This window comes from Paenibacillus luteus (assembly GCF_006542765.1).
GTDB lineage: Bacteria > Bacillota > Bacilli > Paenibacillales > Paenibacillaceae > Pristimantibacillus > Pristimantibacillus luteus.
This window is the reverse complement of sequence record NZ_SKCD01000005.1, coordinates 1-57,671: the sequence shown is the minus strand read 5'-3', so window position 1 is coordinate 57,671 and position 57,671 is coordinate 1. Positions and strand designations below refer to the sequence as shown.

Sequence of the window (57,671 nt, the reverse complement as noted above, 5' to 3'; positions counted from 1 at the left end):
GTTCATCGAATGATTGAAAATTCCGTTGAAAGCAGCGATTCGCTGCTGGAGATTGCCTTCATTAATCCGGAAACGTTCCCTGATGGTGAGACGACGATCAACCCGGAGGGGCTTGAGCAAGGGCATAAGGTGCAGGAGCCTATTTTTTATGGTTCCTATACGATCAAGTCGGAGCGTGATACGGAACTGGTGCGCCAGGCCTATTTCTCCAAAGAAATGGTTACGCTGCGCGAAAATATTGATGGCAAAGAAATGTTTAAAATGTATATTCCCACTTTTGTAAATGAAAAAGGGATCAACATTACGGATCGGGACGGACAGCCGATGAACAGTTACGTGCTGATGTTAACCTCTGATTATCATATCATTCAGGAAAAACTGGATTCACAATTTTTAAACTTGGGCGTTATCATTATTATAGTCACAGCCTTCAGCCTGTTGATTGCTATTGTAGCCATGCGCTATTACAGGCAGTCGCGCGACAAGGTCGTTAAAGTGACTCAGGAAACGTATGTGGAAGAAATCAACCAGATGTTCCAATCCATCCGGGCGCAAAGACATGACTTTCTGAATCATGTGCAAACAATTCACTCCTTGGCAGAGCTTGGGAAATCGCAGGAGCTCATCGGCTATACCAAAGAGCTGACTGGCGATATCCGAATGATGAACGATATTATTAATATCGGCAATCCTGCGATAGCTGCACTTGTCCGCTCCAAAATTTCACAAGCGGAGAGTTATAAAATCGGCTTTAGCTGTTCCTTTACGGGACTTAATATGCAGGAGATGGGAGTAAAGACGCTTGATGTGAACCGGATGCTAGGCAATCTGATTGATAATGCCTTTGATGAGGTGCTTAAATACCCGGAAGACCGCAGGCAGGTGACGCTCGTCGGCAATCAAACGGTTGATGCGCTGGAGTTCACGGTTACCAATACTTGTGATGATGCCGAGGGCGCGGTGGCCCGGCCGATTTTTGAAGCGGGATATTCCACCAAGCAGCAGGATCATCAAGGTTTGGGGTTATCCATTGTCAAATCCATCGCCAAGCAGTATAAAGGGGATGTCTATGTAACGGCAGAGCCTGCCGGGAAATTAACGTTTATCGTGAAAATGCCCTTATAATGAACCATTGTGCCATGCCGACTAAAGGACTATGTCGGTGTGGCTTTTTTATGTCTCACTTTTATTTCAGTCCAATCGTAGCATTTGACGCCAAATGATGGCACCAGCCGTGTCGGCTTGATATAATAGAAGGAATGCAATTGAACGGAAAGGAAGCGGGTGAATGTCTGTAATGCACCTCAATGAAAAGCTGCAAGCGCTGATTGAACAACAATTAAACTCACATGTCGAGACGACGATCATGAAGCGAGGCTGGCAATATTACATGGAAGGCAAGGTGGACAGCGCTAATGAAGGCAGCCATGATCATCTTTATGGCGTCGTCAAAGGCTCTGACCTTTATGCGGTCATACTAGATGCCGGCAATTTGCGGTACAGCTCCTGTACCTGTCCTTATATGGGTTTTTGCAAGCATATGGCAGCCGTTTATTTTCAATACTGCAGTCAGCAGGAAGGTGGACATTCGTTAGCGGAACGATCTTATTTCAAATTGCTAGGACTCTCCTCAGCCAGTACGCTGCTTAAAAACAAACCAGCTGAGCCGGAAGTGCTGCCGCCAGTGCCAATGATTGCTGAAGATCCAGGCGAATCGGGTACAGCAAAAGAGTGGCTGGATTGGATGCAGGCCACGCATGGCGAGGTTTGGCGCAAATGCCGTCACTCGCTTCATGCGCTGCAGCCGCTATTGTCTTCCTTGAAAGGGCTGTCCAAGGATTGGAAGAAGCCATTGCAGCGATTGCATTGGTCAACGGCTATTTTGTTTGTGTTGGAACAAGCGGAAAGAGCGATAAATACTGTTGATTCCTTCAGCAGATATTATCATGAGATGTCATTTATCCGCATGGCTGAGCCATGGGTGGAGCATTTATATACATTGATCTCCGAGCTGACACCAGGGCAAATGGAGTCGGCTGAAGAAGCATGGGCAGATGAATTGATTGCACATGTAAAGGTTTGGGCATCGGGTACAGAACGGCAGCTCTTTGATTGGGAATACATGTATATGGCTTTCTGCGAGAAGCTTTCGGAAAACAGAAGCTGGTATGAGAAAGAGCTTATTGCGATGCTTGAGCTAGTAAAGCAGGAGGCGGCCGGAGAGGTTAACCATGCGTTCCTGCACACGGCAATCGGCATGATGTACTTTTTTGATATGCGTGATGAGCAGGCCATTGAGCATTTTGAACTTACAAGTTTCGAGCGCTCTCAGAAAGTCATGTATCCATGTGCAGCACAGCGGATGCAGGAGGAAAAATGGCCGCTTGTGGAGAAATGGATGAGCTTCTTGTTCGAGCGGGTCAATCATGTGAAAAACGGCCGATCTGTCGGCCCATTTGTGACCTTATGCCGCAGGGCTGATTTGGACCGTCCTGAGCTTCGCGTCTGGACCGATTATATGACGCAATTGCTGCCTCATTCCTATTCTGAATTATCTGACCATTGGCTCGATCAGAAACGGTATGAGGAATGGGCGGACTTGCAAATGCTTGTCGGAGCCCGTCCCGAGGATGTGGGTACGCATGCGCTGCGCGAGATTGCCAAGCTGGCACCGCGTGCCTTAATGCCTCTGTACCATCAGTCGGTAGAAGCATCCATTCAGACACGCAACCGTCAAGGGTACCGCATCGCTGTCAAGCAATTGAAGAAGCTGGAGAAGCTTTACAAGACAGACAAGGATGCCTCTCGGTGGGAGCAATATCTTGAAGGCCTCGTACGCAAGCATCAGCGGCTTAGAGCGTTTCAGGAAGAGCTATGGAAAGGGAAATTGGTTACATGAGAACATACATTGGCGCGCGAAAGTTAATGATAGACGGATTTTGGAACGTGGATGAGAGCGGTGCCTCAGTTCTGGTTAGCGCAGTCGATCGAAAGGATGCAGCTGACGGCAAGCTGCGATACCTATTGTTTGCATGGCATAAAGCTTCATGGTATGGAGCGGATATTGAAGAGATCAGTTTAGGTGAGAGGAAGCTGCTTAGCATTCCGCCTTTGCTTGCAGTAGATTATTTATCCTCGCCTCAGCATGTCCGGCTGCTTCAGCTGGAGTGGACAGAACGCATGGCTGTTTTAATGAGAATGGCAGAACAGATTCGAACGGCACTGCTAAAGGGTTGGTTTATGCCGGACTGGGAGCATTGGGCTGACGAGCGGCGAAGTTGGCGAATCGCTATTCCTGAGCAGGAGACGGATTTCGCGCAGCAGTGGCATGAAAATGCTCTTGCAGCCTCAGCACACGGAGATAAAGGAATCGAACGATGGCTAAGTGGTGCGATCGAACAAATGCTGGAGGAAAACGAACAGGCAGCTCAGGCGTGGAAAGCGATTTCGGCAGTGTCAGGCGAAGCTGTGCTGAGAAGAAAGGCCGCTGATGAGGAGGATTGGCTCATAGCGATCGGACTCCGTAAGGATGCGCTGCCGTTCCGGATAGCTCTGCAGCTGGTAGAGCCGCATGTTTCACCGGAGTGGCGTCTTCGTCCTGCATTGCAGGATCGAGAGGGTGGACCTTGGCTTCCGATCAGGCCCCATGCTTGGGAAGATGGCTGGGAGTCTGATACGGATGATGAACGGAGCATTCCAGCAGATTGGCTGATGTATCTCGAAACTAAGCTTGCCAAGGAGCAGCTGAAATGGATCATGGCATTGCCGGAGCTTGCAGATCAAGAAGAACCCAATCAGCTTCAAATGACCCTAACCGATAATGAAGCGTGGAAATTCCTCGAAGAGGGCAGTGTAAAGTTGCTGGAAGCGGGTTGCCCTGTGCTGCTTCCTAGCTGGTGGGAAGCTGTGCGCTCAAGGAAGCTTCGTTTGAAGGCGAAAATGAAGTCATCCGTAGGCTCGGCTGCACAGCCGATGTTCGGATTGGACCAAATCGTGCAATTTGATTGGAAGCTTGCTCTCGGCGATGTTAATTTAACAGAAGCGGAATTTCTTCATCTTGCGGAGCAAAACAGGCGGCTGTTTAATATCGGAGGCGAATGGGTCCATCTGGACCCGCAGGATGTGACGCAGATCAAGCAATGGCTGAAACGGATGGGCAAGCGCAAAGGCTTGTCTTTCCGGGATGTGCTCGAGATGCATCTGAAGGGCGGCATTCCACTGGATGACAGCGAGGAGCTGGATTCGGATCTGGAGGCAGAGGTTGAACTAAATGAGCATTTGACGGCTTGGCTGGCACAGCTGCAGCACACCTCCCAAATCCCGCTTGCTGAGATTCCGGCCACTTTTTTGGGAGAGCTTCGGCCTTATCAGCTGGAAGGCGTATCTTGGCTGCTGTTTCTAAGAAAATTTGGGCTTGGCGGCGTGCTTGCGGATGATATGGGTCTTGGCAAGACGATTCAGTTTATGGCCTACCTGGTCTATATCAAGGAACGAAAGCTGCAAACGGGCGGCCCATCGCTGCTAATCTGTCCGACGTCGGTTATCGGCAACTGGGAGAAGGAGTTGGAGCGGTTTGCTCCTTCCCTTCGCGTCATGCTCCATTATGGTAACAAGCGGGATAAGGGAGAGGTTTTACGTGATTCCGTAGCAGAGGCGGATTTGGTGATAACGTCCTATTCCTTAGCGCAGCTGGATGAAGAAGATTTGAGCTTGGTCGATTGGGATGCCTTATGTCTCGATGAAGCCCAAAACATTAAAAATATATATACGAAGCAATCGACCGCCATTAGGCGCCTGCCTGCCTCGCACCGGATTGCGCTGACAGGAACGCCGATGGAGAATAGGTTGACTGAGCTTTGGTCCATCTATGATTTCATTAACCCGGGTTATTTGGGCAACATCAACGAGTTCCGCAAGGAGGTCGTTACACCGATAGAGAAGACGCGTGATGAGAAGCTTATTGCCGGACTACAGCGCTGGGTAAAGCCGTTTATGCTGCGCCGGATCAAGAAGGACCCATCGATTCAGCTATCGCTTCCGGATAAGAATGAGTCGAAAACCTACATGACGCTGACCGCAGAGCAAGGTGCCATGTATGAGAACTTAGTCGCCGACCTTCTTGAAAATCTAGATAAGCTGGGTCCAATGCAGCGCCGGGGCTTGATTCTTGCCGCTTTAACGAAGCTTAAGCAATTGTGCGATCACCCTTCACTGCTCGCGAGCGAAGAGAAGCTGCAGCTGTGGGATATCGAGCGGTCGAATAAAGTAGCAAGACTGCTGGAAATGTGCGAGGAAATTGCGGCAGAAGGCGAGCGCTGCTTGATTTTTACCCAATATATCGAGATGGGCCAGCAGCTGCAGCAGCTGCTTGAAGAAAAGCTTGGCTTGCCTGTGCCTTACTTGCATGGCAGCGTACCGAAGGTGAAACGGGATCAGATGATTGAACGGTTCCAAAATCCCGAAGAGCCTTGCTGCGCGTTTGTGCTTTCCTTGAAGGCCGGCGGTACAGGGCTTAATTTGACCGCTGCAAATCATGTCTTCCACTTTGACCGCTGGTGGAATCCTGCCGTGGAAAATCAGGCGACGGACCGTGCCTTCCGGATCGGGCAGACGAAAGAGGTACATGTGCACAAATTTATTACGCTCGGGACGCTGGAGGAGAAAATCGACGAGATGATCGAGCGCAAGCAGTCGCTTAACGATCAAGTCGTCGGACAATCGGAGCAATGGATTACGGAAATGTCCACGGACGATTTAAGAGAGCTCTTTGCTTTGCGAAAAAGCTGGTTAAAGGGATGAGGGATATAAATGGATGATGCGAGGTTGCGAGCAAAGCAGGAAAAGCTTCAGCTCGAGAACGATAAGGTGAAGCTTGCGAGCCAAAGTCCGCAGGCAGAACACGCAGAAGCCGTTGAACATGCTGAGTTATCGTCGGCAAATGTGGAATGGCAGAAGTTTTATTCCGTCATTAAAGAGATAACTAGCAATATGCGATACTAATAAGAAAGAATAACTTACATAGCCTGTCGGGGAAAATAACCCGGCAGGCTATATATTTTTATCCCTCCTCCGTAAAATAAGAGAATAGTATCCCTAACTCGTCGTTATTTGGACCTCCTAAGTTGTAGTGAGGGCCGACTATAATAAAGGTGCGAGGCAAACAAGCAACAACCATAAACGAGGAGGTCTTTCTAGATGAAAAAGAGATCCACGATCATTGCCACACTATTGGTATCGATTATGATGGTCGCATCCGCTTGCGGCTCGAACGGCAACACAGAGGCAACGAACACCCCAGCAACGAACAACAGTACGAACAAGCCTGCTGAGGCGACGGACCCGCCAGTCGAAGCCAAGGATGTTACCCTGTCTCTCCGCCATACCCAAATTAAAGAAACAAGCAAAACCCGCCTGAAAATTCTTGAAGATGTCGTTGCGAAAACGCAGGAAGAGAACAAAGGGCTTACCTTCAAGCTTGAAGGCATTGACGAGATCGTCAACCGCGACCAAAAGCTGAAAGCAGAGATGGCAGCTGGCAATCCTCCTGATATTTTCGAAGTGTTCGGCGGTGCTGACCTTAACCTTTATGTCAAAGCAAACCGCATGCTAGACCTCACTCCAATTATTGATGAGCTTGGCTTGAAAGACAAATTCGCCAGTTTGGATGAGTTTACGGTTGATGGCAAGGTTTACGGCCTTCCATTTGGCGGCTATAGCGAAGCGATCTTCTATAATAAGAAAATCTTCTCTGAGCTTGGCCTGGAAATTCCTACAACATGGGCACAATTGCTCGATGTTTCGGAAAAAATCAAAACGGCAGGCCACACGCCATTTGGCCTAGCAGCCAAAGACGGCTGGGTCAACGGCATGCTCTGGAATACAGTAATGGAGCGTAACGTCGGCATTGACGCATTTAGCAAAGTCGTATCCGGCGAAGCAAAATGGACTGACGAAAACTTCGTTAAAGGTTTTGCTTCCTACGCAGAGCTTGTGAACAAGGATTATTTCACAAAAGGCGCTCTTGGCCTTGCTTATGCGGATCAAGGTGCTCAATTGCTTTCGGGCAAAGCGGCCATGGTATTTACAGGTACATGGGATGCCAACCGTTTCTCCGGTGACGAGGCCGGCGACCTGAAAGGTCAAATTGGTTACTTCGCATTCCCGTCCATTGAAGGCGGAGCAGGCGACCAAACGTCGATCAATGCTTCATACTCGAACGGTTTTGGTTTCTCTGCAAACCTTAATGAAGATCAAGTAGCTGCAGCTAAGAAATTTATCGCTAATTTCTACACGGAAGAAGTTCAAAAACGTACGCTGGTTGAAGATAAATTGCTGCCTTCCATGAAGCTTAGCGATCTGTCCGGCGTAGACCCGCTGACAACTGAAATTTTAACGGTTATGGCTAATGCTTCAAGCTCGTGGAAAGCCTACGATGCGATCGTTCAACCGGCTGTTGGCGCTGACATTAACGTTGGTATCCAAGAGCTGATCGGTAAAGTAAGCAAACCAGAGAAAGTAGCAGAAAAAGTGCAAGCGTCGCAAGACAAAGCAAACGCGGCTAAGTAATTGCCAGACATTACAATCGATCCTGATGGGCGAGAGGGTGTCCTTCCTTCCAGGAGGACACCCTCTTTCTACGCCAGGGTAAAAGGAGGACATTATGAACAGAGCACTCAAAAATCCGATTACTTACGTGGCGTTCATTATTCCGACGCTTGCTTTATATGCTTTGTTTTTCGTTTATCCCGTCATTGTCTCCTTTTTTTACGGCTTCTTTCAATGGGACGGAATTACCGAGAAGGTGTTTATCGGCTTCGATAACTTTGTTAGATTGTGGCAGGATGAGGTTTTCAGAAAAGCACTCTTGAACAATTTTTACTTTATGGCGTTCTCCTTAATCGTGAACATTCCGCTCGTCTTCCTGATCTCCATTATTATCAGCAAAGTAAGACGGATGCGTGACTTTTACAAATCGGCTGTGTTCGTGCCGGTTGTTATCTCTACAGCAACAGTAGCGATCTTGTTCGGCGTGCTTTACAACTATGATTCCGGTATGATCAATCAGTTTATTAGGCTCGTTGCACCGGAGGATTGGGCTAGGGAATGGTTGTCTGATCCGAAGCTGGCGATGCTCTCCATTCTGATTGCCAACGCATGGCAAAATATCGGCTTCTTCATTGTATTGTGTTTGGCGGCGATTCTAAATATTCCGAAAGAAATCGTTGAGGCTTCCAAGCTTGACGGCGTGAACGGCTGGCAGGAAACCTGGTCCATCACCTTGCCGCTGGTTAGACCGATTATGTTCGTTATGCTGCTGCTCACGGTTTCGGGAACGATGAAGGTGCTTGATATCGTACAAATTATGACGAACGGCGGTCCGTTTCAATCGACGGAGGTTATGTCGACGTACATGCTGAAGGTTGGTTTCCGTTCCTTGGAGCTAGGCTACGGCAGCGCGATCGGCGTAGCGATGTTCATTATTATTTTAGTGCTGACGGGCATTTTGCAGCGCATCACTAAAAGCGAAGAGGTGCAGTACTAATGGAACGTTCCCGAAGCCCGCAATGGTGGATGCATCTGTTTCTTATGGGTTATGTCGTCGTATTGCTCTTCCCGCTGCTATGGCTGTTTATGTCCTCGTTCAAGACGAACCGTGAGATTACGGTCAATACCTGGGCTTTGCCAACAAGCTTCAACTTTGATAACTATATTGCAGCTTGGGAAACCGCGAATATTGGAAAATATGCGTGGAACAGCACCTTCGTAACGGTCGTTGCCTGTGTGCTGACGCTGCTGTTCGCAGCGATGACTTCTTTTGCCATCGCACGCATGAAATACAAAAAAACGAACAAAGCGATTTATCAATTTATTTTGCTTGGTTTGATCGTGCCTCCAGGTGCGTTATTTATTCCGTTATACCGTTTGGTTCAAGGAATCAAACTGTTTGGACAACCGTTATATGATACGCATTGGTCGCTTATTTTGGTATACTGCACTTATGCCTTGCCAATAACCGTGTTTATTATTTATGCTTTTATGCTATCGATTCCAAACGAGCTGGAGGAAGCGGGCATTGTGGACGGGCTTGGGGCAACCGGCCTATTTTTCAAAGTCATTATTCCGATTTCGCTGCCAGCGCTCGTAACCGTATTTATTTTAAATTTTATATCCAATTGGAACGAATATATTTTATCCCAGCTTTTTATAACGTCAGAATCGCTCAAAACATTGCCAACAGGGATGGCTACCTTTAATGATGGCTATCGTACTAACTTTGCTTCTTTATCAGCGGCTGTCATCATCAGCATTATTCCGGTGCTCGCGGTGTATGTATTCCTGCAAAGGCAAATTATTGAAGGCATGACGGCGGGAAGCGTAAAGGGATAAACCTAAAAAGGAGCCTGCTAGATGAACCTGAGACCGAAATTGATGCTTGCTTTTATATGTCTGATCATCATTCCGATGATCGGCCTCGGCATCTTCTCTTTCCTAAATTCGGAGAGATTGCTGGAGAAAAAATATAGCGAGCAAACCGAGATTTCGCTCAGGGCGGTGGGGGGCAATATCCGTTATTTCTTCCGTGAGCTGGACCAGCTCTCCGATGGGAATCTGACGAGCTCCGAAGTGCAGGATACCTTGAAATACAGCACTCGTACGACTAATGATGCCAGCACCTTGATTGCGATCAACCAAGCAGAGAAGGAAATGAAGCGGATCTTGTTCCAGCATCCGGCGGTAAGCTTTGTCGTCCTGTATGCGAAGGACGGGACGATGTTCCGTTCCTTCCGCAATGATCCGATTACGTTCAAGCCGATTTCCTTCGACATGCTCAAGCAGCATTCCCTCTACAAAGAAGTGACAAGACTAGGCGGACGTCCGCTTTGGATTGGCCCATATGAACAACGTGAGCTGACCAACGTAGATCCGCCTTTGTTTACGCAATTGCGCGTAGTCAGGGATATGGAGACGCTAAATGATCTCGGTGTGATGGTAACTCAGTATAAGACTGAAGAGATTTCCAGTATGCTCAAAGCGTTTCAAAATCCGCAGGCTGATGCTGTGGAGACAAGATATCTAATCGTTAATAAATCCGGCTTGATTATGCTGGACAGCAAAAGCAAGTTCGACGGGCATAACATTAACGAGCAGACCGATTCTCTGCCGCAGCTGACAAACAGCTATAACAGTTCAAGGGTAGAATTCGAGGGTGTTGACAGCCTTGTTTCCTCCTACCAACTGGATCGCAACGAGTGGACGCTCGTATCGGTTAAGCCATGGAACTCGCTTACTAATGAAAATGTTCGATTCGTGCAATGGATTGGCATGATTACGGTTCTTGGTTTGTTGTCTGCCGTGCTGTTCAATGTTTTTTTTGTGAACCGAGTTGCTAAGTCGATTATTAAAGTAGTAAGGAAAATGAGGCTGGTTGAACAGGGACTGCTCGACATTCGTGTAACCGCGCAGGGGAAGGATGAAACCGTGCTGCTGGCGCGGAGCTTCAACAGCATGGTCGAGCGAATCGGGAACCTGCTCAGTGAGGTTCGCAGAGAACAGGCCCGTAAGCAGCATGCAGAGATGATGCTGATGCAAGCCCAGATCAAGCCGCATTTTCTGTTCAACACGCTAGAGTCGATTAATGCGTTGGCTGCGCAAAATGAAGGCGCGAAAATTATGTTGATGGTTCGCCGCTTAAGCGTAATGCTCCGCACAAGCATGCATCATTCCGAGGAAATCAGAATCAACCAGGAAATTGAGCATGTAAGAAGTTATTTGGAAATTCAGAAGTACCGCTTCGAGGAGCTGTTTACTTATCAATTGAACGTTGCACCCGAGACACTGGATTTCACAATTCTGAAGCTGACGCTTCAACCGCTTGTTGAGAATAGCATTCAGCATGGCTTTGAAGGCTATGAGGACGGTCAGGGCATTATCACGCTTGACGTTGCCGCGGAGCCTCACCAAATCGTTATTATGGTGCGCGATAATGGACGCGGGATGAGTTCTGGTGTATTAACAAGGCTGGCTGCAGGAGCCAATCCGTCCAGCAAGCAATCCAATGCTGCGGAGATTGGCGAAAGCAGAGGCTTAGGCTTGCGAAACGTAGCAGATCGCTTGCGTATTCATTATGGGCCGGCATTTGGCATGTGGATATGCAGTCAAGAAGGCAGCGGTACCGTAATTCGCTGTGTAATTCCGAAGAGCAGAGGTGATCAGCTATGACTGGAAGAGTGCTCCTTGTTGATGATGAGGCACATATAACGAGAAATCTGGAGAAAGTTATTCCCTGGGAAATGCTCGGGCTAACAGTCGGCGGCACGGCCAAAAATGGCGTCGAGGCTTTGGAACTGATGGAAAATCAGCCTTTTGATTTACTGCTTTGCGATATTCGGATGCCGGTTATGGACGGCTTGGAGCTGGTGCGGCATATTCGTGATAAGTCGATGGCCTGCGATATCATTATGCTCTCAGGCTATCAGGATTTTGCTTATACTCGAACGGCCATTCAATTTGGAGTAAATGATTATGTCCTAAAGCCAATCCCTTATGATGAGCTTACAGGCGTTATTGCAAGAATCATGTCCAGTCAGCGCAGCAAGCAGAAGCTGATGGAGGAAGAGAAACAAAAGTTGGGCCGAATGATTGACCTCGCCAGTGAGAAAATTTTATACGATATTATTATGGATTACACGGATGTGACAGCTGATAACTGGCTGCTTACGGGTGATGAACAGCAGCTTAAGGAACAGCAATTTGTACTGATTGTACTGGATCTTGATGTCAGCTCGGAGAAAACGAAGGATTGGCGTGACTGGTCCGATAAGGAACGAAAGCTATGGAATTTTGCCGTGTGCAACGTACTACGGGAGAAGCTGCAGCAGAAAGGACTGCATCATGCTGTCATTCAAATTCGTGACGGCGAATGGTGTGTGTTGATCGAAACGGATAAAGCTTCGGAATTTGATTTAGGCATCATTAAAGAGTGGGCGGAAATGCTGCTGGAGGCCATCAAGAGCCATGTGAAGCTTTCTTTGTTTGCAGGAATTTACCGCGAGTTTGCGGCAGTTGCTAACTTGTCCAATGCCTATAAGCTGGTACAGCAGGGCATGCAGCTGAGCGCAGTGCACGACATGATCTCCATTTACCCTTCGGACCAGCAAAAGTCTTCCCAAGCAGATCAAGCTTTCTGGGACACAGCTGAAAAAATTATAGGAGCGGTCAAACGCGGAGACACGACAGGTGTAGATAACGAGCTGCAGGGAATTACAGACCAGCTCCAGCGCTTGAATGAGCCTAGGGTCAATCGCGTAAAGCCTTTGCTTCATTTTTTTGTTCTACATCTTATGCGCGAGATGAAGGAAATGGGTGTTTTCTCACGCGAGCAAGAGGATATGCTGTGGCGCAGATTAGACCGTCGGTTTGGCATTAAAGACCTGCTGTCCGTCATAAGGCAAGTCACCCATGCCGTTTCCGAGAAATCGATGGATAAGAAGAAACAGTCCGAGCGGTCGATGACGGAGGCGAAGTCGTTTCTGGACCGGAATCTTTACCGGGATTTGAGTGTGGAGGAGACGGCGACGCATGTCGGACTGAGTACCTCTTATTTTAGTTTATTGTTTAAGCAAACGTTTGGGGAAACGTTTATCGAATATGTTACGCGGCAGCGCATGGAACGGGCAAAAGCTATGCTGGCTGACACGCCAAAGAGCGTGGCGCAGATTGCGAAGGAAGTCGGGTATGCGGAGCGTCGTTATTTTACGAAGGTGTTTATGAAGTATACAGGCGAGAATCCGACCGAGTTCCGCAGCAAGCGGCAGGAAGGCGCGCTGGCATGCGATGATTTGACTTAACGGATGCATTGATGTACGAGTATGGAAAGGGGCGGAGAAACCAGTGAAGATGGAGCGCGAGTGGAAGAATTGGGATTTAAAGAAGAAGGTAGGCCAGCTCTTCGTATTTGGCTTCCATGGTTATGAGCCGACGAAACAGATCAAGCGGCTAATCGAAGATAGCGGCATTGGCGGCACGATCTATTTCTCGCGAAACGTGAAGGATGCGGAGCAGGTGCACAAACTTAGCGGCGAGCTGCAGGATATCGTGAGGAAAGCGGGCCAACCTCCTTTGTTCATTGCTATTGACCAAGAGGGCGGGATGGTAGCAAGGCTCGTGGACGGCGTAACGCTAATGCCAGGCAACATGGCCCTTGGCGCTGTGGGGCTTGCAGAAGGAGCGAGGGAAACCGCACGCGTATGCGGCGAGGAGCTTCGGCTGCTAGGAGTAACGATGAATTATGCGCCGTGCATTGACGTGAACAACAATCCGGAAAATCCGGTTATTAATGTGCGCTCCTATAGCGACCGCTCGGATGTAGTGGCCGAGCTTGGCGCCGCAGCCGTGGAAGGATATCAAGCCGCACGGGTTGCGGCTACCGTCAAGCATTTTCCAGGTCATGGCGACACGGCAGTGGATTCCCATCATGCGCTGCCTATTCTGCTTCATGGCCGCGAGCGGCTGGAAGCGATCGAGCTAAAGCCATTCCGTGCGGCAATCGAAGCAGGAACAGACTGCATCATGACCGCGCATGTGTGCTTGCCTGCACTAGATCCATCTGGCGTGCCATCCACCTTGTCGGAGCCGGTTATTACAGGCTTGCTGCGCAAAGACCTTGGGTACAATGGCATCGTAGTCACGGATTGTCTCGAGATGGACGCGATTGATAAGCATTATGGTCCAGCGCAGGGGGCAATCCAAGCGCTTCAAGCGGGAGCGGATTTGGTACTCATTAGCCATACGTTCGAAAAGCAGCTTGCAGCACTTGAAGCAGTCGTTGCTGCGGTGAAGAGCGGTGAGCTTGCTGAAACCCGTATAGATGAAGCTTTAGACCGGATTATGGGACTTAAGGTGAAGCTGGAACTGGATGAGGACTTACTGCCTTGGGAGCAGGTGGTTACGCGAATTGGTACGGAAAACGGCAAAGCGGTAGCGAAGACGTGGAGCGAGGCTTCGGTCACACTGGTCAAAAATGGCGGCCAGATACTGCCTTTACGCAGGGAGGAAAGCACGCTGGTGCTCTGGCCGGCAATCGTGCCCGTATCGGTAGCCGATGAGATGCTGGCTGGGGACGGCACATTAGGCTACTTTCTTGAAGGGCTTGGAGCCAATGTGACAGAACGTCAAATGAACTCTGACAGCCCACTTTCGGACCTGGACAGCTTCACCCAAGTCATCGTTGTCACCTATGATGCCTCTAAGCATCCGATCGAACGGGAAGTCGCTCGCGAGGCGGTGAGGCTTGCTCCTGAACGCACTGTCGTTGTTTCGGTGCGTAATCCGCTTGATTTACTGCTTTTTCCTGAGGTAAAAGCATATATCGCTGTTTACGAGTGCAGACCGCTGGCTCTCGCCTCGGCAGCGAAAGTACTGCTCGGTGATTTGGTCCCAACGGGAAAGCTGCCTCTAGAAATATCGGCTGCCTATCCATTTGGCTGGAGTGCCGACATCGGCAGCTAATTTAATTGGGGGAGTCTGCCTCTTATGTGATTTTAACTGTGGAGACGCCTCTTCAAGCAATAAAGCTAACCCGGAAATACGGGTTAGCTTTATTGCTTTGCTCTTATTTATACAAGTTGAACTAAAGTTACTCGTTATGGTCGCTGCGCGAGTAGATCATTCTTTAGGGTCGCAGTTGTAACCAGATTCTTTGATTTCCTTAGATATCTAAAGGTAAGAATCCGGCTACAAAGGCGAACACTTCGTTTCTCCAGAACGATCTTCTCGCTTCGCATAGACCTGATTTCTTTTGTTCAACATATATAGCTTTTTCACATGCAATTTATCTTCAAAGTAACTGCTACCTTCAAAGTAACAGATTGCCTAATAAGTAACTGCTACCTTCAAAGCATCTCCTGCCTCCGAAACATCGTTGTCACAAGCGAAACCTATATGTTCAAAAGGATTTGAACCCCAGCTTATTATTTTTTGAAAAATTTCTCGATCTGTGTTTGGTTTTCCGATTCGGACCCTTAATTAACGAATCTTGCTGCTTAATACTCACTTTCAAGCTGTATAAGACTGTTCGACAAGCCCCCTATTATTGCCCAATCAAGTTCGAGTAGGTCAGATCATGCAAAATGTAAGCCAAGAAAAAGATAACACAAGGGTTCTCATATTTGTGCTGAACCTTGACGAGCTGATTGTAGTACGTATCCGCATAATGCGGATTATTTCGCATTTCGAGGCTGGCTTTGATCAAGGCGTCAAGTTTGTCAGCAATGTCAACCATCTCCCCAACATAGTCGTCAGATTTGCTGTGAGCAATGAATTCAATCATATCCTCATGGAAGAGCTCAGGCAGCTTGTTGATCATATAAAGTGCAGTTTCTTTCTCATATTGTTCGAATGCAAATTTGATATCCGGATTGTTATGTTTGAAATTGGAAACAACGTCGCCGGATAACGCTTCGGGCAAGTCATGCAGCGTAGCTTTGGCTAACAGCTTGTATAAATCAATATTCTTATTGCCGAAGCGCTCCATTTCGAGCAATCCATTGAAAAGCGCCAGCGATGCCACGCGGAAGGAATGTGTGGCGTCATTGTCGGGCACGAGGTTATAGCTGCCGTTCCATCTTTTTACGGTATCTAGGTTGACGATGTATTGGATAAATTCATAGAACCCATCTTCTTTGTCGTATTCCTCCAGCAGCCAGAGGATCGACTTAAGCTCAGTGTCAACAAGTGTCTGCTTGAGCTCCTTATGCTTCGCATGAAAGAATGGATTCGTATCATGTCTGGATTCTCGGTGACAATAAAGATAAGCATCCAGCGTGTCGATTGCATCAACCAAACGGCCGATATGCGTATCATCCTGAGCATTAACAATATAATCAAAAGCGTGTGCCTGCAGTGACTTGGAGAGATAGGATACAATATCTTTGCTGAGCTCCATCTCGAAGTCGCGGATATGATTCATGACGAGGGATTCTTTTTTGGTTACATGCTTGATTGAGCCGGTTCCGGTATTCTTGAGATCCCCCCACAAGCTTCTGCCGAGCAGCTTGAGCTTGTCCAGCGGACAACCTAGCACTTTTTCTTCAATAATGCCTACTAAAATAGATAATGCGGCGCATCTGAAGCTGTGCGTAGACGCATTGTCCTCAAAGCGAGGAGCATACTCGCTCCACCGGGGCACATACTGCATACGGATAATTGTGTTCGTAAATTTACCATTCTTCATGAGCTTGGCTCCTTTGCTGTCCTCGCTTGGCGAGTTTTCGTTCATGTGCAGGAGTGACTATGCTATTATAAAGCTTATGTACAAAAACGAATAGATGTAGCAAATGAGGGAAACGCATGCGTGAATTTGGATTGGCTTTTAATCGGCATTTTGAACGATGGATGTTTATCATTATTCCAGGCTCTCTGATACTTGGCTTTATATTCGCGAGTTCGCTTCAACGCTTTATTGATTGGGTGCCTTATTTATTTGCATATGTGACGCTGACCATGGCGATTGGCTGTGGCTTGGGGCAACTGCGAGAAGTGATGAAGAAACCGGGCGTTATGGTGCTTACCTTTGTAATTGCGCACGTCCTATCTCCGTTAGCCGCATACGGCCTTGGCACGCTTATCTTCGGTGCTGATTCGCCATATGTGGTTGGGCTGGTGTTATTCACGATTATTCCCATTGGCGTATCGACGGTACTGTGGGTAGGGATGTCGGGCGGCAGCGTGCCCCTTATGCTCGCGATGGTTGTGCTGGATTCAGCACTTAGCCCGTTTGTTGTGCCTGCAGGCATTCATTTGTTTTTTGACTCGGCGGTCGAAGTGAAAGCGGGTCCGATCATTATCGATCTGCTTGTCATTATAGTGCTTCCAACCGTGATTGGCGTCGCGCTAAATCAAGTGAGCAGAGGGCGTGTGCAAGGCATTGTAGCACCTTATTCAGCACCAATCTCGAAGTTTTGCTTCGTTGCCGTTGTTGCTCTGAATGCATCGGCAATTGCACCGCATCTCGGGCAATTGAAGCAGGATATGATGAAGCTGGTTCCGATAGTTATTGTTTTGGTTGGTCTTTGTTATGCGCTTGGCTATATCGGAACGTCGAGACTTCCCTATGACGAACAGGTGACAGTATCCTATGCAACGGGAATGAGGAATATTTCGCTTGGCATCGTGCTTGCACTTGGCTACTTCAGTCCGCTTGCGGCTGTTCCCGTTGTGCTCTCGATTCTCATTCAGCAGCCGCTGGCGACGGTTCATCATTATGTTTTACAAAAACTTAACAAACACAAGACTGGCGAAAGTCCGGTGCCGCATGTACGATAAACGTTGGATGTCAGCATTGCAGCATAGGAAAGTCAGGGCTGGATGATACGTAATTACACAGGGGAGAGTGAGCCGGATGAATAGCTTCCGCACCAGGCTGACGCTCATAATGATCGCGATGATCGCCTTATCAGTGAGTGCAGCAGGGTTATTTATGGTCAAAACGTTTAAAGAAAACCATATCAACGCCCTTGAGGATAATATGGTACGCGAGATGCAGATCATTTCGGCAAAAATGGAATGGAAGTCAGGCGAGTTATCTTCGCTCTATGGGTATTATAGCAATGAGGCAAAGGAGCTTAAGCGTTATACGGGCGCTCGCGTCACATTTATCCGCAATGACGGAGCTGTGCTCGGCGATTCGGATGGCAACCCGCAGGACATGGATAACCATCTAGACCGGATTGAAATAAAGGAAGCTTTGAATACGGGAACAGGCAGAGCGATTCGGGCTAGCGATACGATTAAGCAAAATATGATGTATGTTGCGATACCGGTTACCGTTGTGCCTGGACAAGCTCCAGACGTCATTCGGCTTGCTATGAGCCTGCAGGAGGTTGACGAGAGCATTCGCAAATTAACGGCTGTGCTGGCTTTGGGCTTGCTGGTTTTGTTCCTCATTGCGGCGTTAATCAGCTACCGCCTTGCACTTGGCTTAACACGGCCGCTAGAGCAAATTACAAAGGTTGCCAAACGGATTAAAAATATGGATTACCGTGCAAGAGTGAAAGTGGGCAAGCAGGATGAAATCGGCGAGCTTGGTAACGCTATAAATGCAATGGCAGACAGCCTTCAGGTTCAAATGACACGGATTCAGCAAAATGAGAACCAGCTTGAGAGCGTCCTTGATAATATGATCAACGGCATCGTGATGATCGATCGCGGCGGCAAGATCGTGCTGATGAACAGGCGTGCTGAGGAAGTGCTTGGCTTCTCTGCCCGCGAGCTGGTCGGCCGTCATTTTGCTGAAGCGAAGCAGCAGTACGAGCTGTCCCAAATGATCCAAGAGGGGCTCAAGAGCAAGGAGCATTTGCGCGAGGAGATTACGTTTTATTTTCCGGAGGAGAGGCTGCTTGAGCTCAATTTGGTACCGATTCAGCCCGAGGGCAATGAATTCTCTGGCGTGCTGCTTGTGCTGCAGGACGTATCGGCCATTCGCAGACTGGAGCGGATGCGCAGTGAGTTTGTAGCCAACGTCTCGCATGAGCTTAAGACGCCGATAACAGCTGTTAAAGGGTTTGCGGAGACATTGCTTGGCGGCGCGGTAAACGATGAAGAGACCGCACGCTCGTTTTTGCAAATTATATTTGATGAGAGTGACAGGCTTAACCGGCTGATCGGGGATATACTCGAGCTGTCCAAAATCGAATCGCGCCGCGTACCGCTTGTGTTCTCGCCTGTTGAAGTAGACACATTCATCGACAAGTCAATCAAGCTGGTGCAATCTGAGGCTGACCGCAAACATATTGAGCTTAGCATGAGCATTGAGCCGGGCTTGTATGTGGAGGCCGATGAAGATCGCTTAAGGCAAATCGTCATGAATTTGCTCTCCAACGGGATTAATTATACGCCAGAGGGCGGTAAAGTTTCTTTGAATGTAGAGGGCATTGGAGACGATTATATTCGAATTCAAATTAGCGATTCCGGGATTGGCATTCCGAAAAAGGATTTGCCGCGGATTTTCGAGCGGTTTTACAGAGTCGACAAGGCGCGTTCACGGAGCTCAGGCGGCACGGGGCTTGGCCTCTCGATCGTCAAGCATCTCGTTGAGCTTCATAAAGGAACGATTTCGGTAAATAGTGCGGTAGGCGTTGGTTCAACGTTCATCATTGAGCTGCCTGTCCTCCAATAGAAAAAAAGATTTACCTATTCTTCACGAAACCATGATAAACTAGCTTTAAAAGTTCTAAATAAGCGGATGCGGTGTCTTAAGATACCGCTGTTCGCTAGGTTGGAGGTAATATGTCGCATAAAGTGCTCGTCATTGAAGATGAACCGACTCTAGCTAGGCTGCTGTCGTACAATTTGACCCAAGAGGGCTATGAAACGACCGTTATCGATCATGGCGGGGAAGGCTTGCAAACCGCTTTGCAGCGCAATTTCGATTTGGTCATTCTCGATATCATGCTTCCGGGCATGAATGGGTTCGAAATTTTGAATCGCCTGCGGCAAAATGGCGTAAGAACGCCGGTCATTATTTTGACCGCCCGCAATGCAGAGGAAGAGGTCGTACAGGGGCTGAAGCATGGCGCCGACGATTATATTACAAAGCCGTTTGGCGTTGCCGAGCTGCTCGCTCGTGTATCAGCAGTGCTGCGTCGTACGCAGTTGGATGACAGCAAGCCGATTGAATCGACGGAGAAGGTCATTACTGCTGGGGACTTGTCGATTTATCCGGAGAAGTATGAGGTCATTCTAAACGGCGATACGATACCGCTTCGTCCGAAGGAATTTGAAGTATTGCTTTATCTGGTGCAGCGCCCGGGCATGGTAATCACACGCGATGATCTCATGAACGTGGTGTGGGGCTTTGATTATATCGGAGGCCAGCGAACGGTCGATGTGCATGTAAGCTCACTCAGGAAAAAGCTGGAGCTTGGCCAGCAATCGGTACAGATTGAATCCATTCGCGGCGTAGGCTACAAACTTGTTATGCCAAAAAAGCTCGTTACCCCGAAAGTATAGGGTAGACGAGCTTTTTCTGATTGAGCAGCGCTATTGCCGGTTCCACGTCAGCATTTTTCGTTGAAATTGCTTTGGGGAACAGTCATTGTATTTTTTGAACATTTTATAAAAATGGGCCATATTCGGCATGCCGATTCGCTCGCCCACCTCCGATATGCTTAAATCCTTCGTCAGCAAGATCCTCTCCGCCCACTTCACTTTGCGGTAGTTCACGTATTCCGTAAACGATAGGCCGATCGTTTTTTTGAAATATTTTACGAAATAGTAATAGCTCATGTTGGCAATTTTGCATACTTCTTCAACCTGAATCCGATCGGTTAGATGGTTTTCGATGTAATCAAGCACAGGCTTCAGCCGGATGCGGTCGAAATTATCCTGCTCGATCAGCACTTTGCGGGTGTCATGGCGAAGCAGGAGCAGCAGAATTTGCTTGATCAGGACGCTCACAGCGAGTTCATAACCCGTCTCTTTGTTCGTCGCTTCGTTAAGAATTTGTTGGATATAGGAAGCGGTTTGCTGCTTGCTCGTATCGTTTTCCTTGAAAATATAATTAGCTTTGCTTAGCGGCATTTGTGTTTCAGAGAAATAGCGCATATACGGAATGGTGCTTTGATCGAAAAAAGGCTCCAGATCGAATTGAAGCACAATATAATCAAGGGAGTCGTGGCTGCGGTCGCGGTGAAGCTCTGATGCACCAATCAGCATGACATCTCCCGAGGTGAGATGAAAGCACTCCTCATCGATGTAGACGTCCAGATTTCCTTCGAGAATAAGAAGCAGCTCGAGCTGCTTGTGATAATGCCAATTCGTGAATCCGTCCAAATTACGCATCGTTTGAAAAATTCGCAGCGACAGCAACGGGTTCTCATATGCGACTTGTTCATTTATGACTTCCAAATAAAGCTCCCCCTTGGCGCTGCATGACAATATCCTTATTGTAGTGAAAGCGTTCGCTATTAGCAATAAGGGGGAGATAGATAACGGATTGAAATTTAGCGTTATGCAGTAATAGTTGAATTGTATTTTGCCAAATGTGAGGGAAGATGATGCACAGTTGCTTACGAACCGTTAAAATAAAACACAGAACAATATGCGGCAGGTCAGCAGGAGAGGGCTGGAGGGAAAATGATGGACAATCAAGCATTGAAGGATCTTGGACTGGCTGATATCCTGCTTCTCGATCGGACGCATGAGCTGGCGGAGCCGGACATGCTGTATGCTTTTGCGCTGGATGAGCTGCTTTGCAGAAGCACGGGAAAAGGTGGGCCGTCGATTTGCCATATTTGGCGACATCCTCGCGGTTTTGTTATGGGTTTAAAGGATAGCCGCCTACCGGGAGCGGCCGAGGCGGAACGCTGCCTTCAATCACAGGGCTGGTCGACAGCGGTGCGCAATTCAGGGGGGGCTGCGGTGCCGCTGGATCTTGGCGTAATCAATATCTCGTTAATTATGCGGAAGCCTTCGGTGGACTCGTTTCATTTTCACAACGACTTTGAACGGATGTACGGGCTGATCAGCGAGGCTTTGAAGGAAACGGGCTGCCAGGTTGGTAAAGGGGAAATTCGGGGAGCGTACTGCCCGGGTGAATATGATTTGAGCATAAACGGCTATAAGTTTTGCGGCATCGCGCAGCGGCGCCAGACCCATGCTTTTATTGTGCAAGCCTTTATTGTGGCTGAGGGCACAGGCCAAGAGCGGACAAAACAGGTGCGGGAGTTTTATGAGAAAGCGGGTCATGGGGCAGACACCTTGGATTATCCGGCCGTGACCAATGAGAGCACGGCCAGCCTGCAGGAGCTGACCAATCTTGGGGAAGCCGCGGGACAGGCTTTCGTCCGGGCCGTCAAACAGGTCATCACATCGCAGCAAACGGAGGATGGACTGGCAGCGGCGCAAGAGAAGCTTGTGCTGCCGACCCACGAACAGATCTTGGCAATGGCCAAAGTGCTGCGGGAGAGATATGCCATTCAGGAATAAATTTGCATGAAGCTCACCACGCATTGCTTGAGGTTGGCTTCGGCTTCATGAAGCTGCTTCTTCAAATGGTCTAACGGCCAGATGCCTTTATCCATTCGAATGTCATTAGCAATGAGCTTCAGCATCCAAAGTGAGAAAAGGGATGAATATAAATAATAGCCGCGCTTGAAAGAAGCAGCAGCCGCAGGAGTATGGTTAGGCTGAGTGAGCAGCAAATAGCGGTCAAGCAGCCGTTCACGCACGGCGATGGTCATTTCTTTCGGAAATGTCGGGTGGGAAAGATCGATAATATGATACAAATCCCAGTATCGGCTGTTGAAATGGGCATGCTCCCAGTCCAGCACCTTCACTTGTCCGCCAACAAGCGCGTAATTGCCTAGATGAAGGTCGCCATGCGAGAGTACGGGCTCATTCAGCGAAAAGCTTGCATCCCGTAGCTGCCTTAGCATGTCATGGAGGATAGCGGTAGGGATACTGGGCCATTGCTCCGCAAGCTTATCCATTGGCGTACCAGAGGGAAACAGCTCGACTTGAAGCGTATCGGCATAAGGCTTTGGTCCGCGAAGCGGGGCGTGATGCAAATGACAGGTGGGCAGTGCATGCCATTGCGCGACATGACCCAGCAAGGCGGATGCGGTCTTTTCATCAAAAACATGGTTCAGCGATCCGAAGTCTTCTAACAGCAACCATGGGGTTGATGAGCAGGCTGGCTGAGAATGGGCAAGCAGTTGTGGAAATACGGGTGGGAGAGCAGGCAGGATATTTTCGTAGACCCAGACCTCTTTTCCGAGCTGCTCGTTATTCGTCAGCGGTTTGAATATAGCGGTAGCCGATGGGGTCATATAAATACGTTGGACCACGCTGCCGTTCATTCCTCTATACAAGGGTTCTCTGCGCCATATTTTCGCTTTGTCTATTTCTCCGTTTGGCATGAATATGTCATGCATGAAGGATCCTCCTCGCTTCATTTCATTGGTCCCAATACCGTTGATTCCAGCAGCTATCGTTCTGATTTTCGAATGATTTGATTGATTACCTCAGAGAAAACAAGGCCGATGGCGATTGCTCCCGAGATCATAAACGCTTTGACGGCTAGCTGCACCGCAATATCATAATGATCAAGCACAACATTTCTCATCGCGTCATAGGCAAGTCCGCCCGGAACGAGCGGGATGATGCCTGATACACTAAAGACGATAATGGGTGTTTTGTAGAGCTTTGAGAAGAGCTGGCTAATGACGGTCACGACAAAAGCGGCGATCAGTGTAGCGGGTATGGCATCGAGCTCCAATTGGGTACAGGAAATATAGATCAGCCAACCGATCATGCCTACAGCCCCGCAGTGGGCGAGTGTCCGCTTCGGCACATTAAAGATGAGGCCGAAGGCTGCCGACGCTATAAAGCTTGTGAATAGCTGTTCCAGCATCATCAAGGCGATGCACCTCCGATCTGTTTAATAGAAGGAAAGCACGGCAGCGATGCCGGCACCAATCGCGAAGGCAGTGAGGAAGGCTTCGGCTCCCTTGGACAGTCCCGATACGAGATGTCCAGCCATTAAGTCTCTCACTGCAGCCGTAATATGGAGACCGGGGACGAGCGGCATGACCGAACCGATTATAATTTTGTCGAGATCGACACCTAAGCCTTTATGTACAAATAGGACGGATAACGTACCGATAAGCAAGGCGGTTATGAATTCAGCGAAAAATTTAATCGGCACAATTCGGTGCAACTGCATTAAAAATAGGAAGCCCGTCCCACCTATGAACAGTACCGGCAGGAAGTCGCGCCAGCTTCCTTGAAACATGATGAGAAAGCAGCCACTGGCGATAGCGGCCGCGATGACTTTTAGCAAAACAGGATAAACGAATGCATTCGTATCAATTTCCTGCAGCAGTCGGTGGGCTTCGCCTGCCGCAAGTTTGCCTGTGCTTATTTTGCGGGAGATATCGTTCACTAAGGAGACTTTGAGCAAATTAGTCGAGCGTTCGGAAATTCGGATAAGCCTAGTCATTTGCGACGAGCCGTCAATGGCGAATATAATCCCTGTTGGCGTAACGAAGCTGTGCGAATTTTCGATGCCGTACGCTGCAGCTATGCGTACCATCGTATCCTCGACTCGGTAGGTTTCACCGCCGTTTTGCAAAATGATTTTCCCCGCGAGCAAACAGATTTGCGTAATTTCATGGCTGTTGATGATACTTTTTTCCATGGTGGCTGCCCCCTTGTTTGAGCGTGTGAACGGTCGCTAGCTAGACTTGATTTGCTGTTCAAACTCCGTTCGGATACGGGCCAGCAGATTTGGATCGGCAAAGACGTCATAAGCCGTTGCGGCGAGCATCTTGGCGCCGAAGAGCATGCCGTCCAGCGCGTAATCAGTCATTGCCGCATCGCGGAACGCTTCGGTATGGAGCAGCAATCGATCTTGTACCACCTTGACGAAGGGATGGATGGCCGGGCAACGGACGGATACATTGCCAAGATCTAGCGAGCCATGGTCTTTGCCTACTTCAATTTGCTCCGGTTTGATGCCAGCTTCGATAAGATTCGCATTGAATTGCTCGGATAAAGCCTCATTAGTTAACAACTCATCATATGAAAATTCGAAATGGTTGGACGTCAGTGTACATCCGGTTTGCAAAGCAGCTCCTTCAGCGCAGCGCAGTACCTTAGCGGTAAGCTCGTTCGTGTAGGTACGGGAAGCGGAACGGACATAAAACTTTGCCGATGCATAGTCGGGAATAATGTTTGGCGCTTTGCCCCCATTGTCGATAATGCCGTGAATGCGGGCGTCGCTGCGCGTCTGCTGACGAAGTGCGTTCACGCTGTTGAACAACTGGAGCACCGCGTCGAGCGCATTTATGCCTTCATAGGGGCTAGCGGCCGCATGCGTGGCCAGTCCCGTATACTCGAACTGCAGCGCATCGAGTGCAAGCGATTCTCCAGAACGCTCATAGGTATGATAAGGATGCGCCATGAGCGCAAAATCGCAATCGTCAAATAACCCTGCCGCAGCCATTGGAACTTTGGCGCCGCGTGTTTCTTCCGCAGGCGTGCCATAGATGCGGATTTTCCCGCCAAGACCGCTGCCTTGCAGCGCAGCCTTCAGTCCGACAGCCGCGGCTGCACTCATCGAGCAGATCAAATGATGCCCACAGGCATGTCCGATTTCCGGGAGCGCGTCATATTCACATAAGAGTCCAACGGTGGGACCGGCCTTGCCTGTGTCATAAACGGCGATGAAGGAGGTCTCGATGTCCAAAATGCCGCGTGTTACCTCGAAGCCGTATTTGACCAGCTCCGTACATAACAGCTGTGAAGCGAAAAACTCTTCATGCCCTAGCTCCGGTCGGCTGCCCACCTCACGTGAGATCATGCGGAAAGCTTCGGCGTATTGATCGATTTCACTAAAAATGAGATTTTTAGGTGTCATCGTATGAATAACCTCCTGTTATGTAGCTATTATTTAGGTTCAGTTGCGTGTGTGAATGCGAAGAGAGCTGCAATTAGTGGATCAGAGTTCGTATGTGCTAAGTCGTCGGTTTCGCAAGTGTGGCTATTGGGCTGCAGCCGCAATCGTAAGAATGATCTATTCGCACAGCGACCAAACGTAATTTTTCATTCATCTATATAGTTAGCAGTCTGTAATCGCACGTCACACAACTGTTAGCGCATGCCGTGTATCTTCTTGAACTGTTCAGGGCTGAGCCCTTCAAGCTGCCGGAAGACGGAGCTGAAATAGCTGGGCGAGTCGAAGCCGACGCGATGGGCGATTTCATGCATGCGGATGTCGCTCTCGCGGAACATGAGTTCCTTGCTGCGATTGACCCGCTCACGGTTCACATACGCCATTGGCCTCATCTTCAAAGCCTTCTTGAACAGCAAACATAAATATTGCGGTGTCACATCGATGCATGCGGCGAGGTCCTTAATTGTAATAAGCCCATGATAATGGGCTTCTATATAATGAAGGACAGGCTGCAGCTTCAAATAATTTTGCTCCACGGAATGTGAGCTGACAAGAATAACCTTCATCAAATCGAGCAAAAACATGTAAACCAGCTTCGAGCATTCGAGTCCGAGAAAGGATCGGCCGGATTGCGTCATCGCATAGATATTTTTCATATGGGTAACAATCATATCATGATCAGCCGTGGAATAAACACCCGATTGCGTAATGCCAGCTTGCTGGAACAGCGTTTCGGTCAGATCCCCTCTAAAGCTCATCCAAATAATCTCCCAAGGCTCCTGGGTGGAATAATATTCATGCTGCTCGTTTGGAAAAAGGCAGAAGCCTTGTCCAGCCCGGACGGTCATTTTCTGGTCCCCTATACGAAGCTCGCCAGCACCAGCCAGCACCTGAAGCCATTGAAAATGAGGATACCCGCCTGGCCGGTCAATCGACTCTTGGTTGCTCCAATGTCCGATGCTTGTCAAATAAACCGGCAAAGCCGTGTCCGTCTCACTTAGCGTGGGAAATACCATGGTGTCGATAGCGATAACCTCCTGTTTCATATTTTTAAAGATATGCGAAAATACTATTATATTGTTGATCACATGAACGAGTTATAATATGAATATCATTATAGTATAACCAATGAAGGCTGCATACAAGATGAAACTGGAGGTTGTTGAAATGAGCTTGAAATTCCCCCCGATTAGTGGAAAAATACCGCAAATGCTGCACGGTGCAGATTATAATCCAGACCAATGGCAGAAGTATCCGGAGGTGCTGGAGGAAGATATCCGCCTAATGAAGCTAGCGCATTGCAACGTGATGGCCGTTGGTATTTTCGCATGGATGGCGCTTGAGCCAGAGGAAGGCTTATTTACATTTGACTGGCTTGACACGCTGCTTGATAAATTTGCCGCTAACGGCATCTACGCGCTGCTCGCTACGCCAAGCGGAGCACGCCCAGTGTGGATGTCACAGAAATATCCGGAAGTGCTGCGCGTAGCGCCTAACGGCATTCGTCATCTGCATGGTTCCCGTCATAATCACTGTTTCAGTTCTCCGGTCTACCGTGAGAAAGTAAAGATTATGAATACGAAGCTGGCGGAACGTTATTCGCAGCATCCTGCTGTGATTGGCTGGCATATTTCAAATGAGCTTAACGGCGAATGCCATTGTTCTTATTGTGAAGAAGCTTTCCGCGACTGGCTGAAAAATAAATACCAAACGATCGATGCGCTGAACGATGCATGGTGGACGACTTTCTGGAGCCACACGTATACGGATTGGAGCCAGATTGAATCACCGACGGCTCGCGGCGAGAATGCAGTTCATTGCCAGAATGTAGATTGGAAAAGATTCGTTACGGATCAAACGGTTGATTTCTGCACCAAGGAAATTGAGCCGCTTCGCGCAGCGAACAGTGAGCTTCCGATTACGACAAACTTTATGCTTGATTATGAGCCAATCAACTATTGGAAGTTCACCGAGCTGCTTGATGTCATTTCATGGGATGCCTATCCAACCTGGCATGATAACGGCTTAGACGACAGCGAGCTTGCTGCCTGGATCGGATTCAACCATGATGTGTTCCGTTCGCTTGGCGGCGGCAAGCCGTTCATGCTAATGGAGAGCACGCCTAGCATGACGAACTGGCAGCAGGTCAGCAAGCTGAAGCGCCCAGGCATGCACATGCTTTCTTCAATGCAAGCGGTAGCACATGGTTCCGACACGGTGCAATACTTCCAGTGGCGCAAGAGCAGAGGCTCCAGCGAAAAGCTGCACGGCGCGGTCGTAGACCATGTCGGCCATGAGAATACACGCGTATTCCGCGACGTAGCGGAGCTGGGTTCCGCGCTTGAGAAGCTAACCGAAGTCGTTGGCACAACCGTGAAGCCGGAGGTTGCTATCATTCACGACTGGGAGAACCGTTGGGCAGTGAAGGACTCGCAAGGCCCTCGCAACGGCGGCCTTCATTATGAAGAAACGGTCAAACGCCACTACCGTCCGTTCTGGGATCTTGGCGTTCCGGTTGATATTATTGATTCGGAATGTGAGTTTGATCAATACAAGCTGCTCGTGGCTCCGATGCTTTATATGGTTCGTCCGGGCGTAGGCGAGCGTATCGAGCGTTTTGTCGAAAATGGCGGGACATTTGTAGCGACCTACTGGACAGGCATTGTGGATGACAAAGACCTCTGCTTCCTGAATGGTTTCCCAGGGCCGCTTCGCAAGACGCTTGGCATCTGGTCGGAGGAAATGGATTCGCTGCATGACCACGATACGAATCGCGTCGTTATGCACGACGGCAATTCATTGGGGCTTGGCGGCGAATATACGGCGCGCGAGCTATGCGATCTTATCCATCTTGAAGGCGCGGAGGCACTTGCGGTTTATGGCGAGGATTTCTATGCAGGCCGCCCTGCATTGACGGTTAACAAGTTGGGCGAAGGCAAAGCGTATTATGTAGCTTCCCGCAACGATGCCGTGTTCACGAATGATTTCCTATCCGCCTTGGTGAAGCAAGAGGGCATTAAGCGTGTAGTGGAAACCGATTTGCCGGATGGCGTAACCGCTCAACTGCGTACGGATGGCACTAGTGATTTTGTGTTTGTATCCAACTTTACAGGAAATGAGATTGCCCTCAAACTTGACGGACGCAGCTATACGGATTTATTGACGAGCGTTGCGGTAGCAGAAAGCATTGACCTTGCTGCGTACAGCGTCCGTATTCTGAAACGCGCATCCCAGTCATAATCTCAAAGGAACAAAAAGATTAATTGAATGAAGGATTATCATTATGTTGGTGGAATGAAATAACTTCCCGTTCATTTTCTGATTCTAAACTGAAAAGCCGATTGAAGCGTATGTTCCGATACGCCTCAATCGGTTTTTTTGCGCCTATAGGACTGATTGCCCTACTATGATTTGCTGTTTTCGGTTTCATTTACTGAATTCCTATAAAATATTGTCGAATTTAACATTGCGATAACAATTCTGCACATTGCTGTTGATGCTTCGGACCTATAGTGATTGCAAGAGGAAAAAGAAGGAAGGGTGAGGCTGAGTGACAGCGACTGTTCTGGAAAAGGAAAAAAACACGGACATGGCAAAGCAAGAGAATGCTGAAGCAAACACACCGTCTAGCGGAGCTAAATTACAGCAGGTCAATCAGGAGCTTAGAAGTGCGTCTGGAACATCAGCTATGAATGGACAAGCCCTTATGGAGAAGCCAGGGGAGGCAGCTCAAATGGAGGATAGGCCTAAAGCTGGCAAGGGGGCAAAGCTGCAGCATTTCTTGCGGCAGGTTCCGACGATTACAGCAGAGCAAACCTGCCGGGAAACGATCGGCGTCTTTAAGAAGCATCCGGATTGTGAATGCTTGATTGTTACGGGAGAGAAAAGGGAGCCCATTGGCCTCATGATGCGTAACCGCTTCTTCTTGAAGCTCGGCCATCGCTTCAGCGCAGACCTCTATGACGATAAGCCGATTACGAAGCTGATGGACGCAAGCCCGTTGATGGTGGATTATGAATTTTCTCCGCAGCAGCTGATCGATAGTGCGTTAAGCCGCCATGAGAGCGTCCTTTACGACTGCGTAATCGTTACTTTACATCAACGGCTAGCAGGTGTACTGACTGTCTCCGATATGCTAAAGCTTTCTCGCTTATTGCAGCAGGAGGCTGTCGATGCACAAATGAGCGTTATTCGTTCAGCGGAGGAGCGCGTGAATGAGATTGAACAAGCCGTGAGCAGCGTTCGGGAATCAACCTCGCAGGGCGAGACGCTATCTGTTGAGATGGTGGATCTGACGCTTTCGGGTAAGAATGAGCTGGATAAGGTGACAAAGGCCTTTGGCGCAATTGCGGCACATTCAGAACAGCAAGAAAATCGGATGACCGAGCTGCAAGCGGAAGCGGGCTCTATCAGCAAAGTATCTCAATCGATTAAAGAGCTTGCGGAGCAAAGCAACCTGCTTGCGCTGAATGCATCTATTGAAGCAGCCCGCGCAGGGGAGCACGGGCGCGGATTTGCGGTAGTCGCAGGCGAAGTGATGAAGATGGCTAGCCAAACGAAGCTGTTTGCCAACGAGATTACGATTTTGACCAAAACGATTCTAGAAGCGATCGCGCAAACGACTTCGCTTGCGCATGCTGGACGCTCCGAGACGGCAGCTAGCGAAGCGCATGTCAACGAGGCCGTTGAGACATTTAACCGATTGTTCCGTGCAGCGGCGGACAACCGGAACAGCGCGAAGGAGATTGGCACGTTATCTGAGCAAGCGCATCAGCAATCGGTTCATGTCGCGGGAGAAATGAAAAAATTGCAGCAATCTTATTTTTAACATGGAGTTTACAAAAACAGAATACAAGGTTTACAAACGGCTAGTAGTATAAGAGGCACAGGGGCTGACCCTAAGAGAAAAATAAGAGGAGTGGTAGAGTTGTTTAAGAAGAAAGGCTTTAAGGGGATCTTGATGTTGTCGATGGTGGTGCTGCTCGCATTTGCGGCTGCATGCGGTAATAATACAAATGGCGGAAATACAGGCTCAGAAAATACAGGCTCTACGAATAACGCAGCTACAAACGCACCAACGAATGATGCGGTTAAATTGTCGGGCGAAATTAAAATTGACGGTTCCAGCACCGTGTTCCCTCTAACGGAAGCAGCTGCGGAAGAATTCAACAAAGAACACAAAGACGTTCGCGTTCCTGTTGGCGTATCGGGTACAGGCGGCGGCTTCAAACAATTTTGCGCAGGCGAGATCGCAATTGCAGATGCATCCAGAACAATTAAGGATGAAGAAGCAGCAGCTTGCCAAACCGCGGGCATCGAGTACACTGAGCTTTCGGTAGCATTCGACGGTCTGTCGGTAGTCGTTAGCAAAGACAATGACTTCATCGACCACTTGACAGTGGAAGAGCTGAACAAAATTTTCGTAACAGGCAGCACGGTTGCAACTTGGAAAGACGTTCGTGATTCCTTCCCGGCTGAGCCAATCGTTATGTTCTCGCCAGGCGCTGACTCCGGAACTTACGACTATTTTAACGAAGCTATTCTTGAAAAAGCAGGTATCCGTAACGATAAAGCGATCAGCTTCTCCGAAGATGACAACGCGCTTGTACAAGGCGTAGCAGGCAGCAAATACGGCATTGGCTACTTCGGTTTTGCTTACTTCGAAGAAAACCAAGATAAATTGAAAGTCGTTCCAGTAGAAGCAGGCAAAGGCGCGATTACACCAACTTACGACACTATCAAAGATGGCAGCTACGCTCCATTGTCCCGTCCGCTCTTCATCTACGTTAACAAAAAAGAGCTTGAGCGTCCTGAAGTGAAAGAATTCGTAAAATACTACATCAACAACATTGGAACATTTGCAGGCGAAGTTGGTTATGTTTCCCTTCCAGATGAGCAATACGCTACGGAAGCGGCAAAAATCCAATAAGCAGCAAAACGCAGGACGAAAAAAATGTGGTGTCTCGAGGGACATCACATTTTTCTCGGCACATATGTAAACGAATTGTAAAGGCAAGAAGGGGGACGCCGCAATGCCAGGCCAAGGGTTACAAACGGTTAGCAAGGCTCAAACAGCTAGCAAGGAAATTTATGATTTCAAAAATAAACGCGTAAGCATCATGAATAAAGTGATGCCTATCCTGTTGTTTCTATGCGCTTCGGTTTCCGTGCTTACAACGATAGGAATTGTCGTCACACTCATCTCGGAAACGTATCAATTCTTTCAGAAAATACCGATTTTTGATTTCTTGTTTGGGACCAAATGGTCACCGTTAATCCCGCCAAAAAGCTTCGGCGTTCTTCCGCTTCTTTCCGGCACGCTTATGATTACGTTTATCGCTTGCCTAGTCGCTATTCCACTCGGTCTAGCGAGCGCCATTTACTTATCGGAATATGCGCCAAAGCGGGTACGCAAGATCGTTAAGCCGATTCTTGAGGTGCTTGCCGGCGTTCCGACCATCGTATACGGCTACTTTGCGCTTAGCCTAGTAACACCGCTTATTCAAAGTATTTTTCACAGTGCGGGAGTATTTAATGCACTTAGTGCCGGTATCGTTGTCGGCATCATGATTATTCCAATGGTTTCCTCGCTTAGTGAGGATGCGATGTCTTCTGTACCGCGCAGCTTGAGGGACGGCGCTTATGCGCTAGGCGCGACAAGGTTTGAGGTTGCTTTGAAAATCGTTGTGCCCGCTGCGTTCTCCGGTATCGTAGCATCGGCGGTGCTAGCGTTCTCCCGTGCGATCGGGGAGACGATGATCGTAACGGTAGCCGCAGGCTCGACGCCGAACATGACCGTTAATCCGCTGGAGAGCATTCAGACGATGACGGCTTATATCGTACAGGTGAGCCTCGGGGATACACCGCACGGAACGATTGAGTACGGATCGATCTTTGCGGTCGGCATGACGCTGTTCGTCATTACATTCCTGCTCAATATTCTTGCCCAGTACATTGCAAGAAAATTCAGGGAGGAGTACTAGGATGAACATATTTCAAGATGCGAACCGCAAGCAAATCGCAAATAGACGCAAAACCGATTGGTATCTCCATATTTTGTTCGTCATTGCTACTTCGATTGGCGTTCTCGCGCTTTGCGCGTTAATCGTAGATATATTGGTTGATGGCATTGCCCGCCTGCAGCCGGACCTATTCACGAACTTTCCATCCCGCAAGGCGGATGGCTCGGGGATGAAGTCTGCGCTTGTCGGTACGATCTACATGTTGCTGATCATGGCGCCAATCTCTTTCATCTTCGGCGTCGGAGCAGCGATTTATCTCGAGGAATATGCAAAGAAGGGCCGCATTACCCGCATCATCCAGCTCAATATCAGTACGCTGGCTGGCGTTCCTTCAATCGTGTACGGCATCTTGGGCTTAACGCTATTCGTGCGTCTTCTCTCGCTTGATCGCAGCCTAATTGCCGGCGCGCTTACGATGACGCTGCTTGTGCTTCCGATTATTATCGTATCGGCGCAGGAAGCGATTCGCGCGGTACCGAAATCACGCCGCGATGCTTCGTTTGCGCTCGGCGCAACCAAGTGGCAAACGGTCTACCGTTCCGTTATGCCATCCGCCCTGCCCGGCGTATTGACGGGTGTCATTCTGGCGATGTCGCGCGCAATCGGCGAGACGGCACCGCTCGTTATGATTGGAGCTTTGACCTACGTTGCCTTTCTGCCGGATGGCCTCAAGGATTCGTTTACCGTAATTCCGATTCAAGTGTACAACTGGCTCTCCAAGCCTCAGCTGGAGTTTAAGGAGCTGGCAGCCAGCGGTATTATCGTGTTGCTCGCGCTTCTGCTGCTGATGAACTTCTCGGCGATTTTGCTTCGCAACAAGTATCAGAAGAACGTTTAACGAAAATAGCAAGCGGAAGCACACACATTTTAGGAGGAATACGAAATGGAAGCACTTATTAATATTAACAAATTGAATTTGTTCTACGGCGCTTTCCACGCTTTGAAGGATGTATCGCTAACGATTCCGGAGAAGGCCATCACGGCATTTATCGGACCTTCCGGCTGTGGCAAATCAACGCTGCTTCGGACGCTGAACCGTATGAATGACATGATTCCCGGCACACGTATTGAAGGCGGAATAGCAATCGGCGGTACGGAGATCTATTCGAATGAGGTTGACGTAGAGACGCTTCGCAAAAAGGTAGGCATGGTATTCCAGCAGCCGAACCCGTTCCCGAAATCAATCTACGACAACGTAGCTTACGGCCCCCGCCTGCATGGCATTACAAGTAAGCGCGAGCTCGATGAGATCGTTGAAACCAGCTTGAAGTCCGCTGTACTGTGGGAAGAGGTTAAGGATCACTTGAAGCGTTCCGCGTTCGGACTGTCCGGTGGACAGCAGCAGCGTCTGTGTATTGCACGCGCGCTTGCAGTAAACCCGAATATTTTGCTGATGGACGAGGCTACTTCTGCGCTTGACCCGATTTCCACGCTGAAAATCGAGGAGCTTGCCCAAGAGCTGAAGGATAAGTACACCATTGTTATGGTTACCCACAATATGCACCAGGCTGCGCGCGTATCGAACCAAACCGTATTTTTCCTCAATGGCGAGGTGATTGAATATTCGGATACGGAGAAGCTGTTCTCCAACCCGACCGATCAGCGCACCGAGGATTATATTAGCGGACGCTTCGGCTGAGCAGCCGCACTTCAGGCATCATAGGACGGCATTCAAACCATGTATGTACGCATGAGCAATGATAGGCTTGCAAGCAGAATGCAAGCGCGCTTGACCAACCTTTAGGAGGAATGCCGCTGTGATGACCACGCGTAAGGAATTTGATCTTGGACTTGAACATCTTCATAATTTGCTTATTGATATGGGAACTTTTGTGGAGAAGGCGCTCGTTGAATCGATGGAAGCATTAAAATCCGTTGATGTGGCCCGTGCGAAGCAAGTAATTGTGAATGATCCGTCGCTAAATCAAATGGAAGAAAAAATTACGGAGATCGGCTCGAAACTGATCGCAACCCAGCAGCCGGTGGCGAAGGATTTGCGCCGGATATTGTCCGCATTTAAGATCGCCAGTGATTTGGAGCGAATGGGCGATCTGTCCGTGGATATCGCCAAAGTCGTGCTGCGCCTCGAAGGGCAGGAGCTCATTAAGCCGCTTATCGATTTGCCGCGCATGGCGGAGATCGTACAGCTGATGACGTATGAATCCATTCAATCATTCATTCAAGAAAATGTGGATTTGGCCTATAAGATGGCGAAGGATGACGATCAGGTCGATGCGCTGTATGGACAAATCACACGTGAGCTGTATTCGCTTATGATGGAAAATCCCCGTAATATCACACAATCTTCGCTGCTCAGCTTCGTTGGCCGTTACCTGGAGAGGTTTGGCGATCATGCGACGAACATCGGCGAGAGCGTCGTGTACCTCGTTACCGGCAATAGGCCGGATTTGAATGTATAACCATTAAACGCCCAAATGGAGGACCATCTAAGAGAAATGACTTAGATGGTCTTTTTTATATATGACGAAAGAACTAAGAAAATGTCGAATTTTACCGAAAGTTAATGCTTTTATGCATCTTACTTCACAAATGGCTGGTAAAGTTATACACAAAGCAACGGAAATAGACGATTGTCAATCGAGGGGATTCGGATGGATGAGGTTGGGGTTGGTTTATTCAATCGGGACATGGTCCGCAGCATTAAGCAGCACTGGCATGACGGCGGCATTGGCGTCATTTATGTTCGATTCCGTATAGGAAACGCGGCTTCCGAGTCTGTGCTGCAGCTCTGGGAAAGCGAAGAACCTAGAATGGCATGGCGCCAGCGGTTGGAATGGGAAAATTTTTATTTATTCGCCAGGCAGCCGAAGGATGAGCCCATCGACAAGCTGATCGAGAAAGCGCAGGAGCGCTTGAACAGCAAGCTCCGGGCGGCCTGGGCTAAAGCGGCAAGCAAGCCAGGTGAAGATAAGGATGTGGAGGTCAGTCTTGGATCGGCGGTGGCATTTCCACCCGCAACGGGACGCTCTTCAGAAACGGTTATTTTCCGGATGTTAATGGATGCCATGGAGCAGAGCGCCTATAACCTTCCGATTGGGACGGAGCATCATGAGATCGGGAGACAAAATGGCGATATGCGCAAGGCGATTGAACCGCAGACGATCGAACCTCAGTTGCAGGGGAAGAGTGTAAGGATTGGTACGCTGGCCGTTCCATTTCCCATTTTTCCAGCACGGGCTAGAGTATCGGAGGTCGCTTACCTGTTCGATACGAACGCGAAGGCACAGGGTGCGGTCATCGTTGACCAAGGTCGGCCAATCGGGATATTGATGAAAGAAAAGCTCCATCAAATGCTGGCGGGACAATTCGGGTTGCCGCTTTACTGGAATAGGCCGGTAGATCGGATTATGAATAATCAACCACTGATTGTTGACGAGCAGCTTCCTGTTGAATATGTATCCCAACTGGCGATGGCAAGGGATTTCTCTCAGCTCTATGACGTCGTTCTTATTACAAAAGAAGGCCAGATGGCCGGCGCGGCTTCCATCCGCTCCATACTGGAGTGCATTACTACGCTGCGGACAGAGGCGGCTCGAACCGCCAATCCTCTAACGGGATTGCCTGGCAATGAGGAGATTCAGCATGAGCTGCAGCAGCGTATTACGCTAAAGAAGCCGTTTGCTGTCATCTATGCGGATTTGGATTATTTTAAATGGTACAACGATTTCTTTGGTTTTGGACTGGGGGACGACCTTATCCGGTACGTAGCTGACTTATTGCGCAGAGAGCGTGAGCGGTTTGACGGGAACGGCGATTTTATCGGGCATATCGGTGGAGATGACTTCATTGCGGTTACGGGCACGGAATACGCAGAGTTGTTATGCCAGACTCTGATCGAGAGATTCGATGAAGGCATCAAGGCTTTCTATGGCGGCGTGGAGGTCACGACGGTTGAGGATCGGCATGGCAATCTCGTGGAACAGGAGGGCGTGACACTCTCCTTGTCGCTTATGCTGTGGGATGGGGAAGTCCCGCTTGCTGCGGAGGATATTCCTCGCCTTGCAGCCAAGCTGAAGAAACAAGCAAAGGCCCGAAAAGGAAGCGTCTATGTCATGGACCAAATAATAGGAATGCATCATGGAGAGGAACGAAAGTGAACGTGAGACAACTTCGGGAGTTAGGACAGACAACTGATGCGGAAAACGAATGTTCGGGCCATTTGGGCATGATCTATTTGTCTTGGCACCACACGGCTGCTAGTCAGAGGAGCAGCACAGCATCTTTTCAAGAGCGATGGCATCAATTTGCAGAACGTGAAGCAGAAGCTGTATTTCACAGCTCCATGCTTTATGAGGGGCTGCAATGGATGCAGGATGATCTGTTCATTCATATGCGTCTGCCAGCGGGCAGCCAAGTTCAACTGGAGGAATGGCTGCTGGACTTTGCGCATAAGCATACGGAGGCTTGGGAGCAGCAGTTTGCGCAAGAATGGGGCAGCGAGAAAGAATCTTTATCCATAGGAAAGCTGCATGTAGGCGTTGCGGTCGTTGAAGTTGGGGCGGGACTATCGGATGGCTTAATCTGGTATGAGGTAATGAAAAAAGCGATTTTGCATGGTCAGTCCGCCGGAGCGATGAAGCGCAGCCTAATGCGCCGGGCATTGGACCGCTTGATCGGAGAGAGGCTCATCGAGCCCGTCTATCAGCCGATTGTATCACTGCATAGCCAAGGAGAAATTTTCGGATATGAGGCGTTAGCTCGGACTGCGGATCGGACATGGTTTCCGGGACCAATGGAGCTGTTTCAATTTGCAGAGCAAGAAGGCTTGACCTATTCGCTCGACAGGCTGGCAAGGGAGAAGGCGATAGACGGGTGCATCCCGCTGAGACAGGGACAGAAGCTGTTTATCAATGTTATGGCGCAAATCATGGAAGACCCGGATTTCTCGCCTGGGCAGACGCTCAGCTTGCTTGAGCAGCACCGGCTGTCGCCGCATAATGTTGTGTTTGAAATTACGGAACGAAGCTCGATTGCTGATTTTGGGTCCGTGAAGAAGGTGCTGGAGCATTATCGCAGCCAAGGCTACCAAATCGCGATCGATGACGTGGGGGCAGGCTACTCGTCACTGCAGTCGATCATCGAGCTGCGTCCGGATTATTTGAAGGTGGATCGGTCCATCATTCAAAACATCGATCTGGATGAGATGAAGGAGCATATCCTGTACACCTTAATTCAGCTGGCGGCCAAAATGGGCATCGCCATCATTGCGGAAGGGATTGAGCGGGAAGAGGAGCTGGCCAAGGTGCGGGAGCTTGGCGTTGCTTATGCACAGGGTTATTTGCTCGGCAGGCCTGCGGCTTTCCTGTAAAAGGACCTATGACGAAGAGAGAGGGCTTTCCTAAGGCGGCGATGCTTGGGAATAGCCCTTTTTGTGGTATACTTAGAGGTATGTATGCTACATAAAGAAGGTGTTGATTCCCATGGAAAAATGGATGCTTATTGATGGAAACAGTATTGCTTACCGCGCATTCTTCGCAATGCCTCCGCTAACCAATTCGGCGGGGCAGCACACGAATGCGATCTTTGGTTTTACGACCATGCTGCTTAAGCTGCTTGAGCAAGAGAAGCCGACTCATGTGCTTGTCGCATTTGATGCTGGCAAAATTACGTTCCGCCACGAAGGCTATACCGAATATAAAGGCGGCAGGCAAAAGACGCCGCCAGAGTTGTCTGAGCAATTTCCGGTTCTTAAGGATTTGCTGAATGCGTTCAGCATTTCGCAATATGAGCTTTCCGGCTATGAAGCCGATGATATTATTGGCACGATGACCAAAGCTGCGGACGAGAAGGGCGTACCAACATTTGTCGTCACTGGCGATAAGGATATGCTGCAGCTGGCGTCGGATAAGGTGACCATTGCGGTTACCCGTAAGGGTGTCAGCGAGGTAGATCTCTATACGCCAGAGGCGATTCAGGAGAAATACGGCTTGGTGCCGATGCAAATTATTGATCTTAAAGGGCTCATGGGCGATACGTCCGACAACATTCCCGGCGTTCCGGGCGTAGGCGAGAAAACAGCTCTGAAGCTGCTGCATGAGCATGGCTCGGTAGAGAGTGTCCTGGACAACCTTGACACGCTGAAAGGAAAACTCAAGGAAAATATCGAGAATCACAAGGATGACGCGACGATGAGCAAGCGTCTGGCGACGATTTTCCGCGAGGTGCCGATGGAGAAGGGCATCGAGGAAATCCGCTACGATGGCTATGACGGCAAGAAGCTGGCTGAGGCGTTCCGCAAGCTGGAATTCAAATCGCTGATCGAACGGCTGCAGCTAGGCGATGATGCTGGCGATATGGAGGAGCAGGCGCAGGCTGCGGCTGCGGAGCTGAATATCCATGTGATTGAATCGGACAAGGATGCTGCTGTTCTGGATAATCTGATTGAGCTGCTCGGGCAATCGGACAAAAACGGCTTGTACGTGGAAGCCATAGGCGAGAATCCGCATCAAGCCAAGCTGATCGGTCTTGCGATTGCTACGGAGCACGAGGTATTTGCGCTTCCTTATTCCGTTGTGAAGGAGCCTTTCGCAGCGAAGCTTCGCAACTGGCTGGAGCAGGCGGACAAGCCGAAGTATGGCTTTGACCAGCATAAGGTCGAGCTTGCGCTCAGATGGAGCGGAATTAACTTTGAAGGCGCCGCATTTGATGTGCAGCTTGCCGCTTATTTGCTCGACCCGACGGAAGCAAGCCAGACGCTAAGCGGCATTAATGACAAGCAGGGCCTCGCAGCGCTGCCTTCCGATGAATCGGTATATGGCAAAGGCGCGAAGTTTAAAGTGCCAGAGGCAGAGACGCTTTACCGCCATTTGGCACTGAAGGCCGAAGCCGTACGCCAGTTAGTTCCTCTGTTGACGGAGGAGCTTAGCAAGACGGGCATGAGCAAGCTTTATTTTGACATGGAGCATCCGTTGTCCCGTATTCTTGCCGGTATGGAGTTTCTCGGCATCAAGGTGAAAACGGAGGAGCTTGAAGCGCTGGGCCGCAATTTGGAGGGTCAACTGACGACGATCATAAGCAGCGTATACAAGCTTGCCGGGACGGAATTTAATATTGGTTCTCCAAAGCAGCTTGGCGAGATTCTGTTCGAGAAGCTAGGTCTGCCGGCCAAGAAGAAAACAAAGACCGGCTATTCGACGGATGCCGAGGTGCTTGAAGAGCTCGCTCCATACCATGAGATCATTCCGCTTATTTTGCATTTCCGCCAGCTCTCCAAGCTGCAGTCTACGTATGTAGAAGGCCTGCTGAAGGAGGTACGCAAGGAAACGGGCAAGGTGCATACCTATTACCGCCAAACGATTGCGGCTACGGGCCGTCTAAGCAGCCAGTTCCCTAACCTGCAAAACATTCCGATCCGCCTGGAGGAAGGGCGCCAAATCCGTAAAGCTTTCGTGCCGTCCGAGCCGGGCTGGTCCATTCTTGCAGCCGATTACTCTCAAATTGAGCTTCGTGTGCTCGCGCATATTGCCGATGATGAGAATATGAAAGAAGCCTTCATCAACGACATGGATATTCATACGAAGACGGCTATGGACGTGTTCGGCGTGTCTGCCGAGGAAGTGGACTCGAATATGCGCCGTTCCGCAAAGGCGGTTAACTTTGGGATCGTATACGGAATTAGCGATTTTGGCCTATCACAGAACCTAGGGATTACGCGTAAAGAGGCCGGGAAATTTATTGATGACTATAAGGAAGTATTCAAAGGCGTCCGTCAATATATGAGCGATATCGTGAAGCAAGCACGCCAAGATGGTTATGTGGCTACGCTGCTGGAGCGACGCAGATATTTGAACGACATCAACGCTTCAAACTTTAATTTGCGCTCCTTTGCGGAACGTACGGCAATGAATACGCCTATTCAAGGGACTGCGGCGGATATTATCAAGCTGGCTATGGTGCATATGGACGCTGCACTGCGAGAGCGCAAGCTGAAGAGCCGGATGCTGCTTCAGGTACACGATGAGCTCGTGTTCGAGGTGCCTGCGGACGAACTAGAGCTTATGAAGACGCTGGTGCCGGAAGTGATGGCAGGAGCGCTTAAGCTGGATGTTCCGCTCAAAGCGGATATGAGTTTCGGTGACAATTGGTATGAAGCGAAATAGCCCATTTTCGGCCGTTTTCAGGTATAATGGTTATTGAGGTGAGGAGAAATGCCTGAATTGCCAGAGGTAGAGACCGTAAGAAGAACGTTAATTGAACTTGTAGCGGGCAAACGAATCCAATCAGTTACCGTTAGACTCCCGCGTATTATACAGCGTCCCGCAGAACCTGAACAATTCGCGGATGCCCTTGTCGGACATACCATTCAAACGGTGGAGCGCCGCGGCAAGTTTTTGAGAATTATGTTGGATGGATTAGTGCTTGTCTCGCATTTGCGCATGGAGGGACGGTATGGCGTATTCCCATCGGAGGAGCCAATCGAGCTGCATACGCATGTGATTTTCCATTTTGAGGACGGTACGGATCTACGCTATAAGGATGTGCGCCAGTTTGGCACGATGCACCTGTTCCAAACTGGACATGAGCTGGAGCTTCCGCCGCTGAACAAGCTTGGGATTGAACCGCTGGAGCCTGACTTTACCGTGGATGCACTACGCAGCAAGCTGGAGAAACGTGCTTCTAAGATCAAGCCTTTGCTGCTGAATCAAGAGCATATTGTAGGACTTGGCAATATCTATGTGGATGAAGCATTGTTTCAAGCGAAGATCCATCCAGAGAGAACGCCCAATACGCTTAAACCAGCGGAATGGAAGCGATTATACGAAGCGATTCGAACTACTCTAGGAAATGCCGTAGATGCAGGCGGATCATCAATCAAATCTTATGTGAACGGGCAGGGTGAGATGGGCATGTTCCAGCATCAGCTGCTCGTATACGGTAAGAAGGACGAGCCTTGTCCGACCTGTAAGAGACCGATACACAAATTCGTGGTTGGCGGCAGAGGCACCCATATTTGCAGCAAGTGCCAGCCGCTGGCGTTGTCAACGAATGGCTAGACTGAATCAGCATTTATAGCTGTGCATGCACAGACAAATACTCCCCGCATATGATAAGTGTGTTACGAACAATAGGCGAATGACTACTCACCAATAATGGTGAGCTGGGCTGCCGCCGTGCGGGGAGGGACTTTACGATTGTTCGCGCATGTTGCTTCGCTGTTGATTCTTGCTTTTGCCGTTAGTTTAGACGGATTTGGTGTTGGCATTACGTATGGGTTACGAAGAATTCGTATTCCATTGCTGTCGGTCATCATCATCGCGGGCTGTTCAGGACTTATTATTTTCTTATCGATGCAGGTTGGCGGCTGGCTGACCGGTTTTCTCTCTGAATTTGTGGCGAGGCTAATCGGAGCCTGTGTACTTATGCTGATCGGATGCTGGGCGCTATTGCAATGGAGGCGCGGAAGGCAAAATCAAGAGAGTACGGACAGCCAAGGACCATCGGGTACAGGAATTGAAGTCGAAAGGGAATTGCCAACCGGAGATATAGCTGCCGCGGCGTTAGTTGTGATGGTTGAACTGAAGCGTCTGGGCCTCGTCATTCAAATTCTTCGAACTCCGCAAGTGGCTGACGTCGACAAATCGGGTACGATTTCCGCTTCAGAAGCGGTCATGCTCGGCGTTGCGTTATCGCTTGATGCCTTCGGAGCAGGGCTCGGCGCGGCCATGATCGGTTTGCCTTCGTTGCTGACTTCAATTGCGATAATGGCAGCCAGCGCGATTTTTCTAGTGGGTGGCATTCGGTTCGGTTTTCGTTTCTCAGCTTGGAGGGGCATGCAAGCCTTGTCTATGCTGCCAGGTCTATTATTAATCGTAATGGGAATCATGAAGCTGTTATAATTTGAGGTGAAATGGATGAAAATCGGATTAACCGGCGGTATTGCCAGCGGTAAAAGCACAATCGCAAACTTACTCTTAGAACGCGGTGCGCTGCTGGTCGATGCCGATCAAGTCGCAAGGGAAGTCGTTCAACTAGGTGAACCAGCATTAGAGGCAATTGCCTCTACGTTCGGACAAGCCGTACTCGAAACGGATGGCTCGCTTAATCGGAAGGCACTTGGCGATATCGTATTTCGCGATAAAGGTTCACTAGCGCAGCTTGAGGCCATTACCCATCCGGCGATTCGTACCAGCATGCAGGAGCGGATACATAAGTATGCCGAGCAATACCCCAATCGTCTTGTCATTGCAGATGTCCCCTTGTTGTATGAAACCAATCAGGCGCATTTATATGAAGGCATTATGGTGGTGTATGCACCTGCTGCGGTTCAAATTGCACGATTAATGGCACGCAATCTGTATACGGAAGAAGAAGCGAAGCGGCGTGTAGCGCTGCAAATGGATATTGAGCTGAAACGGCAGAAGGCAGAATGGGTCATCGACAACAGCGGAACGCTAGATGAAACAGAGCGGCAGATCAACGAATTTTGGAAGAGCCAGAGATTGCCATGAGAGTGCTGCTGAAGAAAAGAGTGCTGCTTGTGCTGCTGTTGGCGCTGATCACGATTTTGTTTCTAAAGTCTGATTGGCTTGCGGAGTGGATGTATCCCGTGCATTACAAGGAAGATATTCGCGCAAGTGCTGCAAATTACGGTGTAGAGCCGCACTTGGTTGCAGCGATCATTCGTAGTGAAACCAATTATCAAACAGGTAAGGATTCCAAGAAGGGTGCGCTGGGACTGATGCAAATTATGCCGGATACAGCCAATTGGGTTGTTCAGAAGGCTGGTTTTGCTGAAGTAACAGAGGACATGCTTCGGCATCGGGCTGATGTGAGCATTGAGGTAGGGGCTTGGTACTTAAAGTCTTTGGATCAGCAATTCGATCAAAATAAGATCGCAGCCGTAGCGGCTTACAATGCCGGTCCAGGTAATGTTCGGAAGTGGCTTGACTCGGGAGTATGGGACGGTACAATAGATACTGTACAACAGATTCCATTTGGCGAGACCAGACATTATGTACAGCGGGTGTTCTATTATTATAATAAGTACAAGGATTTATATCCCAGCTTTTAAATACGGAACTACACCAAATGCGAAAATACAATGAAGCCTTGGAAGCCCGCCGCTTCATGGGCGGGCTTCCAAGGCTTCCGTTATTCATACAACAATTAATAAAGCATTATTTGTATTGACCAGCAAGGGATTGCTCGGCAATTTGCACCAGGCGACGAGTGATGTATCCACCGATCGAGCCTGCGTCTTTTGTAGCCATGTTGCCGTAGTATCCGTCTTGCGGAATCGCGATGCCTAGCTCTTGAGCAACTTCGTATTTCAATTGATCAAGGGCAGCTGTCGCTTGTGGCACTACCAATTGGTTACTGCTGCGGGATGCGCTCATGTATGTTCACCTCCTTGCGGTTGGTAAAAGTATTATGTGCAAAAATCAAAACTTCATTACAGGAATTACATGGAAATTCAAATTTATTTGAGAAGAGCCGTTTTCAAAGGCTTTTGCAATGAAGAAAGGAGGCGCAACGCAGCATGAAATGCCCATATTGCGACTATGCCGGAACCAAAGTGTTGGATTCCAGGCCCGCCAATGAAAACAAATCAATTCGTCGCCGCCGTGAATGCGAGAAGTGCAGCCGTCGCTTCACGACCTTCGAAATGATTGAAGAAACGCCTCTAATTGTGATCAAAAAAGACGGAAGCCGCGAAGAATTCAGCCGCGATAAGATTTTGCGTGGACTGATTCGCGCCTGTGAGAAGCGCCCAGTGCCAGTAGAGCGACTGGAGGTTATTGTTTCCGAGGTAGAGAAGGAGCTGCGCACAACGGCCCATGCCGAGGTGGACAGCAGCGATATCGGCTCAATCGTCATGAATGAGCTCTATCCCGTCGATGAGGTCGCTTACGTCCGCTTCGCGTCTGTATATCGTCAGTTCAAGGACATCGATATGTTCATGAAGGAGCTTAACAGCCTGCTCTCCAAACACCCGCTTAACGGCATGATAGATAAGGATTGACAAATCTAGCCACCCTGTGCTAAACTCAATCTTGTCGTTATTTGGAGCATATAAGAGTAAATGCTTAACTGCTCAGAAGATGAATACCAGCATTAGATTGATTCTGGGGGCTTAGCTCAGCTGGGAGAGCGCTTGCATGGCATGCAAGAGGTCAGCGGTTCGATCCCGCTAGTCTCCACCAAACCATTCGTTTTAACCACTTCTTCTGAAGTGGTTTTTTTATTGTTTAGTGAAGTCCAGGAAGGGGCAGACCTTCTGCATGGAGCATTAGCATAGGAGCAACGACATCGGAAATTTATGCTGTGCATTACAGCAATGAAATAGCTTCAATGACAGTTCAAACATAATTTCGAAATGCTGAGTTCAGTCTACGCTAACATAATGTGATTTGCACTCGAAGGAATAAAAAAATTGGAGGAGCACGGTGTCTGAATTTAACGCTAAGAGTCCAAGTCCACATCGAGTAATTCCCTAGGCTCCACCAAACAAAACAAATTTTAAAAACGTCAATCAAAGTTTTTTTTTCTACGACGGCACAATCAACAAACAGTCACAGTTTGATCCCAAAGCTCTTCCAATTGTTGTAGAAAAATGAGTGGATTACGATTAAAGCGTCTACGCTGAACGCCTTCGGATAAGCGTTCACTCCATCGCGCTTTGCACTGCGTATAGGTTTCATAGCTCACGGTTCTCAGACGGGCGATGAGGTGTTTTTGACGAAGTGCATCGTCCACAAGTACAATCATTTCTCCGTTTCGAATGATGTAGCGATTCCAATTTCGAAGCCCCGTAATCCGACGGTGACAAGCTTTCGTTCGGCGAAAAAATTGTTCCAGATCATTGTTAGTTCGCGGGATGAAATAATGATTGTAACAGGTAAACAACCCTTTCCAGAATCCGCGGGAATAGTTTGTTATATTGTGGAGCATGACGGAATCATCCTCTTCCGTATACGTCTGTTTGAGCCAGTTCAGCACTTGGCTCATTTCCCATTCCACGGTTTCGCTCGTCTTATCCTCGGCCGGTTCTAGTGCTGCCGCTATATGGACAATCGGCCTCGCCCAACGGGCTACGGCTGCATATCTTGAGGCTTGTTCAGTGAGTTTACTGAAAATTCTGAATATATCTTGAAGTAGATGAGGCTCTTTTTTTAGTCAAGCATCGCGCAAGCGATGCTTGTATGGCCTGAGCTCGTTCGTAGATCAACATACCGGGTAATTCGAGTGGCGGTTCGCCGTCTTCCAGTAACAAGGCACGGACAGCGGCAACGTAACCCTTCGCCACCTGTGCTTCTGAGGGCGCGGTTTGTTCCGCCGCTGCTCCTGAACAATCAGGTGTCCCATGGTCGTTTGCCTTTGCGGCTTCCGTCTCTTTTTTCTCGGCCTGCTCGATTTTCCGTTCCACATCCCGCAATCCGCGCATGCTCTTTTTCAATTCCATTTTGAGTTTTCGATCAGCATCTACGATTGGCTTGGCGATGTCCTTCAGATAGTGATACTGGCAGTATTGATACGGCACATCCGGCAGCAGTGATTCGAAAGCTTTCCGGATGGAGACCTGCCCGTCGCTGACAATGCCTACGATGGGGTACCCCATTTCAATAATGGGATCGATGAGGGTACGCAGTTCGGCCGCAGCTCCGCTCTTCATGTTTTGAGCCGCGAGAATCGTACCGCTAAAGACTTCGCGAATGACATATAGCATCTCATTTCCCTTCTCAGGTTGGACACCGTCCATGGACAGGATAATGCCCCCATTTTCAGCTGCAGTCTCCGCTAAGCTCTGTCTGACATGATCGTCGAGGCTGGCTGCCAACAGGGTCTGGTAACGCTCATATAATGTTTGTGCATATCGTTCGTTGGTCACAACACCACGTGCATTCAGCGCATCTGCAATTTCTTTGCGCGTACGATGTTGCTTGAAACGCAAATCGCCAACGAGGCAGAGCACGTCGTATCCATAAGAAGAATGTTTCATGCAGAGCGCTTCCGCTTCTGCTGATTTGTAGGCAACGCCAGCGTGTGAACAGCTTTCATTAGGGCATGCGTAAGCCATGCTCCATGCATGAATGACTCCCGTTAGCGTTGAAATTTTCTTTTTCCATGCGTTATGGGAACGTTTAAGCTTGAATCCACAATGCGGGTAGTGTTGCATTTCGGGTCTGAATTATACTTTCGGTGCAATACCGAGTCTATTTTTGGATAGCATGAGGGACCACTCCTGATCAATTCTTTGTCCCCTATACCTTCAACAAAAGATAGGGAAATCCTGTTATATAATTGTGCCATCGTAGTTTTTTTTCGAAGAAAAACTTTCTAATGTAGAAGAACGGTGTCTGAAACTGTAAATTAGTTTTGTTAGACTTAAAATTAACGTACAGGCATTCCAAGATGGATAAGCAAGTGTTCAAGCAGTAGCTATTTATATTACACATCAAATGGATGATAATTATAGATCCAAATAATTCATAATATAGTTGTCAAAAGAGCTCTTTACAAGTAAATTCTATTTAATGATACAATATAGAAAATAAACTACATAGTACAAAAGGTGGCATGACATGAGTAGCATATTATATTCTCCTACTGAAATTCCATTACACTATTATTATTTTGGCTGGAAAAAGGCTAGAAGCTTTGTAAAACAACAGGGATTTTATGACCCTATTGAAATAAAAGAGTTTGAACTTGAACTAGAAAAAAATCTATCGGACCTTCAAGAAGAAGTTAGTTCATTATTTTACGAAATAACACCACCTGTTATCTACGGATTTCCAAAAGGGGTTAAAGATAACGAATTAAAGCTCCGACCTATGTCAAAAATAACATTTCGAGATCAAGTAGTATGGGCTACTGTTGTTTTGACTATAGGTGAATACTTTGACACAAATGATTACAGTTTAATGAAAGATGATTACGTTCCTGATGGTTTAGACTTGCAATGGATGGTCGATTGGAGCTGTAATAATCGTTTGCGACGAAAATATTACCCATCAAATGAAGAAAATTCTTACGAATTTCAAAGGTTTATGATTAACTACACACATAACGACCTTTATGAGAGTTTTCAAAGAAGTCTTCGTTTACAAAGAAAAAAACAGGAGGAGTATTTTGAACAAGTACTTAAGAAATCTCCAATTGCATTTTATGGACAAGCGGATATTACAAAATTTTATCCAAGTTTAAAAATGAATATAGTTGAGGAAGTTTTAAAAGATCGCTTAAACGAATTGAGTAACTTAGGCTTAATAGATCACGATATATGTAAAAAATGGACTAAGTTACTTGAAAGTATATGCAATATACGTTCTGATTTAAGTTATTTACTTGAGGATGAGTTTAAAAGTATTGGATTTGAAGAAATTAATAGAAATCTATCTATTGAAACATTACCGACAGGTTTGATTGCTTCTGGATTTCTGGCAAACTGTGTGTTAACAAAGTGGTTAGACCATCCGATGGATGATTACTTAAAAGAGAAAACGGATGAAGGTAGTACCACGTTTTTGACACGCTACACTGATGATATAATGATCATATCTACCAACGAAAAAGTTATCTTTGAAGGTATAAAAAAAATTAGAGATTTGATAGATTCTATTGGACTCAAATTATCAGAAGATAAAACGAAGCCCAAATTGAAAGAAGACTTAGTAAAGAGTCTGATAAAGGAAAGGGGCAGTTTAACCATTATACAAGCTAATGAATTGGTCGAACAATACTTCAAAGAAGATACAAAATGCCCGCAAATTGGGGAATATGATGCTCTCCCAAGTTCCACTGCTTTAATTGATAAACTTTCACAACTTGGTGACCAACAAGTTCGTGCAATGCGAGGTGACGAACTTGAGAAATATCTCTCAGAGTTGATGGACCTAGTCAATACCGAATTTGCAGATGCAGAAATAAGAGGTGATACTAAGTCATCTTTTGCGGCTTGGCGGATTCGTAAAGCTGCTAAGGATGCTCAGGACCGTGAAATGGGGTTGAGTCAAAACATTACAGAGACATTAAAGAGATCATATATGAAGTATCCATATAAGATGTCTCTTGTAAATTGTTATATACTTCATCTAATGGAGTTACCGTTTGATGATAGAACTGAAAATTTCATTACAGAAATGTTTAAATCAGCAAAGAAAACGGACAAAGTTACTTTACCAGGATTTTATGGAGGATACTTACGCACACATATTTTATTTGCGATTTCTGATAATTGGATGAATTTAACTGATGAAAACCGCTTAAGAATGAGAAAGATTATTTTTGAACAGGTTTCCAACTGGTATGAGGACAATGATTCTCCAACTTGGCACGAACAATACGCAATTTATTGGTTATTTACAAATAGCAAGATTCAAACTGACTTGAATTTATTTAAGATAAGTAAAATGCAAAGTGTGAATCGTGCTTATAATTTGTTTAATCTTATGAATCAACAGATTGAGTGTGGTAACGATTCTGTTCTTGTAGCTATTATGAGTCAAATATGGAAGCGTAACAGATTAAGAGGACAAAATGATGCCCTGTTATCAGATGAAGCAAGTTGGATCAAGTGGGTTTGGAGAAATTTATCCAATGTCCAAAAAACTTGGAAGTGGAAGTTGAATGGCCACGAACGCGTCTGGATTGAAATTTCGGAAGGACGAGAAAGTGAAATCACTGTATTTGGATTCCGCAGACTGCTAGAAATATCGGAATTGCAAATGACTAGTTTTTATGAAGATAATGAACTACATCAAGATGATGAGGAATCAGTAAGAATTGTACCTATCTTCAATGGTGTTACTGAAATTCTGAACCAAGCTGTCACTCTGTGGGCTAGTCAAACAGATCTGAAGTTTTCAGATCGTTTTCTAAGAGCTCTACGTTCTATCCCTGAAGAGTATCGCATTCGAAAGTATTTAACTAACCGACTAGCAAATTTAAAAGAGATTGAAAAGAAATTAATAAATAATAATAGTATTATTGGAAACAATTCAGCATTTTTAAAAAATGTACACTCTTCTTATATCCCGCTCCAAGATTGGTTGGAGATAATTAATATTGTCCCTCAACGGATAGAGACAAAAAAAATGCCAAGTGAACTATTGCCACTTACTGAAGTGGAAATAACTTCTCTGCTTATACAAATTGGAACATCATTATCACTAAACATAGAAGAAAATAAGGATGATCAAAACAATTTTGATCGTTTTAAATTTTTATTCAATATGCCAGAGTTATTGACAAAAGTAAGTTTAAACCGTATTTCGGTTAAGATTGAAGACTGGAGAAATTGGAGGCATGGACAAGGAGAGTTTGAGTTTGAATTCACTGAAAATTATGTAATTTATTCAGAGTATTATCTAAACGCATGGGCTTATACAAATACATATTTTGTAGATGATGAATACCTACTCAATTATGCTTTATCAATGCTAATGCTGAGACTAATTTCGAAAAGAAAATTCAGATCTCGGTCAACTGGGATTTCAAAACTAAGGGGTTGGAATAAAATATCTGATGTAGTTGCTCAAGCTGAGTTTCCTTCAACGGCACTCGCTGAAATAATTACTGGGTCGATGAATTATCAAAAGCCTTTTTACAATAATCTTAATTTAAAAATGGGGATCGAACTTCCACTACTTCCATTAGAAAAAGAACCAATTATGAAAGTTCAAGAGTATCTAACACGCTTAAAAGAGCATCTTGCTGTATTAAAGAAGAGATTTTTTATAGGTGATACTGGTTTACGTGAAATTCGATATATTGATATAGATAAGTTAGTGAAGGAGTAGTGGTATGAAGGAGGAACTAATTGAAAAAATAACTGTGACGATAGGGCAATCAATGCACGAACGTCATTTGCTGGAAAATCTTGATAATCTGAATGGATTTAAATTTAAAAAGCCGCAATTACAACTAGATGTTCTTGACTCTATTTTACATATTTCGGATCAAGATGGAGCCAACTTTGTGATGTTGCCTGAATTCTTTCTTCCGCGTAGATATTTATTCAGTCATATCAAGGAAAGAGCAATTCGTTATGGGAGTATTATAATGGGAGGTCTGGAATATGGTATAGATAAATATCCTTCTCCAACGGGTAATCTGCGTCTAAGAAATGAAGCCTTTATCGTTATTCCGGATAATCTTTATCATAATAATAAGAGTTTAAGTGGAAATGCGACAGTAATTACTATCCCTAAACTGAATCCTGCTCCAGAGGAAGAAAAAAATCTTGAACATCATGGGTATGATTTTGTTAGTGGGAATCGTATATATATGTTTAAAAGTAATAAATTCGGTAATTTCGCCATACTCATCTGTTTTGATTTTCTAAATCTACCTGTGCAAGCGATATTACAAAGTCAAATACAAACACTTTTTGTACTTACTTATAATAAGGACGTTAGTGGTTTCATTTCAATTGCAGACACGATGCAAAGAATGCTTTTGTGTAACGTAATAATCTGCAACACAGGGTACTATGGGGGGTCTGCAGCTTTTACACCGTTACGTGATCGCAATAAGCGACAAGTATTGCAAATAAGTGGAAATGAAATACAAGCAGCAGTTTCTGTACGACTACCGATAAATGAGGTTTGGCAAGTTCAAACAACTGGTGAAAGTAATATTGGAAGTTCAAAATATATGCAGCGCCCTCCTGATTTCGGACGACTAGTAAGAACATTTATCTGAAAATTTGGTAGTGAAACCAACCAAAGTGGGAGAGCGCTTGCATGGCATGCAAGAGGTCGGCGTTTCGATCCCGCTAGTCGTTAGTATAGCCATATTGATTTGATGCCGATTCCTCTGAGTAGGCTACGTACGGAAATTACGCGTCCTCTCGAAGAGATCATTATGAAACTATTATCGAAATGCCTTAGTAACGCTATCAGAGTGCTAAAGGTTTAACCGTCGATTTACGGCGGTGTTTCTCTTCTATAGAGGAGATGTGTGGAATTGTCCCGTTTGAGATTGCCCGTGCAGATGAGATCAACCGTTTTCAGCTATAACAAAGAGAAACTGCCCATCCCCGGCCACAGCCAGGTTTGGGCAGTTTCTCTTTGTTAGTTGAATGTCTTCAGAAGGCGTTTCGCCATCCCATTAAAAGCTAGGGGATAGTCCGTGGTTCTCAATATGTGATTACTTATTAATCAACTGTGCTTCCTGTAAGAATCTTGTTACAATGGCAGCAGTTTGTGCACGCGTTAGGTGACTTGCTGCTGTAAGCTGTTGATTGTTGCCTTGCATAATATTGTTAATGACCATAAGTGCTACGGCTTGCTTCGCCCAACCAGAAACTTGTTGTCTGTCCTCGAACGAACTTAATGCATCATTCGCTTCGGCATCCGTCACGGTCGATGCAAGCGAAGTGATCGCCATCGCTCTAGATAAGATGACAGCGGCTTCTTGCCTTGTAATCGTCTGATAAGGTCTGAACGTATGATCCTCAAAACCTTGAACAAGTTGATACGTTAAAGCCGTTTGTACAACAGATGCAAACCAATCTGTTGACTTCACATCCTGTGGCAAGTTGATTTGCTCAACTGACTTCAAGCCCAATGCTCTAACAACAATCGCGAGAAACTCTACACGAGTGATATCTTGATCAGGTTGAAAGGTTGTTGCTGTAACACCATTAACAATGAGGCGCGAAGCCATATTGTTGACATCATTTTGACTCCAATGTCCTTGCACATCAGCGAATTTCTTCGAGTTCCATATAATCGCATAGGTACTATTCGTTAAGCTATTCATTACGGCATGTAGTTTGCCGTCTTTTGTAAAGATATTTGTTGGAATGTGGGATATTGTTCCATCTTCATTTAATACAACGCCAGTTGTTATTTGAGTGGGATCGGTTAAATTCGGCAATACAATCTCAAGTGACACATAACGATCGAATTGATCAACCTTAATGGTACGATCTCCATTTGTAGCTATAATTTCAAAATTAATCGCTGAAGCAGCCAAAGTCACATTTTGGTTTGCAGCGGCAGAATCAAGCAACTTCTTACTTTCAGTAGAAGGTTTTCCCATACGAATGCTTAACTTAATATCTTCTAGCTTTACGTTATTGCCAAACTGAGACGCGATTTGATCCATCATTAGCTGTTTCGATTGGATGGTATAACTAGCATCATTGGTGTCAATTTTAATAACGGTATCTGTCTTCTCCAATGATTTAATTATTTTGCCGTTCAATTCTGTCTGGATTACATCTGATTTAGAAGTTACTGGAATAATGAGTGTTTGATTGTTTTTACCTTCCAGTACAGCAATCAATTTCTCAGTATCAAGGGATACAATCGTCGTCGATTGTCCATCTACAATAACTTCTTTTAACGTCACTATTTTATCTAGCTTTATACCATTCAATATAATGGGGTTATCTGGATTTGAGTTAACTGGTTGAGTAGGTGGTGGTCCACTTTCCGTAACTTTAGGAGCGAAGCTTTTGATAATCGTGACATTGTCGGCATAGTAGTTTGCCGTAGCTAGATCATCTTTACCATCGTTATTGAAATCGCCAGCCGCAACCGACCGAGGCATGACATCGGTGCTATAACTATTTTCCAAGCCGAAACTGCCATTGCCATCGCCGATAAATACAGATATTGACCGTAATAAAGAAGGAACTGCAATATCCAACTTCTCATCACCGTTAAAATCACCTACTGCTAGTGAAAAAACCTGGTTCGAAAATGTAGAAATCGTTTCCTCTCGAAATGTCCCCGTTTGATCACCAAAGAGAATATGAAGTGAATATTCTGACGGTCCATTAATAGCAACCGCTATATCAGCCCATCCATCATGATTAAAATCACCTGTAGCGAGCGCGCTTGGTTCGTTGATGCCCCCATATTCGTCACCAGAGGTAAACGTCCCATCCCCTTGTCCATACAAAATATATACTTTCTTTGTTCCCTTGTTAGCTATAGCCAGATCGATCTTGTCATCATCATTAAAATGACCCGAAACGATGGAATTGGGTGAGGCAATTCGATTATCAACGGGATGATCTACCATCTGATATTCCCCATTGCCGTCTCCAAGCAACACACTTAGATGGTTTGATCCTGTATGTGCTACGGCTAGATCAGGATTATGGTCTCCATTAAAATCAGCAACTGTAATTGTTCTAGCTTTAGAACCAGATGCGGTGCTAGATACAAAATTTTTGCTAATAAAAGATCCTGTTCCATCGTTTAGTAACTGTGTTATGGTATTATCTCCAGAATTAGCAATGACCAGATCTGGTTTACCATCGAGGTTAAGGTCAACTGATAAAAGTTGAACAGGCTTACTACCAACTACATAATTAATGGCGGCTGCAAACTGACCTTTTCCATTACCTCGCATGATGGACACATTATTAGAATTGTAATTTGCCGTTGCTATATCCAAATTCCCATCTCCGTCAAAGTCGAAACTTGTTACTGACGATGGTTGATTGCCACTAACATCATAATTCACGGATGCAAGTAACGTTCCGTCTCCTCTACCTAGTAGAATGGCGGAAAAATTAATATTATTACTAAACTCATCATAATTTGTAGCGATTACATCCAATGTATGATCAGAATTGAAATCAGCAATAACTACCTGAGAGTAAGAACCTTGTACAGCATATCGATCTGCGGCTTGTAAGGATAGCACGGATCCAGCACTTTTATTTAATAAAATGGATACTTGAGTTGCTTCCGAACAACCAACAGCCAAATCAAGATCACCATCACCGTCTAGATCTGCGAGAGCAAGCGAGTATGGATCATCGAGAGCAGGTACGTATGAATTTGGACAGCCAGCCTTAAATTTAACGGCAGATGTAAATGAACCTTGTCCGTCACCTTGAAGAATAGAGATTCCAGCCGATTCTCCAGTAGTAACCGCAACAATATCCGCATGACCATCCCCATTCATATCTCCAATAACAGATGATCTTGGGTTGTTCCCTATTGGATATTCTGTAGTTAACATCGACGTCAAGTTCCCATTATTAGTTAAAATAGAAACTTTCCCTTCTCTGCTATGGGTAATAATAAAATCTAAGTTGCCATCCCCGTTAATGTCACCCGCAGTAATAGAACTAGGCTCATAACCTACTCGAATCGGAATCGGCTCACTAAATGTAAGCGTCCCATCCGATTGTGGAGCTTCACCAAGTAACAAAACAATGTGATGCTCATTTGTAAGCGAGTCACGGTTAGATACAGCCAAATCCATAAACGAATCTTTGTTGAAATCCCCTATGGTTACTGAACTAGGCGTAAATGTGTTGTAGTCAACGCTATCGATATAGACACTATAGTTTACTGTGGACTTAAACTCCCCGTCTGCTTGACCTATCAGTACAGAAACCGTGCTAGAATGAATATCACTAGCTCCATCCCCACTGTTAGCTGTTACAATATCTGCGATGTTGTCCCCATTCAGATCGCCAACAGCTACATCACTGGGCTTAATACCAACCGGATAATATTTCTCCTGATAAAGACCAGAAGGGTCATTAAGTAGAATTGAAACCTGGTTCTCATACGAGTTTGCTGTTACTAGATCAGGTAGTTCATCTTTATTAAAATCACCAACAGCAGCCGCATTAGGCTGAGCGCCTAATCCGATGTTCTCTGCTCCTTCAAAGTTTGATTTGCCTAATGCGGTAGTAGGTAGAATAAGTAGAAATAAACATAAACTTAGAACAATTAATTTTAATCTCCTAAAAATAGATTTCTTTTACATAATTCTCAAAATATCCATCTCCCTTACCTATTTCGACACGTTTACTCGCGTGAATATAACATAAAAAATTCCAGTTAGTCAATATAAATCTCTTTGTAACCTGTGGTTTACAAGGACATTCAAGCAAGACACATTCGGCTAGACGTGCCGGCAGCAAGTAAAATGATTCATCATGATAGTTATAATTTTGCCAATGCCATTCCGTTTATGGTTTCCATGGTGCCCTTATTTATTTTGTCGCACTATTACATGAAATATATCGATCAAGGTGCATTAAACCTGGCTCGGAAAGTTGAAAACAAAATGATGGCATCAGCCTCAACCATAAAACCTACCGTAGATTCGCCGAATTGGGTTGTTTTTCTATGCTTTTTTTTCGACAAGTACTTTTCACTGTCCAGTAGCATTATAATTTCCGCATTGAAATTTATTGCTAAAGTTGTCCTCGGCAAGCATGCTTTGAAAGAAGTTTTTTTGCTTTTATTGATAAAAAATTGAAGGAATTTCTAGAAATTTGTCGAATAATCATTCTTGTCTACTGAAATAAGTTTATGAATCATAAAAAAACGATATAAGTTGAACTAAAGAATGATCTACTCGCGCAGCGACCAAAACGAAAACTTAAGTTCAACTTATATGTATATTTCGACTATCTGTTTTAAGAATGTTAATTTAACAATGTCTTATGTTATTAATGTTTGCTGCAGAGGTGATAGGATAATTTAACTTATCTTGTGAAGTGGGGCTGTGGTCATGCAAAACAAGTAGAACTAATAGTGAAGCTAATATTCTTTCAAGTTTTGGATGTTCAAAGTTAAGAATTATTTTAAAATTACACCTGATTATTATTTGAATTTTAGTGGAGGCAATAATATGCGGAAAAAACTCAAAAAATCTTTCGTAGTAATAATCATTTTTACAATCTTATTTGTAAGTTTTTTTAATGTAAATACAATGAATGTATTCGCCTTACCCGGAGGCAGTGGTACAGTGGATGGTACTTATGATTTTTCTGGAACTTTAGGTGATATAGACAGTAAAGGAGCAGGATTTAGATCTTTTGGTAATAAGTGGGGGGTTAGCAACGCTGTAGCGGTTTCAGGGACACAACTCTATAATACAAGTTCGGTTCTTGGAGGAGTTGCAACTACAGTATTGAAAGCAGAAGGAGGAGCTGTGAACCAAACCTTCACTTTCAAAGACTTAGGGATTAGCTCATATAGCTCTACACGTACCCTTTCTGAATTTACTGTTGTATTGAGAGATATTACGGGTACGCAAATTGGGGTAGCAAAAACATTGCCTGCCGATTATGCCCTCACTACTTCAATTACTCAAATAAGTACGATATTGAATGGCGGCGTTCCATATAGTGTGGATAACGTAGCTTCAATTACAATTACATCGAGATATTCAACCTCTGCACAAACGGACTTAAACTTCGATAATATAACGGTTTCCAATATTAGCTCAACCAGCGACATAACCGCACCAACATTATCCGGAGTGGGTACGAGTGTATTGACACCGAACACGTTAGCGGCGACAAGTAATGAGAACGGCACACTGTATTTGGTGCTAAAATCAGCAACAATAACGAATAAAACGAGCTTGGATGCGGAAGTTAGCGGAAGCAGAGGAACGAGCGTAGCAGCGACAGCAGCAAGCGCTGCGGCAATCCCGACTACAGGATTAACAGCTGGCACATATGTGGTCTATGCGGTCGATGCAGTAGGAAATGTATCTACGGCATCCGCAGACGTAGCCGTCACCAACCCAGACATAACCGCACCAACGTTATCCGGAGTGGGTACGAGTGTATTGACGCCGAACACGTTAGCGGCAACAAGCAATGAAAGCGGAACGCTGTATTTGGTGCTAAAGTCCGCTGTGATAACGAATAAAGTGAACTTGGATGCGGAAGTAAGCGGAAGCAGAGGAACGAGCGTAGCAGCGACAGCAGCAAGCGTTGCGGCAATCCCGACTACAGGCTTAACGGCTAACACGTATGTGGTCTATGCGGTCGATGCAGCAGGGAATGTATCTTCGGCATCTGCGGACGTGACACTGACGAACCCGGACATAACCGCACCAACGTTATCCGGAGTCGGTACGAGTGTATTGACACCGAATACGCTAGCAGCGACAAGTAATGAAAGCGGTACGCTGTATTTAGTGCTAAAGTCCGCTGTGATAGCGAATAAAGCGAGCTTGGATGCTGAAGTTAGCGGAAGCAGAGGAACGAGCGTAGCGGCGACAGCAGCAAGCACTGCGGCAATCCCGACCACAGGATTAACGGCTGGCATGTATGTGGTCTATGCGGTCGATGCAGCAGGGAACGTATCTACGGCATCCGCAGACGTAGTCGTCACCAACCCAGACATAACCGCACCAACATTGTCCGGAGTGGGTACGAGTGTATTGACGCCGAATACGCTAGCAGCGACAAGCAATGAGAACGGAACGCTGTATTTGGTGCTAAAGTC

General features: G+C 47.0%; 43 protein-coding genes, 1 tRNA gene and 2 pseudogenes (1 of these 46 running past the window's edge). 34 read left to right on the top strand and 12 right to left on the bottom strand.

Annotated elements, in window-relative coordinates:
* The 10 genes from E0496_RS03680 to E0496_RS03635 form a co-directional block, all read left to right on the top strand.
* On the top strand, positions 1 to 1,125 hold the 3' portion of the coding sequence (locus E0496_RS03680) for a sensor histidine kinase (RefSeq protein WP_241674557.1). Its footprint begins 630 nt before the window's first position; 1,125 of the gene's 1,755 nt are visible here — the last part of the coding sequence; the start codon falls outside the window, past its left edge; its stop codon occupies positions 1,123 to 1,125.
* Positions 1,126 to 1,288: 163 nt separating this feature from the next.
* Complete coding sequence (locus E0496_RS03675; RefSeq protein WP_141500320.1) at positions 1,289 to 2,899, top strand: SWIM zinc finger family protein; 1,611 nt, start codon at positions 1,289 to 1,291, stop codon at positions 2,897 to 2,899.
* A complete protein-coding gene (locus E0496_RS03670; protein ID WP_141500319.1) occupies positions 2,896 to 5,799 on the top strand; it encodes a DEAD/DEAH box helicase in 2,904 nt (967 codons plus the stop codon). Before E0496_RS03675 ends, E0496_RS03670 begins: the two co-directional genes overlap by 4 nt.
* Positions 5,800 to 5,808: 9 nt before the next feature.
* Positions 5,809 to 6,000 carry a hypothetical protein gene (locus tag E0496_RS03665; protein WP_141500318.1) on the top strand — a complete coding sequence of 64 codons (192 nt, stop codon included), beginning with the start codon at positions 5,809 to 5,811 and terminating at the stop codon, positions 5,998 to 6,000.
* Between the two features lie 195 nt (positions 6,001 to 6,195).
* Positions 6,196 to 7,566: an extracellular solute-binding protein gene (locus tag E0496_RS03660; RefSeq protein WP_141500317.1), complete on the top strand. Its 1,371-nt coding sequence runs from the start codon at positions 6,196 to 6,198 to the stop codon at positions 7,564 to 7,566.
* Between the two features lie 94 nt (positions 7,567 to 7,660).
* Entirely contained in the window at positions 7,661 to 8,542 is an 882-nt protein-coding gene (locus tag E0496_RS03655) for a carbohydrate ABC transporter permease (RefSeq protein ID WP_139995357.1), read from the top strand.
* Positions 8,542 to 9,387 (top strand): carbohydrate ABC transporter permease, encoded by an 846-nt coding sequence (locus E0496_RS03650; RefSeq protein WP_141500316.1) that lies wholly within the window; start codon positions 8,542 to 8,544, stop codon positions 9,385 to 9,387. Before E0496_RS03655 ends, E0496_RS03650 begins: the two co-directional genes overlap by 1 nt.
* A 21-nt stretch (positions 9,388 to 9,408) precedes the next feature.
* On the top strand, positions 9,409 to 11,220 hold the full coding sequence (locus E0496_RS03645; protein ID WP_141500315.1) for a sensor histidine kinase: 1,812 nt from the start codon (positions 9,409 to 9,411) through the stop codon (positions 11,218 to 11,220).
* A complete protein-coding gene (locus tag E0496_RS03640) occupies positions 11,217 to 12,848 on the top strand; it encodes a response regulator transcription factor (protein ID WP_141500314.1) in 1,632 nt (543 codons plus the stop codon). Before E0496_RS03645 ends, E0496_RS03640 begins: the two co-directional genes overlap by 4 nt.
* A 49-nt stretch (positions 12,849 to 12,897) precedes the next feature.
* On the top strand, positions 12,898 to 14,508 hold the full coding sequence (locus E0496_RS03635; RefSeq protein WP_141500415.1) for a glycoside hydrolase family 3 protein: 1,611 nt from the start codon (positions 12,898 to 12,900) through the stop codon (positions 14,506 to 14,508).
* Between the two features lie 580 nt (positions 14,509 to 15,088).
* Here the strand turns inward: E0496_RS03635 and E0496_RS03630 are convergent.
* Positions 15,089 to 16,231: a YfbR-like 5'-deoxynucleotidase gene (locus E0496_RS03630; RefSeq protein WP_161601296.1), complete on the bottom strand. Its 1,143-nt coding sequence runs from the start codon at positions 16,229 to 16,231 to the stop codon at positions 15,089 to 15,091.
* 116 nt (positions 16,232 to 16,347) lie between these two features.
* On the opposite strand from E0496_RS03630, the gene E0496_RS03625 reads away from it, so the two are divergent.
* The 3 genes from E0496_RS03625 to E0496_RS03615 all read left to right on the top strand — a co-directional run bounded on the left by E0496_RS03625 (position 16,348) and on the right by E0496_RS03615 (position 20,007).
* Positions 16,348 to 17,322, top strand: coding sequence for a bile acid:sodium symporter family protein (locus E0496_RS03625; RefSeq protein WP_141500312.1), 975 nt, complete (start codon positions 16,348 to 16,350; stop codon positions 17,320 to 17,322).
* A 76-nt stretch (positions 17,323 to 17,398) separates the two neighbouring features.
* On the top strand, positions 17,399 to 19,174 hold the full coding sequence (gene pnpS, locus E0496_RS03620; RefSeq protein ID WP_141500311.1) for a two-component system histidine kinase PnpS: 1,776 nt from the start codon (positions 17,399 to 17,401) through the stop codon (positions 19,172 to 19,174).
* Between the two features lie 110 nt (positions 19,175 to 19,284).
* On the top strand, positions 19,285 to 20,007 hold the full coding sequence (locus E0496_RS03615; RefSeq protein WP_139995343.1) for a response regulator transcription factor: 723 nt from the start codon (positions 19,285 to 19,287) through the stop codon (positions 20,005 to 20,007).
* Between the two features lie 30 nt (positions 20,008 to 20,037).
* Here E0496_RS03615 and E0496_RS03610 read toward each other — a convergent pair whose 3' ends face one another.
* Entirely contained in the window at positions 20,038 to 20,904 is an 867-nt protein-coding gene (locus tag E0496_RS03610; RefSeq protein WP_141500310.1) for an AraC family transcriptional regulator, read from the bottom strand.
* Positions 20,905 to 21,135: 231 nt separating this feature from the next.
* On the opposite strand from E0496_RS03610, the gene E0496_RS03605 reads away from it, so the two are divergent.
* The gene (locus E0496_RS03605; protein ID WP_141500414.1) at positions 21,136 to 21,984 is read left to right on the top strand and encodes a lipoate--protein ligase family protein; all 849 of its coding nucleotides are present in this window, start codon (positions 21,136 to 21,138) and stop codon (positions 21,982 to 21,984) included.
* On the opposite strand, the gene E0496_RS03600 is transcribed toward E0496_RS03605, so the two are convergent.
* From E0496_RS03600 to E0496_RS03580, 5 genes are all read right to left on the bottom strand, one after another.
* A complete protein-coding gene (locus tag E0496_RS03600; protein ID WP_161601295.1) occupies positions 21,975 to 22,931 on the bottom strand; it encodes a phosphotransferase family protein in 957 nt (318 codons plus the stop codon). The two genes, E0496_RS03605 and E0496_RS03600, sit on opposite strands and share 10 nt — an antisense overlap.
* Positions 22,932 to 22,984: 53 nt before the next feature.
* A complete protein-coding gene (locus E0496_RS03595; protein ID WP_141500413.1) occupies positions 22,985 to 23,413 on the bottom strand; it encodes a threonine/serine exporter family protein in 429 nt (142 codons plus the stop codon).
* A 24-nt stretch (positions 23,414 to 23,437) separates the two neighbouring features.
* A complete protein-coding gene (locus E0496_RS03590) occupies positions 23,438 to 24,196 on the bottom strand; it encodes a threonine/serine exporter family protein (protein ID WP_141500308.1) in 759 nt (252 codons plus the stop codon).
* A 36-nt stretch (positions 24,197 to 24,232) separates the two neighbouring features.
* Positions 24,233 to 25,417, bottom strand: coding sequence for a M20 family metallopeptidase (locus tag E0496_RS03585; RefSeq protein WP_141500307.1), 1,185 nt, complete (start codon positions 25,415 to 25,417; stop codon positions 24,233 to 24,235).
* A gap of 233 nt (positions 25,418 to 25,650) precedes the next feature.
* Complete coding sequence (locus E0496_RS03580) at positions 25,651 to 26,499, bottom strand: AraC family transcriptional regulator (RefSeq protein ID WP_141500306.1); 849 nt, start codon at positions 26,497 to 26,499, stop codon at positions 25,651 to 25,653.
* Positions 26,500 to 26,620: 121 nt separating this feature from the next.
* On the opposite strand from E0496_RS03580, the gene E0496_RS03575 reads away from it, so the two are divergent.
* From E0496_RS03575 to E0496_RS03510, 14 genes are all read left to right on the top strand, one after another.
* On the top strand, positions 26,621 to 28,693 hold the full coding sequence (locus E0496_RS03575; RefSeq protein WP_141500305.1) for a beta-galactosidase: 2,073 nt from the start codon (positions 26,621 to 26,623) through the stop codon (positions 28,691 to 28,693).
* Between the two features lie 310 nt (positions 28,694 to 29,003).
* On the top strand, positions 29,004 to 30,281 hold the full coding sequence (locus tag E0496_RS03570; RefSeq protein WP_161601294.1) for a methyl-accepting chemotaxis protein: 1,278 nt from the start codon (positions 29,004 to 29,006) through the stop codon (positions 30,279 to 30,281).
* 99 nt (positions 30,282 to 30,380) lie between these two features.
* Complete coding sequence (locus tag E0496_RS03565; RefSeq protein ID WP_139995325.1) at positions 30,381 to 31,382, top strand: PstS family phosphate ABC transporter substrate-binding protein; 1,002 nt, start codon at positions 30,381 to 30,383, stop codon at positions 31,380 to 31,382.
* 190 nt (positions 31,383 to 31,572) lie between these two features.
* Positions 31,573 to 32,436 (top strand): phosphate ABC transporter permease subunit PstC, encoded by an 864-nt coding sequence (gene pstC / locus E0496_RS03560; RefSeq protein WP_241674566.1) that lies wholly within the window; start codon positions 31,573 to 31,575, stop codon positions 32,434 to 32,436.
* Position 32,437: 1 nt separating this feature from the next.
* Positions 32,438 to 33,313 carry a phosphate ABC transporter permease PstA gene (pstA, locus tag E0496_RS03555; RefSeq protein ID WP_141500303.1) on the top strand — a complete coding sequence of 292 codons (876 nt, stop codon included), beginning with the start codon at positions 32,438 to 32,440 and terminating at the stop codon, positions 33,311 to 33,313.
* 45 nt (positions 33,314 to 33,358) lie between these two features.
* The gene (gene pstB, locus E0496_RS03550; protein WP_138755402.1) at positions 33,359 to 34,114 is read left to right on the top strand and encodes a phosphate ABC transporter ATP-binding protein PstB; all 756 of its coding nucleotides are present in this window, start codon (positions 33,359 to 33,361) and stop codon (positions 34,112 to 34,114) included.
* 121 nt (positions 34,115 to 34,235) lie between these two features.
* Positions 34,236 to 34,895, top strand: a complete 660-nt coding sequence (gene phoU, locus E0496_RS03545) for a phosphate signaling complex protein PhoU (RefSeq protein WP_139995601.1) — start codon at positions 34,236 to 34,238, stop codon at positions 34,893 to 34,895.
* 192 nt (positions 34,896 to 35,087) lie between these two features.
* Positions 35,088 to 36,593, top strand: a complete 1,506-nt coding sequence (locus E0496_RS03540; RefSeq protein WP_141500302.1) for a GGDEF domain-containing protein — start codon at positions 35,088 to 35,090, stop codon at positions 36,591 to 36,593.
* The gene (locus tag E0496_RS03535; protein WP_141500301.1) at positions 36,590 to 37,804 is read left to right on the top strand and encodes an EAL domain-containing protein; all 1,215 of its coding nucleotides are present in this window, start codon (positions 36,590 to 36,592) and stop codon (positions 37,802 to 37,804) included. The genes E0496_RS03540 and E0496_RS03535 overlap by 4 nt, the downstream gene beginning before the upstream one ends.
* Before the next feature lie 112 nt (positions 37,805 to 37,916).
* Positions 37,917 to 40,595, top strand: a complete 2,679-nt coding sequence (gene polA / locus E0496_RS03530) for a DNA polymerase I (protein WP_141500300.1) — start codon at positions 37,917 to 37,919, stop codon at positions 40,593 to 40,595.
* A gap of 48 nt (positions 40,596 to 40,643) precedes the next feature.
* Complete coding sequence (gene mutM, locus E0496_RS03525) at positions 40,644 to 41,489, top strand: DNA-formamidopyrimidine glycosylase (protein WP_141500299.1); 846 nt, start codon at positions 40,644 to 40,646, stop codon at positions 41,487 to 41,489.
* Between the two features lie 138 nt (positions 41,490 to 41,627).
* A complete protein-coding gene (ytaF, locus tag E0496_RS03520; RefSeq protein ID WP_241674556.1) occupies positions 41,628 to 42,332 on the top strand; it encodes a sporulation membrane protein YtaF in 705 nt (234 codons plus the stop codon).
* 15 nt (positions 42,333 to 42,347) lie between these two features.
* Positions 42,348 to 42,944, top strand: coding sequence for a dephospho-CoA kinase (coaE, locus tag E0496_RS03515; protein ID WP_141500297.1), 597 nt, complete (start codon positions 42,348 to 42,350; stop codon positions 42,942 to 42,944).
* Entirely contained in the window at positions 42,941 to 43,507 is a 567-nt protein-coding gene (locus E0496_RS03510; RefSeq protein ID WP_141500411.1) for a lytic transglycosylase domain-containing protein, read from the top strand. Before coaE ends, E0496_RS03510 begins: the two co-directional genes overlap by 4 nt.
* Before the next feature lie 106 nt (positions 43,508 to 43,613).
* On the opposite strand, the gene E0496_RS03505 is transcribed toward E0496_RS03510, so the two are convergent.
* Positions 43,614 to 43,832 carry an alpha/beta-type small acid-soluble spore protein gene (locus E0496_RS03505; RefSeq protein ID WP_141500296.1) on the bottom strand — a complete coding sequence of 73 codons (219 nt, stop codon included), beginning with the start codon at positions 43,830 to 43,832 and terminating at the stop codon, positions 43,614 to 43,616.
* Positions 43,833 to 43,975: 143 nt separating this feature from the next.
* On the opposite strand from E0496_RS03505, the gene nrdR reads away from it, so the two are divergent.
* Both nrdR and E0496_RS03495 read left to right on the top strand, forming a co-directional pair.
* Entirely contained in the window at positions 43,976 to 44,458 is a 483-nt protein-coding gene (nrdR, locus tag E0496_RS03500) for a transcriptional regulator NrdR (protein WP_139995307.1), read from the top strand.
* 105 nt (positions 44,459 to 44,563) lie between these two features.
* Positions 44,564 to 44,639, top strand: a tRNA-Ala gene (locus E0496_RS03495).
* Positions 44,640 to 44,997: 358 nt separating this feature from the next.
* On the opposite strand, the gene E0496_RS03490 is transcribed toward E0496_RS03495, so the two are convergent.
* Complete coding sequence (locus E0496_RS03490) at positions 44,998 to 45,444, bottom strand: hypothetical protein (protein ID WP_206669703.1); 447 nt, start codon at positions 45,442 to 45,444, stop codon at positions 44,998 to 45,000.
* A gap of 118 nt (positions 45,445 to 45,562) precedes the next feature.
* The gene (locus tag E0496_RS03485) at positions 45,563 to 46,612 is read right to left on the bottom strand and encodes a transposase (RefSeq protein ID WP_241674552.1); all 1,050 of its coding nucleotides are present in this window, start codon (positions 46,610 to 46,612) and stop codon (positions 45,563 to 45,565) included.
* Between the two features lie 406 nt (positions 46,613 to 47,018).
* Between E0496_RS03485 and E0496_RS03480 the strand changes: the two genes are divergently transcribed.
* Both E0496_RS03480 and E0496_RS03475 read left to right on the top strand, forming a co-directional pair.
* Positions 47,019 to 50,237: a reverse transcriptase domain-containing protein gene (locus E0496_RS03480; protein ID WP_141500294.1), complete on the top strand. Its 3,219-nt coding sequence runs from the start codon at positions 47,019 to 47,021 to the stop codon at positions 50,235 to 50,237.
* Positions 50,238 to 50,241: 4 nt separating this feature from the next.
* A complete protein-coding gene (locus tag E0496_RS03475; protein ID WP_141500293.1) occupies positions 50,242 to 51,141 on the top strand; it encodes a carbon-nitrogen hydrolase family protein in 900 nt (299 codons plus the stop codon).
* A 447-nt stretch (positions 51,142 to 51,588) separates the two neighbouring features.
* Here the strand turns inward: E0496_RS03475 and E0496_RS03470 are convergent, their stop codons facing one another.
* Entirely contained in the window at positions 51,589 to 54,672 is a 3,084-nt protein-coding gene (locus E0496_RS03470; protein ID WP_141500292.1) for an FG-GAP-like repeat-containing protein, read from the bottom strand.
* 192 nt (positions 54,673 to 54,864) lie between these two features.
* A pseudogene (locus E0496_RS37120) lies at positions 54,865 to 55,068 on the bottom strand (FG-GAP repeat domain-containing protein); the annotation flags it as partial.
* A 279-nt stretch (positions 55,069 to 55,347) separates the two neighbouring features.
* Here E0496_RS37120 and E0496_RS36085 point away from each other — a divergent pair.
* Positions 55,348 to 55,683: a hypothetical protein gene (locus E0496_RS36085; protein ID WP_206669702.1), complete on the top strand. Its 336-nt coding sequence runs from the start codon at positions 55,348 to 55,350 to the stop codon at positions 55,681 to 55,683.
* Positions 55,684 to 56,340: 657 nt separating this feature from the next.
* Positions 56,341 to 57,671, top strand: a pseudogene (locus tag E0496_RS03460) (hypothetical protein); the annotation flags it as partial.

Coding starts and splice junctions, on each gene's coding strand:
- E0496_RS03675 (WP_141500320.1), top strand. CDS start 1,289: ATGTCTGTAATGCACCTCAATGAAAAGCTGCAAGCGCTGATTGAACAA.
- E0496_RS03670 (WP_141500319.1), top strand. CDS start 2,896: ATGAGAACATACATTGGCGCGCGAAAGTTAATGATAGACGGATTTTGG.
- E0496_RS03665 (WP_141500318.1), top strand. CDS start 5,809: ATGGATGATGCGAGGTTGCGAGCAAAGCAGGAAAAGCTTCAGCTCGAG.
- E0496_RS03660 (WP_141500317.1), top strand. CDS start 6,196: ATGAAAAAGAGATCCACGATCATTGCCACACTATTGGTATCGATTATG.
- E0496_RS03655 (WP_139995357.1), top strand. CDS start 7,661: ATGAACAGAGCACTCAAAAATCCGATTACTTACGTGGCGTTCATTATT.
- E0496_RS03650 (WP_141500316.1), top strand. CDS start 8,542: ATGGAACGTTCCCGAAGCCCGCAATGGTGGATGCATCTGTTTCTTATG.
- E0496_RS03645 (WP_141500315.1), top strand. CDS start 9,409: ATGAACCTGAGACCGAAATTGATGCTTGCTTTTATATGTCTGATCATC.
- E0496_RS03640 (WP_141500314.1), top strand. CDS start 11,217: ATGACTGGAAGAGTGCTCCTTGTTGATGATGAGGCACATATAACGAGA.
- E0496_RS03635 (WP_141500415.1), top strand. CDS start 12,898: ATGGAGCGCGAGTGGAAGAATTGGGATTTAAAGAAGAAGGTAGGCCAG.
- E0496_RS03630 (WP_161601296.1), bottom strand. CDS start 16,231: ATGAAGAATGGTAAATTTACGAACACAATTATCCGTATGCAGTATGTG.
- E0496_RS03625 (WP_141500312.1), top strand. CDS start 16,348: ATGCGTGAATTTGGATTGGCTTTTAATCGGCATTTTGAACGATGGATG.
- pnpS (WP_141500311.1), top strand. CDS start 17,399: ATGAATAGCTTCCGCACCAGGCTGACGCTCATAATGATCGCGATGATC.
- E0496_RS03615 (WP_139995343.1), top strand. CDS start 19,285: ATGTCGCATAAAGTGCTCGTCATTGAAGATGAACCGACTCTAGCTAGG.
- E0496_RS03605 (WP_141500414.1), top strand. CDS start 21,136: ATGGACAATCAAGCATTGAAGGATCTTGGACTGGCTGATATCCTGCTT.
- E0496_RS03600 (WP_161601295.1), bottom strand. CDS start 22,931: ATGCATGACATATTCATGCCAAACGGAGAAATAGACAAAGCGAAAATA.
- E0496_RS03595 (WP_141500413.1), bottom strand. CDS start 23,413: ATGATGCTGGAACAGCTATTCACAAGCTTTATAGCGTCGGCAGCCTTC.
- E0496_RS03590 (WP_141500308.1), bottom strand. CDS start 24,196: ATGGAAAAAAGTATCATCAACAGCCATGAAATTACGCAAATCTGTTTG.
- E0496_RS03585 (WP_141500307.1), bottom strand. CDS start 25,417: ATGACACCTAAAAATCTCATTTTTAGTGAAATCGATCAATACGCCGAA.
- E0496_RS03580 (WP_141500306.1), bottom strand. CDS start 26,499: ATGAAACAGGAGGTTATCGCTATCGACACCATGGTATTTCCCACGCTA.
- E0496_RS03575 (WP_141500305.1), top strand. CDS start 26,621: ATGAGCTTGAAATTCCCCCCGATTAGTGGAAAAATACCGCAAATGCTG.
- pstC (WP_241674566.1), top strand. CDS start 31,573: ATGAATAAAGTGATGCCTATCCTGTTGTTTCTATGCGCTTCGGTTTCC.
- pstA (WP_141500303.1), top strand. CDS start 32,438: ATGAACATATTTCAAGATGCGAACCGCAAGCAAATCGCAAATAGACGC.
- pstB (WP_138755402.1), top strand. CDS start 33,359: ATGGAAGCACTTATTAATATTAACAAATTGAATTTGTTCTACGGCGCT.
- phoU (WP_139995601.1), top strand. CDS start 34,236: ATGACCACGCGTAAGGAATTTGATCTTGGACTTGAACATCTTCATAAT.
- E0496_RS03540 (WP_141500302.1), top strand. CDS start 35,088: ATGGATGAGGTTGGGGTTGGTTTATTCAATCGGGACATGGTCCGCAGC.
- polA (WP_141500300.1), top strand. CDS start 37,917: ATGGAAAAATGGATGCTTATTGATGGAAACAGTATTGCTTACCGCGCA.
- mutM (WP_141500299.1), top strand. CDS start 40,644: ATGCCTGAATTGCCAGAGGTAGAGACCGTAAGAAGAACGTTAATTGAA.
- coaE (WP_141500297.1), top strand. CDS start 42,348: ATGAAAATCGGATTAACCGGCGGTATTGCCAGCGGTAAAAGCACAATC.
- E0496_RS03510 (WP_141500411.1), top strand. CDS start 42,941: ATGAGAGTGCTGCTGAAGAAAAGAGTGCTGCTTGTGCTGCTGTTGGCG.
- E0496_RS03505 (WP_141500296.1), bottom strand. CDS start 43,832: ATGAGCGCATCCCGCAGCAGTAACCAATTGGTAGTGCCACAAGCGACA.
- nrdR (WP_139995307.1), top strand. CDS start 43,976: ATGAAATGCCCATATTGCGACTATGCCGGAACCAAAGTGTTGGATTCC.
- E0496_RS03490 (WP_206669703.1), bottom strand. CDS start 45,444: ATGAGCCAAGTGCTGAACTGGCTCAAACAGACGTATACGGAAGAGGAT.
- E0496_RS03485 (WP_241674552.1), bottom strand. CDS start 46,612: ATGCAACACTACCCGCATTGTGGATTCAAGCTTAAACGTTCCCATAAC.
- E0496_RS03480 (WP_141500294.1), top strand. CDS start 47,019: ATGAGTAGCATATTATATTCTCCTACTGAAATTCCATTACACTATTAT.
- E0496_RS03475 (WP_141500293.1), top strand. CDS start 50,242: ATGAAGGAGGAACTAATTGAAAAAATAACTGTGACGATAGGGCAATCA.
- E0496_RS03470 (WP_141500292.1), bottom strand. CDS start 54,672: ATGGATTTGGCTGTATCTAACCGTGACTCGCTTACAAATGAGCATCAC.
- E0496_RS36085 (WP_206669702.1), top strand. CDS start 55,348: ATGATTCATCATGATAGTTATAATTTTGCCAATGCCATTCCGTTTATG.